This is a genomic window from Curtobacterium sp. AC273 (assembly GCF_979253735.1).
In genome coordinates this window covers 1-54,875 of record NZ_CEEDDU010000008.1, presented here as the reverse complement: position 1 = coordinate 54,875, position 54,875 = coordinate 1, and the positions used below count along the sequence as shown (strand labels likewise).

General features: G+C 70.0%; 47 protein-coding genes, 27 pseudogenes and 1 riboswitch. Of the genes and pseudogenes, 31 read left to right on the top strand and 43 right to left on the bottom strand.

The features are described from left to right. The first annotated feature begins 188 nt into the window (after positions 1–188). Genes ACZ8AI_RS13155 through ACZ8AI_RS13145 form a run of 3 tightly spaced genes read left to right on the top strand, consistent with a single transcriptional unit; the run spans position 189 to position 2,174 of the window. Positions 189–1,319, top strand: a complete 1,131-nt coding sequence (locus tag ACZ8AI_RS13155; RefSeq protein ID WP_464858612.1) for a TolB family protein — start codon at positions 189–191, stop codon at positions 1,317–1,319. Then, positions 1,307–1,789, top strand: coding sequence for an alpha/beta hydrolase family protein (locus ACZ8AI_RS13150; RefSeq protein WP_464858611.1), 483 nt, complete (start codon positions 1,307–1,309; stop codon positions 1,787–1,789). The genes ACZ8AI_RS13155 and ACZ8AI_RS13150 overlap by 13 nt, the downstream gene beginning before the upstream one ends. Beyond that, a complete protein-coding gene (locus tag ACZ8AI_RS13145; protein ID WP_464858610.1) occupies positions 1,758–2,174 on the top strand; it encodes an alpha/beta hydrolase family protein in 417 nt (138 codons plus the stop codon). The genes ACZ8AI_RS13150 and ACZ8AI_RS13145 overlap by 32 nt, the downstream gene beginning before the upstream one ends. 85 nt (positions 2,175–2,259) lie before the next feature. On the opposite strand, the pseudogene gcvP reads toward ACZ8AI_RS13145, so the two are convergent. From gcvP to gcvT, 3 genes and pseudogenes are all read right to left on the bottom strand, one after another. Continuing rightward, a pseudogene (gene gcvP, locus ACZ8AI_RS13140) lies at positions 2,260–5,105 on the bottom strand (aminomethyl-transferring glycine dehydrogenase). Positions 5,106–5,193: 88 nt separating this feature from the next. After that, positions 5,194–5,571 (bottom strand): glycine cleavage system protein GcvH, encoded by a 378-nt coding sequence (gcvH, locus tag ACZ8AI_RS13135; RefSeq protein WP_133518288.1) that lies wholly within the window; start codon positions 5,569–5,571, stop codon positions 5,194–5,196. Between the two features lie 4 nt (positions 5,572–5,575). Then, a pseudogene (gcvT, locus tag ACZ8AI_RS13130) lies at positions 5,576–6,672 on the bottom strand (glycine cleavage system aminomethyltransferase GcvT). Between the two features lie 156 nt (positions 6,673–6,828). After that, positions 6,829–6,929, bottom strand: a riboswitch (glycine riboswitch). 96 nt (positions 6,930–7,025) lie between these two features. On the opposite strand from gcvT, the gene ACZ8AI_RS13125 reads away from it, so the two are divergent. From ACZ8AI_RS13125 to ACZ8AI_RS13110, 4 genes and pseudogenes are all read left to right on the top strand, one after another. Continuing rightward, positions 7,026–7,235: a BlaI/MecI/CopY family transcriptional regulator gene (locus ACZ8AI_RS13125; protein WP_464858609.1), complete on the top strand. Its 210-nt coding sequence runs from the start codon at positions 7,026–7,028 to the stop codon at positions 7,233–7,235. Positions 7,236–7,289: 54 nt separating this feature from the next. Beyond that, positions 7,290–8,162: a M48 family metalloprotease gene (locus ACZ8AI_RS13120; RefSeq protein WP_464858608.1), complete on the top strand. Its 873-nt coding sequence runs from the start codon at positions 7,290–7,292 to the stop codon at positions 8,160–8,162. 39 nt (positions 8,163–8,201) lie between these two features. Next, positions 8,202–8,546: pseudogene (locus ACZ8AI_RS13115) on the top strand (FBP domain-containing protein); the annotation flags it as partial. Further along, positions 8,441–8,671 (top strand): FBP domain-containing protein, encoded by a 231-nt coding sequence (locus ACZ8AI_RS13110; protein WP_464858607.1) that lies wholly within the window; start codon positions 8,441–8,443, stop codon positions 8,669–8,671. The pseudogene ACZ8AI_RS13115 and the gene ACZ8AI_RS13110, both read left to right, overlap by 106 nt. On the opposite strand, the gene ACZ8AI_RS13105 is transcribed toward ACZ8AI_RS13110, so the two are convergent. Together ACZ8AI_RS13105 and ACZ8AI_RS13100 are read right to left on the bottom strand one after the other, a co-directional pair. Beyond that, a complete protein-coding gene (locus ACZ8AI_RS13105; RefSeq protein ID WP_464858823.1) occupies positions 8,589–8,828 on the bottom strand; it encodes a hypothetical protein in 240 nt (79 codons plus the stop codon). The two genes, ACZ8AI_RS13110 and ACZ8AI_RS13105, sit on opposite strands and share 83 nt — an antisense overlap. A 139-nt stretch (positions 8,829–8,967) precedes the next feature. Continuing rightward, the gene (locus ACZ8AI_RS13100) at positions 8,968–9,858 is read right to left on the bottom strand and encodes a LysR family transcriptional regulator (RefSeq protein WP_464858605.1); all 891 of its coding nucleotides are present in this window, start codon (positions 9,856–9,858) and stop codon (positions 8,968–8,970) included. A 132-nt stretch (positions 9,859–9,990) separates the two neighbouring features. Between ACZ8AI_RS13100 and ACZ8AI_RS13095 the strand changes: the two genes are divergently transcribed. From ACZ8AI_RS13095 to ACZ8AI_RS13085, 3 genes are read left to right on the top strand one after another with little or no spacing between them, the layout of a single operon-like run. Next, positions 9,991–10,425 carry a GNAT family N-acetyltransferase gene (locus ACZ8AI_RS13095; protein WP_464858603.1) on the top strand — a complete coding sequence of 145 codons (435 nt, stop codon included), beginning with the start codon at positions 9,991–9,993 and terminating at the stop codon, positions 10,423–10,425. A 58-nt stretch (positions 10,426–10,483) separates the two neighbouring features. Beyond that, positions 10,484–10,939, top strand: coding sequence for a GNAT family N-acetyltransferase (locus ACZ8AI_RS13090; protein ID WP_464858602.1), 456 nt, complete (start codon positions 10,484–10,486; stop codon positions 10,937–10,939). 17 nt (positions 10,940–10,956) lie between these two features. Continuing rightward, positions 10,957–11,157, top strand: coding sequence for a hypothetical protein (locus tag ACZ8AI_RS13085; protein WP_071292685.1), 201 nt, complete (start codon positions 10,957–10,959; stop codon positions 11,155–11,157). 67 nt (positions 11,158–11,224) lie between these two features. Here ACZ8AI_RS13085 and ACZ8AI_RS13080 read toward each other — a convergent pair. Beyond that, a pseudogene (locus ACZ8AI_RS13080) lies at positions 11,225–12,425 on the bottom strand (MalY/PatB family protein). 100 nt (positions 12,426–12,525) lie between these two features. On the opposite strand from ACZ8AI_RS13080, the gene ACZ8AI_RS13075 reads away from it, so the two are divergent. The 3 genes from ACZ8AI_RS13075 to ACZ8AI_RS13065 all read left to right on the top strand — a co-directional run bounded on the left by ACZ8AI_RS13075 (position 12,526) and on the right by ACZ8AI_RS13065 (position 14,554). After that, the gene (locus tag ACZ8AI_RS13075; protein WP_464858600.1) at positions 12,526–13,302 is read left to right on the top strand and encodes an isocitrate lyase/PEP mutase family protein; all 777 of its coding nucleotides are present in this window, start codon (positions 12,526–12,528) and stop codon (positions 13,300–13,302) included. Between the two features lie 151 nt (positions 13,303–13,453). Then, positions 13,454–13,999 carry an HD domain-containing protein gene (locus ACZ8AI_RS13070; RefSeq protein ID WP_464858599.1) on the top strand — a complete coding sequence of 182 codons (546 nt, stop codon included), beginning with the start codon at positions 13,454–13,456 and terminating at the stop codon, positions 13,997–13,999. Positions 14,000–14,266: 267 nt separating this feature from the next. Beyond that, positions 14,267–14,554 carry a hypothetical protein gene (locus ACZ8AI_RS13065; protein ID WP_071292682.1) on the top strand — a complete coding sequence of 96 codons (288 nt, stop codon included), beginning with the start codon at positions 14,267–14,269 and terminating at the stop codon, positions 14,552–14,554. Between the two features lie 71 nt (positions 14,555–14,625). Here the strand turns inward: ACZ8AI_RS13065 and ACZ8AI_RS13060 are convergent, their stop codons facing one another. Next, entirely contained in the window at positions 14,626–14,997 is a 372-nt protein-coding gene (locus ACZ8AI_RS13060; protein WP_464858597.1) for a hypothetical protein, read from the bottom strand. 50 nt (positions 14,998–15,047) lie between these two features. Here ACZ8AI_RS13060 and ACZ8AI_RS13055 point away from each other — a divergent pair, with 50 nt between their 5' ends. The 3 genes from ACZ8AI_RS13055 to ACZ8AI_RS13045 all read left to right on the top strand — a co-directional run bounded on the left by ACZ8AI_RS13055 (position 15,048) and on the right by ACZ8AI_RS13045 (position 15,951). Then, entirely contained in the window at positions 15,048–15,317 is a 270-nt protein-coding gene (locus tag ACZ8AI_RS13055; protein WP_464858596.1) for a helix-turn-helix domain-containing protein, read from the top strand. Further along, on the top strand, positions 15,265–15,528 hold the full coding sequence (locus ACZ8AI_RS13050; RefSeq protein WP_464858822.1) for a nucleotidyltransferase domain-containing protein: 264 nt from the start codon (positions 15,265–15,267) through the stop codon (positions 15,526–15,528). Before ACZ8AI_RS13055 ends, ACZ8AI_RS13050 begins: the two co-directional genes overlap by 53 nt. A gap of 156 nt (positions 15,529–15,684) precedes the next feature. After that, positions 15,685–15,951: a HepT-like ribonuclease domain-containing protein gene (locus tag ACZ8AI_RS13045; RefSeq protein WP_464858595.1), complete on the top strand. Its 267-nt coding sequence runs from the start codon at positions 15,685–15,687 to the stop codon at positions 15,949–15,951. Positions 15,952–15,960: 9 nt separating this feature from the next. Here ACZ8AI_RS13045 and ACZ8AI_RS13040 read toward each other — a convergent pair whose 3' ends face one another. Further along, on the bottom strand, positions 15,961–16,323 hold the full coding sequence (locus tag ACZ8AI_RS13040; RefSeq protein ID WP_464858594.1) for a phage tail protein: 363 nt from the start codon (positions 16,321–16,323) through the stop codon (positions 15,961–15,963). Positions 16,324–16,353: 30 nt separating this feature from the next. Between ACZ8AI_RS13040 and ACZ8AI_RS13035 the strand changes: the two genes are divergently transcribed. After that, a complete protein-coding gene (locus ACZ8AI_RS13035; protein ID WP_464858593.1) occupies positions 16,354–16,548 on the top strand; it encodes a nucleotidyltransferase domain-containing protein in 195 nt (64 codons plus the stop codon). 1,119 nt (positions 16,549–17,667) lie between these two features. Here the strand turns inward: ACZ8AI_RS13035 and ACZ8AI_RS13030 are convergent. The 7 genes and pseudogenes from ACZ8AI_RS13030 to ACZ8AI_RS13000 all read right to left on the bottom strand — a co-directional run bounded on the left by ACZ8AI_RS13030 (position 17,668) and on the right by ACZ8AI_RS13000 (position 22,712). Further along, positions 17,668–18,680 (bottom strand): annotated as a pseudogene (locus ACZ8AI_RS13030) (ORC-CDC6 family AAA ATPase). 227 nt (positions 18,681–18,907) lie between these two features. Further along, the gene (locus ACZ8AI_RS13025) at positions 18,908–19,252 is read right to left on the bottom strand and encodes an ORC-CDC6 family AAA ATPase (RefSeq protein WP_464858592.1); all 345 of its coding nucleotides are present in this window, start codon (positions 19,250–19,252) and stop codon (positions 18,908–18,910) included. A gap of 152 nt (positions 19,253–19,404) precedes the next feature. Further along, positions 19,405–20,478, bottom strand: a complete 1,074-nt coding sequence (locus ACZ8AI_RS13020; RefSeq protein WP_464858794.1) for a metallophosphoesterase family protein — start codon at positions 20,476–20,478, stop codon at positions 19,405–19,407. A gap of 61 nt (positions 20,479–20,539) precedes the next feature. Beyond that, a complete protein-coding gene (locus tag ACZ8AI_RS13015) occupies positions 20,540–21,109 on the bottom strand; it encodes a DNA adenine methylase (RefSeq protein ID WP_464858591.1) in 570 nt (189 codons plus the stop codon). Continuing rightward, positions 21,049–21,261, bottom strand: a pseudogene (locus ACZ8AI_RS13010) (DNA adenine methylase); the annotation flags it as partial. The gene ACZ8AI_RS13015 and the pseudogene ACZ8AI_RS13010, both read right to left, overlap by 61 nt. Before the next feature lie 108 nt (positions 21,262–21,369). Next, positions 21,370–22,444, bottom strand: a pseudogene (gene ychF / locus ACZ8AI_RS13005) (redox-regulated ATPase YchF). Between the two features lie 61 nt (positions 22,445–22,505). Then, complete coding sequence (locus ACZ8AI_RS13000; RefSeq protein WP_464858590.1) at positions 22,506–22,712, bottom strand: hypothetical protein; 207 nt, start codon at positions 22,710–22,712, stop codon at positions 22,506–22,508. A 159-nt stretch (positions 22,713–22,871) separates the two neighbouring features. Here ACZ8AI_RS13000 and ACZ8AI_RS12995 point away from each other — a divergent pair, with 159 nt between their 5' ends. Both ACZ8AI_RS12995 and ACZ8AI_RS12990 read left to right on the top strand, forming a co-directional pair. Next, the gene (locus ACZ8AI_RS12995; protein WP_464858589.1) at positions 22,872–23,294 is read left to right on the top strand and encodes a hypothetical protein; all 423 of its coding nucleotides are present in this window, start codon (positions 22,872–22,874) and stop codon (positions 23,292–23,294) included. A gap of 889 nt (positions 23,295–24,183) precedes the next feature. After that, positions 24,184–24,944, top strand: a pseudogene (locus ACZ8AI_RS12990) (GntR family transcriptional regulator). 18 nt (positions 24,945–24,962) lie between these two features. On the opposite strand, the gene ACZ8AI_RS12985 reads toward ACZ8AI_RS12990, so the two are convergent. From ACZ8AI_RS12985 to iolC, 16 genes and pseudogenes are all read right to left on the bottom strand, one after another. Then, positions 24,963–25,370, bottom strand: coding sequence for a tautomerase family protein (locus ACZ8AI_RS12985; RefSeq protein WP_464858793.1), 408 nt, complete (start codon positions 25,368–25,370; stop codon positions 24,963–24,965). Between the two features lie 246 nt (positions 25,371–25,616). Further along, positions 25,617–26,219: pseudogene (locus ACZ8AI_RS12980) on the bottom strand (Gfo/Idh/MocA family protein); the annotation flags it as partial. Beyond that, positions 26,171–26,701, bottom strand: coding sequence for a Gfo/Idh/MocA family protein (locus ACZ8AI_RS12975; RefSeq protein ID WP_464858588.1), 531 nt, complete (start codon positions 26,699–26,701; stop codon positions 26,171–26,173). The gene ACZ8AI_RS12975 and the pseudogene ACZ8AI_RS12980, both read right to left, overlap by 49 nt. 109 nt (positions 26,702–26,810) lie before the next feature. Further along, complete coding sequence (locus ACZ8AI_RS12970) at positions 26,811–27,812, bottom strand: transaldolase family protein (protein ID WP_464858586.1); 1,002 nt, start codon at positions 27,810–27,812, stop codon at positions 26,811–26,813. Further along, a pseudogene (locus tag ACZ8AI_RS12965) lies at positions 27,809–28,677 on the bottom strand (sugar phosphate isomerase/epimerase family protein). Before ACZ8AI_RS12965 ends, ACZ8AI_RS12970 begins: the two are co-directional and overlap by 4 nt. Further along, positions 28,677–29,740: pseudogene (locus tag ACZ8AI_RS12960) on the bottom strand (Gfo/Idh/MocA family protein). The pseudogenes ACZ8AI_RS12965 and ACZ8AI_RS12960 overlap by 1 nt, the downstream one beginning before the upstream one ends. A 45-nt stretch (positions 29,741–29,785) precedes the next feature. Further along, positions 29,786–30,740: pseudogene (locus ACZ8AI_RS12955) on the bottom strand (sugar phosphate isomerase/epimerase family protein). Positions 30,741–30,772: 32 nt separating this feature from the next. Continuing rightward, positions 30,773–32,681, bottom strand: a pseudogene (gene iolD / locus ACZ8AI_RS12950) (3D-(3,5/4)-trihydroxycyclohexane-1,2-dione acylhydrolase (decyclizing)). Continuing rightward, a pseudogene (iolB, locus tag ACZ8AI_RS12945) lies at positions 32,678–33,595 on the bottom strand (5-deoxy-glucuronate isomerase). Before iolB ends, iolD begins: the two co-directional pseudogenes overlap by 4 nt. A gap of 8 nt (positions 33,596–33,603) precedes the next feature. Further along, the gene (locus ACZ8AI_RS12940) at positions 33,604–33,747 is read right to left on the bottom strand and encodes a hypothetical protein (RefSeq protein ID WP_464858585.1); all 144 of its coding nucleotides are present in this window, start codon (positions 33,745–33,747) and stop codon (positions 33,604–33,606) included. 69 nt (positions 33,748–33,816) lie between these two features. Further along, positions 33,817–34,347, bottom strand: coding sequence for an aldehyde dehydrogenase family protein (locus ACZ8AI_RS12935; protein WP_464858583.1), 531 nt, complete (start codon positions 34,345–34,347; stop codon positions 33,817–33,819). After that, positions 34,271–34,507, bottom strand: a complete 237-nt coding sequence (locus ACZ8AI_RS12930) for a hypothetical protein (protein ID WP_464858582.1) — start codon at positions 34,505–34,507, stop codon at positions 34,271–34,273. Before ACZ8AI_RS12930 ends, ACZ8AI_RS12935 begins: the two co-directional genes overlap by 77 nt. Positions 34,508–34,637: 130 nt before the next feature. Beyond that, the gene (locus ACZ8AI_RS12925) at positions 34,638–34,760 is read right to left on the bottom strand and encodes an aldehyde dehydrogenase family protein (RefSeq protein ID WP_464858792.1); all 123 of its coding nucleotides are present in this window, start codon (positions 34,758–34,760) and stop codon (positions 34,638–34,640) included. Then, positions 34,760–35,212 (bottom strand): aldehyde dehydrogenase family protein, encoded by a 453-nt coding sequence (locus ACZ8AI_RS12920; RefSeq protein ID WP_464858791.1) that lies wholly within the window; start codon positions 35,210–35,212, stop codon positions 34,760–34,762. Before ACZ8AI_RS12920 ends, ACZ8AI_RS12925 begins: the two co-directional genes overlap by 1 nt. A 62-nt stretch (positions 35,213–35,274) precedes the next feature. Further along, positions 35,275–36,135 (bottom strand): annotated as a pseudogene (locus tag ACZ8AI_RS12915) (class I fructose-bisphosphate aldolase); the annotation flags it as partial. After that, positions 36,128–37,139 (bottom strand): annotated as a pseudogene (gene iolC / locus ACZ8AI_RS12910) (5-dehydro-2-deoxygluconokinase). The pseudogenes ACZ8AI_RS12915 and iolC, both read right to left, overlap by 8 nt. Positions 37,140–37,272: 133 nt before the next feature. Here iolC and ACZ8AI_RS12905 point away from each other — a divergent pair. The 3 genes and pseudogenes from ACZ8AI_RS12905 (at position 37,273) to rmuC (ending at position 38,544) form a co-directional block, all read left to right on the top strand. Further along, on the top strand, positions 37,273–37,848 hold the full coding sequence (locus tag ACZ8AI_RS12905) for a hypothetical protein (RefSeq protein ID WP_464858581.1): 576 nt from the start codon (positions 37,273–37,275) through the stop codon (positions 37,846–37,848). Continuing rightward, positions 37,740–38,144, top strand: a pseudogene (locus ACZ8AI_RS12900) (DNA recombination protein RmuC); the annotation flags it as partial. The gene ACZ8AI_RS12905 and the pseudogene ACZ8AI_RS12900, both read left to right, overlap by 109 nt. Before the next feature lie 58 nt (positions 38,145–38,202). Next, a complete protein-coding gene (gene rmuC, locus ACZ8AI_RS12895) occupies positions 38,203–38,544 on the top strand; it encodes a DNA recombination protein RmuC (protein ID WP_464858580.1) in 342 nt (113 codons plus the stop codon). A gap of 440 nt (positions 38,545–38,984) precedes the next feature. Here the strand turns inward: rmuC and glpX are convergent, their stop codons facing one another. Continuing rightward, positions 38,985–39,974 carry a class II fructose-bisphosphatase gene (gene glpX / locus ACZ8AI_RS12890; RefSeq protein WP_464858579.1) on the bottom strand — a complete coding sequence of 330 codons (990 nt, stop codon included), beginning with the start codon at positions 39,972–39,974 and terminating at the stop codon, positions 38,985–38,987. A 161-nt stretch (positions 39,975–40,135) separates the two neighbouring features. Here glpX and fbaA point away from each other — a divergent pair. Together fbaA and ACZ8AI_RS12880 are read left to right on the top strand one after the other, a co-directional pair. Further along, positions 40,136–41,164, top strand: a pseudogene (fbaA, locus tag ACZ8AI_RS12885) (class II fructose-bisphosphate aldolase). A gap of 213 nt (positions 41,165–41,377) precedes the next feature. Further along, positions 41,378–42,454 (top strand): annotated as a pseudogene (locus ACZ8AI_RS12880) (M18 family aminopeptidase); the annotation flags it as partial. Between the two features lie 120 nt (positions 42,455–42,574). On the opposite strand, the gene ACZ8AI_RS12875 reads toward ACZ8AI_RS12880, so the two are convergent. Next, complete coding sequence (locus ACZ8AI_RS12875) at positions 42,575–43,399, bottom strand: zinc-binding dehydrogenase (protein ID WP_464858578.1); 825 nt, start codon at positions 43,397–43,399, stop codon at positions 42,575–42,577. Positions 43,400–43,435: 36 nt separating this feature from the next. Next, positions 43,436–43,489 (bottom strand): annotated as a pseudogene (locus ACZ8AI_RS12870) (hypothetical protein); the annotation flags it as partial. A gap of 261 nt (positions 43,490–43,750) precedes the next feature. Here ACZ8AI_RS12870 and ACZ8AI_RS12865 point away from each other — a divergent pair. Continuing rightward, on the top strand, positions 43,751–44,341 hold the full coding sequence (locus tag ACZ8AI_RS12865) for a TetR family transcriptional regulator (RefSeq protein WP_464858576.1): 591 nt from the start codon (positions 43,751–43,753) through the stop codon (positions 44,339–44,341). A gap of 153 nt (positions 44,342–44,494) precedes the next feature. Here the strand turns inward: ACZ8AI_RS12865 and ACZ8AI_RS12860 are convergent. The 3 pseudogenes from ACZ8AI_RS12860 to ACZ8AI_RS12850 all read right to left on the bottom strand — a co-directional run. Next, positions 44,495–44,581, bottom strand: a pseudogene (locus ACZ8AI_RS12860) (hypothetical protein); the annotation flags it as partial. 61 nt (positions 44,582–44,642) lie between these two features. Further along, positions 44,643–45,089 (bottom strand): annotated as a pseudogene (locus tag ACZ8AI_RS12855) (hypothetical protein); the annotation flags it as partial. A gap of 31 nt (positions 45,090–45,120) precedes the next feature. Continuing rightward, positions 45,121–46,119: pseudogene (locus tag ACZ8AI_RS12850) on the bottom strand (4-hydroxy-3-methylbut-2-enyl diphosphate reductase); the annotation flags it as partial. A gap of 255 nt (positions 46,120–46,374) precedes the next feature. Between ACZ8AI_RS12850 and ACZ8AI_RS12845 the strand changes: the two are divergent. The 6 genes and pseudogenes from ACZ8AI_RS12845 to ACZ8AI_RS12820 all read left to right on the top strand — a co-directional run. Then, complete coding sequence (locus ACZ8AI_RS12845) at positions 46,375–46,578, top strand: exodeoxyribonuclease VII large subunit (RefSeq protein ID WP_464858574.1); 204 nt, start codon at positions 46,375–46,377, stop codon at positions 46,576–46,578. Beyond that, on the top strand, positions 46,511–47,680 hold the full coding sequence (gene xseA / locus ACZ8AI_RS12840; protein WP_464858573.1) for an exodeoxyribonuclease VII large subunit: 1,170 nt from the start codon (positions 46,511–46,513) through the stop codon (positions 47,678–47,680). The genes ACZ8AI_RS12845 and xseA overlap by 68 nt, the downstream gene beginning before the upstream one ends. Further along, a pseudogene (locus tag ACZ8AI_RS12835) lies at positions 47,626–47,881 on the top strand (exodeoxyribonuclease VII small subunit). Before xseA ends, ACZ8AI_RS12835 begins: the two are co-directional and overlap by 55 nt. Then, positions 47,878–48,699, top strand: a complete 822-nt coding sequence (locus tag ACZ8AI_RS12830; protein WP_464858572.1) for a DUF4245 domain-containing protein — start codon at positions 47,878–47,880, stop codon at positions 48,697–48,699. The pseudogene ACZ8AI_RS12835 and the gene ACZ8AI_RS12830 overlap by 4 nt, the downstream one beginning before the upstream one ends. Continuing rightward, positions 48,696–49,313: a carbonic anhydrase gene (locus tag ACZ8AI_RS12825; protein ID WP_464858571.1), complete on the top strand. Its 618-nt coding sequence runs from the start codon at positions 48,696–48,698 to the stop codon at positions 49,311–49,313. The genes ACZ8AI_RS12830 and ACZ8AI_RS12825 overlap by 4 nt, the downstream gene beginning before the upstream one ends. 56 nt (positions 49,314–49,369) lie before the next feature. Continuing rightward, a pseudogene (locus ACZ8AI_RS12820) lies at positions 49,370–50,708 on the top strand (class II fumarate hydratase); the annotation flags it as partial. On the opposite strand, the gene ACZ8AI_RS12815 reads toward ACZ8AI_RS12820, so the two are convergent. From ACZ8AI_RS12815 to uppS, 6 genes and pseudogenes are all read right to left on the bottom strand, one after another. Next, complete coding sequence (locus ACZ8AI_RS12815; RefSeq protein ID WP_464858570.1) at positions 50,692–51,303, bottom strand: PhoH family protein; 612 nt, start codon at positions 51,301–51,303, stop codon at positions 50,692–50,694. The pseudogene ACZ8AI_RS12820 and the gene ACZ8AI_RS12815 overlap by 17 nt on opposite strands. Beyond that, entirely contained in the window at positions 51,231–51,710 is a 480-nt protein-coding gene (locus ACZ8AI_RS12810) for a hypothetical protein (protein WP_464858821.1), read from the bottom strand. The genes ACZ8AI_RS12815 and ACZ8AI_RS12810 overlap by 73 nt, the downstream gene beginning before the upstream one ends. A gap of 39 nt (positions 51,711–51,749) precedes the next feature. Further along, a pseudogene (locus ACZ8AI_RS12805) lies at positions 51,750–52,836 on the bottom strand (PIN domain-containing protein); the annotation flags it as partial. A 29-nt stretch (positions 52,837–52,865) separates the two neighbouring features. Then, entirely contained in the window at positions 52,866–53,264 is a 399-nt protein-coding gene (locus tag ACZ8AI_RS12800) for a hypothetical protein (protein ID WP_464858820.1), read from the bottom strand. Next, on the bottom strand, positions 53,221–53,514 hold the full coding sequence (locus ACZ8AI_RS12795; protein ID WP_464858819.1) for a hypothetical protein: 294 nt from the start codon (positions 53,512–53,514) through the stop codon (positions 53,221–53,223). Before ACZ8AI_RS12795 ends, ACZ8AI_RS12800 begins: the two co-directional genes overlap by 44 nt. A gap of 248 nt (positions 53,515–53,762) precedes the next feature. Next, positions 53,763–54,434, bottom strand: a pseudogene (uppS, locus tag ACZ8AI_RS12790) (polyprenyl diphosphate synthase); the annotation flags it as partial. Positions 54,435–54,875: the final 441 nt, after the last annotated feature.

The following is a 54,875-nucleotide window of genomic DNA, read 5'->3' as shown; positions in this document are numbered from 1 at the left end:
TGCGGCGGATCGTTGCGTGAGACTGTGGATACTTGCGCCACGAAGGTGCCATGCGCAACGCGTGCGCTTGACCCCGCAACGGATTCTGAACAGTCTTGCGGCGGGCCCCCAAGCCGATGAACGCTCAGGGAAACGCCGCGAGGCGATCTGCACCGGCGTCGACCGGTGTCTGGCCGTAGCGTGAACACGTGCTCGCGAACGACATCCACCACCTTCACGTCCCTTCTTCCCCGACCGTCAGCGGCGATCCCCGGCGGGGCGGTGCAGCCTTCGTCGCGGTGTCCCGTCCCGACCTCGAGGCCGATGCCTACCGCAGCACCGTCGAGCGGGTGACCGCCGACGGTGCCGTGCGCTGGACGGCCGGCGACCGGGACTCTGCCCCGGTCCTCTCCCCCGACGGCCGCTCGCTCGCCTTCCTCCGCTCCGTCGACGACGAACACGGCGCCGCGCACCCGCAGCTCGCCGTCGCGCCCGTGGACGGCGGCGAGGCCCGGGTCGTCACCGCACTGCCGCTCGGCGCCGGCTCCCCCGTCTGGTCGCCCGACTCGACGCGCGTCGCGGTGACGGCACGCTTCCCCGAGCCCGGCCGCTCCGGCACCGCCGTCCCCGGTGGCGACCGTCGTCCCGCCCCGAACGCCGAGGCACCGCGGCTCATCACGCGGCTCGACTTCCACGTCGACGGCACCGGCTACCTGCTCGACAAGCCGCAGCAGCTCGTCGTCGTCGACGTCACGGACCGCGCGGCTGCACCGGTCGAGACCGCCCTGACGAGCGCACCGTGCTCCCTGGCCGCTCCGGCCTGGTACCCGGAGGGCGACGCCCTGCTCGTCGTCGCGCCGCGGGACCTCGGCGAGCGGGAGACCCACGACGACGACCTGTACCGGGTCGACGCCACGGACGGCACGATCTCCCTCGCCGTCCGGTCCGAGGGATCCGTCAGCTCGAGCACCATCGCGGCCGACGGCACGATCCACTACGTCGGCGCCTCCCACCTCGACGGCCGGCTGGTCGGCGAACCCGAGGGCCTCTGGTCGGTCACGGACGGCGCGGCCCCCGTCCGGCGCACCGCCCGCGAGACCGTCGACGTCGCCAGCGCCCCCGTGCTGCACGGCGACGACGTCCTGGTGTCCGTGCTCGACCGCGGCACCGTGACCGTCCGGCGCGTCCCCGCGGGCACGACCACCGCGCTGCAGCTCGACGAGCTCCCGACGGTCCTCGGCGGACACGTGGTCGTCTCCGGCTTCGACGTCGACGGCGACGTGCTGGTCGCCACCGCGGCCACGACGGACTCCCCGGCGAGGTGCACGTGGTCGACCTGACCTCCGGCACCGACGACGCTGCGATCCTCACCGACTACGCGGCCCCGCTCCGCGACCACGCGACCGCCCCCGGCGTCCGCCGCATCGAGGAACTCACCGGTACCTCTGCCGATGGCACCCCGGTCCACGGCTGGGTCGTCCTCCCCGAGGGCGACGGCCCGCACCCCGTCCTCCGGGTCGTGCACGGCGGCCCGTTCGGACAGGACACCTGGGCGTTCTTCGACGAGGCGCAGGTCTACGCGAGCGCCGGCTACGCCGTGGTGATCGGCAACCCCCGCGGCTCCGGCGGGTACGGCCTCGAGCACGGCCGTGCCGTCATCGGGGCGATGGGGACGGTCGACGTCGACGACGTGCTGGCCCTGCTCGACGCGGCCCTCGAACGCCCCGACCTCGACGCCTCCCGCGTCGGCATCATGGGCGGCTCGTACGGGGGCTTCAGTGACGAGCTGGGTCGCCGCACACCACGGTGACCGCTTCGTCGCGGCCTGGAGCGAGCGCGCCGTCAACGCGTGGGACTCCTTCGCGGGCAGCTCGGACATCGGCTGGTTCTTCGCGGACGCCTACGTGGGCGCCGACCCGGAGGAGCAGCGTCGCCGCAGCCCGCTGACGTACGCCGACCAGGTCACGATTCCGTTCATGGTGGCGCACTCGGAAGAGGACTGGCGCTGCCCGATCGAGCAGGGTCAGCGGCAGTTCGTCGCGCTCAAGCGCGCGGGCGTCGACGCGTCGTTCCTGGTGTTCCCGGGTGAGGGGCACGAGCTGTCCCGATCGGGTCGCCCCTGGCACCGCGTGCAGCGGTTCGAGCACGTGCTCGCGTGGTGGGCGAAGCACCTGCCCGTCACGCCGGTCGCCTGACCGGACTGACGACGGACGGGAGGCGCGGTGCCAGCTGGCACCGCGCCTCCCGTCTGCTCGTTCGTCGCGTCGAGGACGCGGGTCGCTACGCGAACGCCTCGACCGGCGGGCACGCGCAGACCAGGTTGCGGTCCCCGTACGCCTGGTCGATCCGCCGCACCGGCGGCCAGTACTTCCGCGCGCTGATGCCCGGCAGCGGGTACACGGCCTGCTCCCGCGTGTAGGCGTGCGTCCACTCGCCCGAGATCACCGACGACGCCGTGTGCGGGGCGTGCACGAGCGGGTTGTCGTCCGCCGGCCACTCCCCCGCTCGACGGCCGAGGCCTCGGCGCGGATGGCGAGCATCGCGTCGACGAACCGGTCGAGCTCGGCGAGGTCCTCGCTCTCGGTCGGCTCGACCATCAGGGTGCCGGCGACCGGGAAGGACATCGTCGGGGCGTGAAGCCGTAGTCGACCAGGCGCTTGGCGACGTCGTCCACCGTGATCCCCGTGCTGTCGCGGAGGGGACGGAGGTCGAGGATGCACTCGTGCGCGACCAGGCCGGACTCGCCCGTGTAGAGCACCGGGAACGCGTCGCGCAGGCGGGCCGCGATGTAGTTCGCGCCGAGCACGGCGGCCTCCGTCGCGCGGGTGAGGCCCTCGAGTCCCATCATCCGGACGTAGGTCCAGGTGATCGGCAGGATGCTCGGGCTGCCGTACGGCGCGGCGCTGACCGGGCCACCGGCGTGTGCGTCGCGCTCGGCACCGGGCTCCGTGACGGACCCGGGTCGGCGGTCGGCGTCCTGCGCGAACGGGTGTCCGGGCAGGAACGGCGCGAGGTGCGACTTCGCCGCGACCGGGCCGACACCGGGGCCGCCACCGCCGTGCGGGATGCAGAACGTCTTGTGCAGGTTGAGGTGCGAGACGTCCCCGCCAAAGTCGCCGAAGCGGGCGTGCCCGAGCAGCGCGTTGAGGTTCGCGCCGTCGACGTAGACCTGTCCGCCGGCGTCGTGCACGGCGTCGCAGATCTCGCGGATGTCGTGCTCGTACACGCCGTGCGTCGACGGGTAGGTGATCATCAGCGCGGCGAGCTGGTCGCCGTGCTGCGTCGTCTTCGCCCGGAGGTCGTCGAGGTCGACGTTGCCGTTCTCGTCGCACGCCACGACCACGACCTTCATGCCGGCGAGGACCGCCGACGCCGCGTTCGTGCCGTGCGCGCTCGACGGGATGAGGCAGACCGTGCGGGCGTCGTCACCGTTCGCCAGGTGGTACCCGCGGATGGCGAGGAGCCCGGCCAGTTCGCCCTGGCTGCCGGCGTTCGGCTGCAGCGAGACGGTGTCGTACCCGGTGACCTCGGCCAGCCAGGTCTCGAGGTCGCCGATCATGTCGAGGTAGCCGACGACGTCCTCGCGCGGCGCGAAGGGTGCACGTTCGCGAACTTCGGCCAGGTGACCGCCGCCATCTCGGTGGCCGCGTTGAGCTTCATCGTGCAGCTGCCGAGCGGGATCATGCCGCGGTCGAGCGCGTAGTCCTTGTCGGCGAGGTGTTTGAGGTACCGCATCATGCGGGTCTCGCTGCGGTGCGCGCTGAACACGGGGTGCGTCAGGTAGTCGCTCTCGCGCTGCAGGAGCGGACGGGAGGCCCGTGGCCGCGTCGCGCACGGCGGTCTCGGTCGCGGGGACGGTCACGTCCACGGCGCCGAACACGCCCGCCAGGGCGGCGACGTCGTCCGGTGTGGTCGTCTCGTCGACGGACAGCTGGAACGTGTCCTCGTCGACCTGGCGAAGCAGGTAGTCGGCGTCCTGCGCGGCGGCGACGATCGCCCCCGCGCGGCCGGCTGCCCGCAGGGTCAGCGTGTCGAAGTAGGCGTCGTGGACGAGCTCGAGTCCGGCGTCCACCGCAGCCGCGGCGAGCGCACCGGTCGTGCGTGCGACGCGTCCGGCGATGAAGCGCAGGCCCTCGGGCCCGTGGTAGACCGCGTACATCGAGGCCATGACGGCGAGCAGCACCTGCGCGGTGCAGATGTTGCTCGTCGCCTTCTCGCGACGGATGTGCTGCTCGCGGGTCTGCAGGCTGAGGCGGTAGGCCATCTGCCCGTCGGCGTCGAAGGACACCCCGACGAGCCGGCCGGGCAGCTGGCGCTCGAGTCCGGCGCGGACGGCGAGGTACCCCGCGTGCGGGCCGCCGAAGCCGAGCGGGACGCCGAAGCGCTGGCTCGTCCCACGGCGACGTCGGCACCGAGGTCACCCGGGCTGGCGAGGAGCGTCATCGCGAGCAGGTCGGCGGCGACGACCGCGATGCCGCCGCCGGCGTGGACCCGCTCGATGGTGCCGGTCGGGTCGACGATGCGACCGGAGGCCCCGGGGTACTGCAGGACCACGCCGAAGGCGCCGTCGAGCTGCTCGTCGGTCGGTCCGTCCACCGCGTCGAACTCGCGGAGCGCGATGCCGACCGCGTCGGCACGGTGGTCGAGCAGCGCGCGGGTCTGCGGCAGGAGGTCGGCGTCGACGAGGAACGCGTCGCCCTTGACCTTCGAGGCGCGGCGGGCGAGGAGCATGCCCTCGACCACGGCCGTGCCCTCGTCGAGCATCGACGCGCCGGCGGTCGCCATGCCGGTCAGGTCGGTCACCATCGTCTGGAAGTTGATGAGCGCTTCGAGACGGCCCTGCGAGGATCTCCGGCTGGTACGGCGTGTAGGCCGTGTACCAGCTCGGGTTCTCGAGCACGTTCCGCTGGATCACGGCCGGGGTGTGGGTGCCGTGGTAGCCGAGGCCGATCATGGCGCGACGGACGCGTGTTGCGGCCGGCCTTGGCACGGAGTTCGGCGAGCGCCTCGATCTCGCCGACGGCAGCGGGGATCGACGACCGGGTCGCCGGAGCGGCGTGGATCGACTCCGGGATGGCCGCGCGGACCAGGGCGTCGAGCGTGGGCTGCCCGACGGCGTCGAGCATCGTCTGCTGGTCGGCCGGGGTCGTGCCGATGTGGCGGTCGGCGAAGGTGGTCTGCAGGTTCTCGTGCCCTGGGGCGTGGTCGACCCGGTCATGCGATGGACGCCCGGTACGCGTCGTGGTCCATCAGGTCCTCGGGGAAGGAGGTGCCGTCGACCTTGATCTTCACGAGCCAGCCGGTGCCGAACGGGTCCTGGTTGACGGTGTCGGGCGCGTCGACGACGGCGTCGTTGATCGCGACGACCTCGCCCTCGATCGGGGCGAACAGCTCGCCGACGCTCTTGGTCGACTCGATCTCGCCGATCTGCTCGCCGGCGGTCGTGGCGGTCCCCACCGCGGGGAGCTCGACGTAGACGACGTCCCCGAGCTGCTCGGCGGCGTGGTCCGTGATGCCGACGGTGACGGTGTCGCCCTCGACGAGCAGCCACTCGTGGTCGGCGGTGTACTGGAGTGCGGTCTGGTCGGTCACGGGATCAGCCTTTCGGAGTGCGGCGGTAGAAGGGGAACGCGGTGACGGTGCTGGGGATGGCCGTGCCGCGGACGTCGATGTGGAGGAGTTGCCCCTCGGTGGCGAGCGACGGGTCGACGAAGGCCATGGCGACGGGGTGGCCGAGCGTCGGCGAGAGGGCGCCGGAGGTGACGGAGCCGACGACGACGCCGTCGTGCACGACGTCGTACCCGGCACGCGGGGCACGACGGCCCTCGGTCACCAGGCCGATCAGCACGCGGGCGTCCTCTGCCGGGGTGACTCCCTCTGCGCCGACGAACGAGCCGTCCTTCGCGACGACACGGCCGAGTCCGGCCTGGGCCGGACGGACGTCGGTGCCGAGCTCGTGCCCGTACAGGGGCATCCCGGCCTCGAGCCGCAGGGTGTCGCGCGCTGCGAGTCCGGCCGGCACCACGCCGCGGTCCGCCCCGGCCTCGAGGATCGCGTCCCAGATCTCGGTGGCGACCGCCGGGTCGCTGTAGACCTCGAAGCCGTCCTCGCCGGTGTAGCCGGTACGTGCCACCAGGACGTCGGCGCCGTCGAACAGCGCGTGCAGCACCCGGTAGTAGCCGAGCTCGTCGAGCAGGGTCTCGGGCTGCAACCGGTCCGCGACGACGAGGGCGTCGAGCGTGCCGGCGGCGGCGGGGCCCTGCACGGCGACGAGCGCCGTGGTGTCGGAGTCGTCCGAGACCTCGACGTCGAACCCGGCGGCGCGAGCGGTCAGGGCGTCGACCGCGACCTGTCGGTTCGACGCGTTCGCGACGACGAGGAAGACGTCCCCCTCGGTGCGGTAGACGACGAGGTCGTCCAGGATGCCGCCGTCCTCGGCGAGCAGCGAGAGTACTTCGCACGGCCGACCGGCATGGCGCCGAACGAGCCGGCGAGCGCGTGGTCGAGGAACGGTACGGCGCCCGGGCCGGTGACGCCGATCTCGGCCATGTGCGAGAGGTCGAACACCCCGGCGGCTTGGCGGACCGCATGGTGTTCGGCCAGGTCGGACGAGTACCGCACCGGCATGCGGTAGCCGGCGAAGTCGGTGAACGTGGCACCGGCGGCTTCGTGCGCGGCTTCGAGGGGGGACAGAACGCATGGCGGAGTTCTCCTGGCATCGACGAGGACCGACGACCGTCGTCGGGCGGAACTCCCCCTCTGTCATGTGCCTGAGAGTTTCACCGCGGCCCGTGAGGTCCGGCGGCTTTCACATGGGCAGAGACGCACTGCGTCTGCTTTTCAAGTGGCCTGCCCGTGGCGGTGTTGGACCTGAGAGATTGACGGGGAGGTTGCTCCTTCGGTGCCGTGCGTGTGCCGGGGCACTGCACGACGTCTCCCGCGACGGATGGTCGGCCGGTGTTCAGTTGTCCGCGCACGAGCATACCCAGCCCGCGTTACGGGCATGTGTGCGTGTGCCACGGTTCGACGTCTCGTAGAATGCCCGGGTGGCAGGACAGCGATCGCGCCCCCGTGGCCAGCTCGAGCAGGCGGTGCTCGACGCGCTCTGGTCCGCCGCCGAGACCTCGGACGCGGGGCTCACGGCCCGCCAGGTGCTCGACGCCTTCCCCGAGCCCCGCCCCGCGCTGACGACCGTGCTCACCGTGCTCGACCGCCTCGGCCGCAGAGGGCCAGGTGGACCGCCAGGAGCACGATGACGCCCCGCTGACGTTCCGGGCGTCGAACAGCCGCGGGAACAGACGGCGTCCCTCATGTCGAACGCGCTCGCCGCGGCGATCTCGACCGCGAGGCCGCCCTGCTGCAGTTCACCGGGTCCCTCGCCTCCGACGACCTCGACGTGCTCCGCCGCGCGCTCGACGCCCGGTCGCGCTCCTGACGGACCGGTCGCCGTGGTCGTCACCGGAGTCGTCCTCATCGCGCTCGCCCTCGCGGTCGTGGTCCTCGCGCCCCGGTTCCTGACCCGCTCCGCCTGGACCATCGACCGACCGCGCACGACCTCGTGTCCTGGTCGGTCGCCGTCCTGCTCGGTGTTGTCGGGTTCGTCGCCGGCATCACGCTCGTCGTCCTGGCGAACCGGCCGATCGCCGATCCGTTCGGGCTCGGGGACTCCCCCACGCACGGGCTCAACATCGGGGTCGCCCTGCTCGCCGTCCTCGCCTTCGTCATCGCCGTCCGGGTCCGTCCGGGCCCGAGCACAACCGTGCGCGAGGCGATGCGCTCCGGCGCGGCACCCTACGCGAGATCGACGGCACCACCCTGGTGGCCGTCGTCGAGGCCGAGCACGCACTGGCGTGCGCCGTCCGGTCGGTCCGGCGGGGTGCTCGCCAGCACCGGGCTCGCGGACCGTCTGCGGACCGACGAACTGGAGGCTGGTCGCCCACGAACGGCGCTACCTGACCCAGCGACACGCGGTCGCGGTCGGCATCGCCGAGTCGATCGAGCGTGCGGTCCCGTGGGTCCCCGGTGCGCGCGCCATGGCGCGCTCGACGCGCGTGCTCGTGGAGTTCGCGGCCGACGACGCGGCGGCCCGCCGGGTGGGGCGGGACGCCCTGCGTCGAGCGGTGCTCGTGGCGGACGAGACCAGCGCGCTCGGGGCGATCCGCGCCTCCCGTCTGTCGTCCTGAGTAGCCCGTGTCGGAGGCGAGGCATAGGGTGAACGGACCGTGAAGCCACTGACCGAATCAGACATCCGTTCGTCGTTCGTCAACGCCACCCCGGACGAGCTCGCCCAGCTGCCGATCCCCGGCCTGCACGAGACGCTGTGGGACGAACGCGAGTTCCTCGGCTGGCGTGACCCGCAGGCCGCCCGCCGCGGCTACATCGTGTCGTGGATCGACGAGCGCCCGGTCGGCATCGTCGTGCGCTCCGCCGGCGGATCGCTGCGTCCCGGCATCGCGGCGATGTGCTCGTTCTGCCACTCCCGCAGCCCGCCACGCGGGTGCGGTTGTTCTCGGCGTCCCGCGCTGGCGAGTCCGGGCGGAACGGCAACACGATCGGCACCTACATCTGCGAGGACCTCGGCTGCCCGATGCTCATCCGCACGGCGCCGCCTACCTCAACCCGCCCGCCACCATCGCCATGCGCGGCGAGGCGCTGCTGGGACGCATCCACAACTTCACCGCGGACATCATGAAGACGGCGTGAGCCGGTTCGGCAGTGCCCGCTGGGCCGTGGTCGAGGAGCTCGGGGACGGACGGTGGCGGCTGACCCTGCGCGACGAGGCCGATGACGAACTCGGCGCCTTCGGCCTCGGGGTCGAGGGGCCGTGGGACCCCGACGTCGAACCGCACGTGGGGTTCGTGCTCGCACAGCTCGGTCTGACCCTGCGCGGATCGCGACCCCTGGCGCGAGGACGAGCTCGGGGACCAGCGCGCGCCGGTGCTGCCACTCAGCTGAGCAGCGCGCGCGTGAGCCGCGCGCGCGACCGCGTCACTCGGTCGCGGCGACGAAGTTCCCCAGGATCTCGCGGTCGTCTCCGGCTCGGGACGCCCAGGCCAGCTCGCTCCGGTGTGCGTCGCCGTCGAGCGGGAGGAGCACCACGGTGTCGGGCGCCGCGAGCGTGGCGCTCTCGGGCGCGACCGTGACGCCGAGGCCGGCACCGACCAGGTGCAGGACGGTCGCCCACGTGGTGGCCTCCCTGCACGACCACGGGCCGACGACCGCCGGACACCACGGGCGCGAGGTTCCGCTCCGTCGCGACGGCACCGGCCTCGGGCGGGAAGAACACGAACGGGTCGTCGAGCAGCTCCGCACCGCGGATCGACGCCCGGCCGGCGAGCCGGTGGCCGCGCGGGACGGCCGCGACGAACCGTTCGGTCCGGAACGGCAGGGAGCCGGACGGCCGGGTCCGGATCGGGGTCGCGCACGACCGCCAGGTCGAGTTCGCCGCGGACGATGCGGGCGAGCAGCTGCGACGAGTACCCCCTCGGTGAGTTCGACCCGGACGAGCGGGTAGCGCTCCCGGAAGGCCTGCACGCGCTCGATCGGACCGAGTGGCAGCGCTGACACCACGAAGCCGACGTCGAGCCGACCGACCTCGCCCCGACCGACCCGGACGGTCTCGTCGAGGTCGCGCCGCGCCTGGGCGAGCAGCGAGCGTGCTCGACCCTGCAGCACCCGACCGGCCGGCGTGAGTGCGACGCTCCGGGAGGTCCGGACGAACAGGTCGACGCCGAGTGCCCGCTCGGTGCGGCGGATCTGCTGCGAGAGCGCCGGCTGCGCGATGCGGAGGAGTTCCGCGGCTCGACCGAAGTGCAGTTCGTCGGCGACGGCGAGGAACGCCCGCAGCTGTCGGAGGTCGACCTCGGGTGCACGATCCATGCACGCAGCGTATCGATCTGCGCGAACGAGTATTGGACGGAGTACGAACGGCGCTCGAAGATGGGATCATGCCCGACGCCACCGCCTCTGACTCGCTCACCATCGAGGACATCGCCTCCGCCGCCGACGCCGATGCCTTCCGGGCCCTCAACGAGGACTGGATCAGCCGCTTCTTCACCCTCGAGGACGCCGACCGCGCGCTCCTCGGCGACCCGGTCGGCCAGATCGTCGAACCCGGCGGCGCCTGCCTTCGTCGCCCGCCTCGGCGACGACGGCCCGGTCATCGGGTGCATCGGGATCGCCCTCGTCGCCCCCGGCGTGTTCGAGCTCGTGAAGATGGCCGTCTCGCCCGACCACCAGGGCCACGGCACCGGCCGGATGCTCATCGCCGCCGCACTCGACCGGGCCCGCGCGCTCGGCGCCCACCGGGTCGTGCTCGAGAGCAACGCGCGACTCGCCAGCGCCGTGCACCTGTACGAGGCGTTCGGCTTCCGGCACCTCGGCCACGACGAGGTCGCACCGAGCCCCTACGTCCGCGCCGACGTGCACATGGCGCTGGATCTCTGAGCACCCGTCTCGCCGGACACTGACCATCCGGCGCCGCCGTCCGATAGCGTCCGACGAGATGCGGATCCACGAGCGCGCCGAGACCGACCTCGACCCCCTGGTCGAGGTCCTCCGGCGCGCGTACGGCGTCGGCTACCCGACCGACTGGCCCGAGGCCCCGCGCGACTGGATCTCCCCCGACGGACTCCTCACCGCCTGGGTCGCGACCGACGACGACCGGGTGGTCGGACACGTCGGCGTCGCGGTGCCCGCGCCCGGGCGCATGCCCGAGGTGACACGGCTGTTCGTCGACCCGGCACACCGGGGCAAGGGCATCGCCGACGCCCTGCTCGACGCCGCTGAACGGGGCGCCCCCGGCACCCACGTCCGCCTCGACGTGACCGAGGAGTCGCCGGCGGCCTGGCGGCTCTACGAGCGTCGCGGCTGGTGCCTCACCGGCCGCGGACCCGCCGACTGGTGCACCCCGTCGGGCGAGGTCCCCACGCTGCGGTACTACGCCAAGCGGGTCGGCTGAGCCGGTACGCTCGCGACATGGCGACACACGAGGTGCAGGCCGTCCGCGAGAGCGGCGCGTGGCAGGTGTTCATCGACGGCTTCCTGGTGACCGAGGTCACGCGGTGGCCGTCCGTCGGGTTCGTCGCCCGCGAGTGGATCGCCCTCACCGAGGAGATCTCCGTGCGGGACGTCGACCTGTCCATCCGTGTCGTCGGACGTAACCAGTACATCGCCTGACACTCCGCCGTCTCAGCGCGCCGCAGCTGACCAGGTGCTGCGACGAGTCCCGACTTCGCCCGTCACCTCACGCGACGTGCCAGACCAACCCCTCCTGCGCGCTCGACGGGTAGGCGGCCGCGATCCGCAGGACCGCCTCGCGCAGGGTCTCGGGCGAGCACGCCAGGTTGAGCCGCGCGAACCCGCGCCCCTGCGACCCGAACCCGAGCCCGGAGTTGAGGGCGACGTAGGCGTGCTCCCGGAGCGGCACGGCGGGGTCGTCGCCGAGCCCGATGCCCCGGAAGTCCAACCACGCGAGGTACCCGGCCCGCGGGCGGGAGTAGACGACGCCGGGCAGGTGCTCGGCCAGGAGCTTGGCGAGCAGCCGCTCGTTCGCGACGATCCGGGCGACCACGTCGTCCAGCCAGTGCGTCGCCACGGTGAAGGCCGCGAGGTTCGCGTGCAGCCCGAGGATGCTCGTGCGGCAGGCGACCTCCTCCCACAGGGTGTCGAGCAGCGTCGCGGTGCGGGGGTCACCGGCGACGATGATCGAGCACTTCACGCCGGCGAGGTTCCAGCCGCTTGCTCGCGCTCGTCACGCAGACGCTCCGGGCGCCGGCCGACTCGGCCACCGCCGCGAAGGGCGTGAACGTCACGCCGGGGTGGGTCAGCGGTGCGTGGATCTCGTCGCTGATGACGAGGACGTCGTACTGCGCCGCCAGCTCGGCGATCGCGACCAGGTCGGCCCGGTCGTGGACGAGCCCGACGGGGTTGTGCGGGTTGCAGAGCAGGAACACCCCGACACCGTCGGCGAACGCCCGCTCGAGGCCCTCGAGGTCCAGCCGGTACTGCCCCCACTGCTCACGCAGCGGGACTTCCTCGACCTGACATCGGGCCTCTTCGACGAGCTCGAAGAACGGCGGGTACACCGGCGGCGTGATCGCGACCCGGCCACCGTCGGGCAGTGCGAGCCGCAGCGACTCCACGATCCCGACGCTGACGTCGGTCGCCAGGTGGATCCGCGCGGGGTCGATCTCCCACCCCCAGCGGTCGAGCGCGAACTGCGCGAACGCGGGCGCGAGCGGCCCCGGACCGTCGAGGTACCCGAGGTCCGACTGCTGCACCCGCTCGATGAGCGCCTGCCGGATCTCCGGCGCCACGTCGTGGTCCATCTCGGCGACGAACAGGGGCAGCACGTCGGGCGCGTACCGCGTCCACTTGATGCTCGTCCGGACCCCGCGGAGCGTGCCGACCGGGTCCTGCTCGTCGCTCGCCATGCGTCCCAGCATGCCCCGGACGGGAGGCGCGGCGCGAGTCCGGACGTCATCCCGCGTCGTCCACGGGTCCCGCTGCGGCCGGGGGCCGCCCCGTCGGCCTACTGTCGGCTGCATGAGCACGAGCACCGCCGACAAGGCCGTCACCCTCAAGCAACTGCACGAAGCCCCCGAGATCCTGCGGGTCGTGAACGTCTGGGACGCGATCAGCGCGAAGGTCGTCAGCGACCTGCCGGAGACGAAGGCGATCGCGACCGCCGGGCACTCGATCGCCGCCTCGTACGGCTACGAGGACGGCGGGATGCCCCTCGACCTGGCCCTCTCCGGCGCGGCCACCGTCGCCGCCGCCACCGACCTGCCCGTCACCGCCGACCTGGACGACGGCTACGCGGACCCGGCGGAGACCATCCGGCGTGCGATCGCAGCCGGGATCGTCGGCGCGAACGTCGAGGACCGCCTCCGTCCCTTCGACGAGGCCGTCGCCCGCGTCGCAGCGATCACCTCGGCCGCACGGGCCGAGGGCGTCGACTTCCAGCTGAACGCCCGCACCGACGCGATCGCCCGCGGCGGCGACCGTCCGATCGACGAGAGCATCGCCGACGCGATCGCCCGCGGCAAGGCCTTCCTCGACAACGGCGCAGCCCTCGTCTTCGTGCCGGGCGCGATCGAGCGTTCCGTGGTCGAGCGGCTCGTCGAGGGCCTCGGCCACGGCAAGCTCTCCGTGATCGGGCTGCCGGGGGCGCTCCCCGCCGCCGAGTACGAGACCCTCGGCGTCGCCCGGATCTCCTACGGGCCGCTGACGCAGCGCGTCGCGCTGCGCGCGCTCCGCGACCTGGCGACCGACCTGTACGGCGGCGGCGTCGTGCCGGAGGACACCCCGACCCTGAACTGAACCCGTGCGGGCCTGGAGGCGCGGTGCCAGCTGGCACCGCGCCTCCAGGCCGTCGTCCGGTCAGGTGACCGCTACTGTCGTGCCATGAGCCTGGACGTCGACGCGCTGCTGGCCCCGCCCCTCCCCCGTCGCGGCGCGTGCGCTCGACGTCGTGCGCGGCTGGTCGTCGCCGGCGCTCGTCAACCACTGCCTGCGCTCGTGGGCCTGGGCCTCGCTGCTCGCGCCGACGATCGACCTCGATCCCGACCGCGAGCTCCTCTTCGTCGCGACGATGCTGCACGACCTCGGCGTGACACCGTCGTTCGACGCCCACGCCGTCCCGTTCGAGGTCGCCGGCGGTGCCGTCGGCTCCGTGTTCGCGCTCGGTGCTGGTTGGGACGTTCGACGTGCCCGTCGCGTCGGCGAGATCGTCGAGCGACACATGTGGACGTCCGTCGATCCCGCGCTCGACGCCGAGGGCCACCTGCTCGAGGTGGCGACCTCGCTCGACGTCTCCGGCGCGGGCTTCGACCGGTGGGACCACTCCGCCCTGCGAGCCGTCAGCGCCGCGGTCCCCCGGCTCGACTTCTCGGCGACCTTCGACGGGCTGGTCCACGGGCAGGCCGGGCGGAAGCCGGCCTCCGCGGCTGCCCGACTCGACGGATCAGGGAACGTCGCGGTCGGCGGGACCCGTTGGGACGCGTTCCTCGCCGTCTGAGCCGACCCTGGACTTCTCGGAGTGATCCGTGTAGTGTCTCTTGTTGGTGCATTGCAGCGAACCCATCTGACTCGCGCACACCACCCCGTCTCGAAGCCGACTCACCCGAGTCGCATTCCCGCGAGACCCCCCGCTCGATCCGAACGGACGAGCTGCACGTTGAAACGCGACGTGCGCGCCCCGCACTCGATGCGTCGCGCCGGACTCAGCCGTCCGCCGACACCGAGTCGCCCTGGGCGCCGAACGACCAGGAAGTACCGCAACACCATGACCAGCAACGAACGAATCACCATCACCGGCACCGCACTCGCGGCGCCGACCGTCTCCCCCGACCGCATCGCCGAGTTCGGTGTGCGCGACGAGCGCTCGCAGCGCGAGTACCTCGTCCGCATCCCGGCCGACGACCTCGGTCTCTTCATCACCCGTGGTGCCCGCGTGGACATCGACGGCGAGGCCGGCTGGACCGTGCCGGGCCGCTCGTGGCGCGGTGAGGCGAGCCGCACGCTCGTCCAGGCGCAGCGCGTCCGTGCCGGCGAACTGGCCCTCGCGGCCTGAGCCACACGCACCAGCACCGGAAGCCGCCGAGCAGTGCTCGGCGGCTTCCGTCGTTTCGTGCTCGCGTGGCGTCAGCGGGTGGTGTCGTCGTCTCCGCCGTCGCCGTCGCTGTCGTCCGGGCCGTCAGCGCCACGGAACCGCTGGCCCCCGTCGGCATCGACCGGCATCGCGTCCCCCACGCGCACCGCGGCGTCCCGCAGGTGCCGGATGAACGCCCGATCCTCGGGTTCGAGCTCGTCGTCCGGAGCAGCGCTGAGCGTCAGTTCACTCGCCGGCCCGAGCAACACGGTCGTCCGGGTGACCGATCCGTCGTCGGCGACCGCCGGGATCGCCACCGTGTCCGTCCTGCTGTTCGCGCCGAGGATCGCCGCGTAGTCCAGGACCGCGTCGGCGATCGCGTCGCCCGTCAAGATCATGCTGCCGTCGTAGTTGATGTACTTCACGATGCCTCCCGCGCCTGACGGTAGGTGCGGCGGGTGCTCGAGCCCTCAACATGTGCGTGCAACGGCCAGAACCACCCGCTATAGTCCTGCGCTATAGGAGGCCCATGATGCGAACTGAACGAGCTGCCGAGCTCATCCGCGCTGCACGTGAAGACATCGGGCTCTCCCAGACGGGACTCGCAGCCGCGGCTGGGATGCAGCAGCCGACGATCTCCGCCTACGCAGAGCGGGCGGAAGCAACCACGGCCCGAATCACTCGCCCGCATCATGGCCGCCGCGCAGACTCGCCCAAGCATCCCGCTCGCTGTCTACGCAGATGACATCCTCGACGAAGCAGCTCGCTTCCACCTCGAGAACATCCGCGTGTTCGGCTCCGCGATCCTCGGCAGGGACACCGAGCACAGCGACATCGACCTGCTCGTCGCGCTGACGCCGGAGGGCTTCGCTCTTCGATCTCGGCGGCTTCGCACACGCAGTGGAGACCATCACGGGCTTCGAGGTCGACATCCTCACCGACGACCTCGAAGGTGACCAGCACTTCGCACACGTACTCGACCAAGCCGTTCCTCTGTGAGTGACGGAGGGCGGTTCTCTCCCGTTCCTCGTAGGAGCGCGGACGATTCAGACGCCGTCGATCGGTGGCCGTCGCTCGAGGCGAGCTTCCTGGACCTCCTCGCCGAGTGCTCGATGATCGTCGAACACGGTCGCGACGAGTTCGAAGCGGCGCGGAGTCTCACCTACCGGGCGGCCGAAGCCGTGGTCATCCACTTCGATGACTTACTCGGGCGGCTGCCCGGATCCCGCGTGCGCAAGCTCCCCGCAGGGCTGTCGCTCGCGGCAGTCCGGAAGACGAGGAACATCCTCTCCCACGATTACCGGAAGGCCCGCAAGGAAATCGTGTGGGAAGTCATCGAGAACCGGATCCCCGCGATCATCCTCGCTGTCGTCGACTGAGCCGTTAGCTCAGTACTCGCCCCTGACGACGAAGTACGAGCCGCGGATCGTGCCGGCGAGCTTCGACTTCTGCCGCGCGAACTTGAAGGCGTCGAGTTCATCGGGCACGTCCATGCCGTCGGACAGCTTGAAGCCGACCGCTCGCTTCCCGCCGGGGTCGAGCGTGTAGAGCACGTTCACCGCGAGACCCGACTCGTAGAAGACGTAGGTCCACCGCACGCCGTCGACGAGCACCTCGGTGGCCTCGAGCGGCGGCGAGGCGACGACGATGTCCCGCTCGTCATCGAGCACCCGGGCCACGTAGTCGACCAGGTCCGGGACGTCAGCTGCGGGGGCGTCGCGAAGTCGAGCGCGAACTGCGCGCGCTTCCACCTCGAGGACGTCCGCGTCTTCGGCTCCACTGTGCGTGGTCAGGACACCGGGCACAGTGACATCGACCTGCTGGTCCACCTGACGCCCGCGGCATCGCTGTTCGATCTCGGTGGGTTCGCGCAGGAGGTCGAGCGCATCACCGGTTTCGAGGTCGACGTCCTCACCGACGACCTTGATGACGACAAGCACTTCGCCCTCGTCCTCGACGAGGCCGTGCCGGTCTAGACCCCACGCGACCAACGCCTGGTCCTACGTTGCAGGACCGCCTACGGCCTGAATACGACCGAACAAGCGACGACTTCACCGGATTCGCTGACGGAAGAATGAGGGCGGGAGCCTGACGCAGCACCAACCCTCCAGACCGCGGGCCTGGAGGCATCACGAGGGACTAGCTACAAGAAGCGACGCGAGAGTGAACAACTTCGGTCCCGATGGAGCGAGAACCATTCGGTGATCCAGGGATGTCGAAAAGATCAACGACTCTAGGGCGAGGTACAAATTCGCTAGGGAATGCAGATCGTAATGCAGCAACATCGTCCGTGGAGATTGCGCCAAAAAGGTCCCGATGTAGTTCATCAACGCCATATTTGAAACGTAGGTCGTCGCTCACTGCCGCAAACCCCCATACTCGTGAAGGCTCTAACAACTCGATCAAGCCGCCTGCGCGATGCGGCTCCAAGCCGAGTCCGAGAACAAGCCCAATTGGTACTGCTGCTGTCCTGACGGAACCCGCGTAGAAGCTCGATACGGGGCCGGCGCTGAGCTGGGGGACGACGGTAGCGGCATCCGCGCTTGCATCATATTGCGCCGGAGCATAGACGAAGTGAACTTCGCCGACGCTTTCCGAACTCCACAGCAACTCGACCATGAGCGCCATCGTCTTTCTGGACATACTGCTGATATCCACCAAGATCTTCGCTTCCGCTTTCGTGCCGCAGATGTCGATAAACCGCGACGCGAGCGCGTCCTCCGTGATGTACTCCCACCCGCGCTCTGAAAAAGGCTGCCCTATCCGCGGATGCGGCAGCGCCGTCCGCAGCCGGATAGACGAGAGCCATACTGTGCGTACCCGAAATACCCAGCCTCGCGATATAACTCGAACGACGGCTCGTACCCACAGACGGCCACGACAACATCGTAATTGTGGGTCCTATCGAAATCGAAATCAACGATTTTCATAGGTTCTCCAAATCAAAAGTTCCAGGAAGTGTTGCGGGAGCTGCAGAATTGGAGCGATTCACAAGCATAGAAGCGAGGGAAATATCCTTGCCGAGGCGAAGCGGAAATTCTTTCCCATCTCTGATAGCAAGCAAGTAGGCCAATCGGAATCTCTGGCCTTCAAAATCAGACAAAACAGACGGGCTCTTTCTGTCCCGAATATGCACAAAGGCGCCGGCGTACATTCCCAAGACGATGGCATCCGTAACGTCTCGCCGGCGTTCGCCTGTCTACAGTGAATCCATTCGGTGGGTCCGGATTGAATTTCGACGTGTTTCGGCGATTGAGATGTTGCGCCACAATATCGACCAGGTCGATCACCGCGATACTTGATGAACCTGATTGCCGACTAGGCAACACTCGCAAGAGAGATTCGAAACGGTTGGCGAGGCTCGAAATCGAGTCGAATTGAAAGCCTGCACTAACTCGACCAGTAGATGCGTCATAGTATTGGAGCATCTGCGAGAATGCCGTCTTGATCCATCGCGGGTTCCCTTCCAGCATCGTGGTGACCGCATCAGGACCGGTAAACGGCTCCAACGATTTCTTTCGGCTACGCCTTACCGGTCGACCCTCACGAAAGTTGAGCAGCGAATCCCGAAATTGTAGGAGCGGCACAACTTTCCTAATACTTGCAGACCGCTCATTATACGAGAGGCTCTCTGATTGGCAGGATCGATTTTTCGATCCTCCAACCAGCGCGCGAAGTCCGCATCGAGTCGATGCGCCTCCTGCACGATCGATGCTGGACCGACAGAGCGACGTCTGGTCCGTGGATCGCGCAACTCTTGCCGGACGTCCAATGCGTGTCGCAGTGGAACATACGGCAAGTGCCGCACCCCCAGCATCTCAGCCCAAAGACCCGAAGTTATCTTGGAGATCTCGCGACGAGACTGACCGGAGAGATAAATAGGCTGAAAATCGTGCCCGGGCACCGGCGCACTGGACTCACCACCGTAATAGTGCATAAATCGATCGAACGGGCTCATCGAGACCTTTAGGATTAAAGTCTCCGCGCCACCGCGAACGAATGCTGTAACTATCCTGTGGATCGAGCTCGGCGCCAATTCCATCTCGTCGAGAAGCAAAGCCCAACGACGCCGAGGTTCCCTACAGCCCATTAAACGATCGAATACCAAATGTAAGAAGCGCAAGACTGTCCGCGGATGAGAGCCGATGATGGTCTATACCTTCTCCTTCATCAGTTAAGCGCGTCAGGAAGAGGTCCAACGCTTCTAATAGGCCGTAGAAGCCGGGCCGAACCCCTTCTAAGCCCCATGCCTCCGCACAGTCCTTCGAAATATCTGACTCTGACCGATTCGCGAGTTCCACGGGCAAGTGGACATCACCGCGCTTCGAGGTGCGATCACCTCATCTGCTCCACAAACGCGTAGAGCATCTGGGCAGTGAACGCAGCCCTCGCTGTTGACTCGTTAAGTTGACTGGCCCATAATTCGTCGGCAGGGAGAAAGATCGAGGAGTAGTCAATCTTGGCCCTCAGGATGCTGGCGTCCCGCCCACGCCAGGCTGAAAGGCCTTCGCCTGTGAGCATGCGGAGAAGAGTGGTTTTACCGCTACCACGGGGACCGATAACATATGCGTGGTCTCCACCGGCCAATTGCAGGAATGCATCTGGCATCACAAACGACTCGGCGACCTGCTCTGCAGACATTCGTTTAGCGTTGAAGGTGTCGAGCGCAAATTCAACCATCAGCTGACTCCAACTCGTGAGATTTGAACCACCTTGTGCTGCCGGTCTCGCGTGAAGATAATTCCGCGATTACCGAGCTCATTCTCGAGCAGATCCCAGTCTAGAGGAGAATATAGGGTAGTGCCGGAACTTGGCGACTAAGTTTTCGAACGTCATGAATTCCCTCCGCTGTCGCGTAAAGCGTCATCTGCCCTGACCCCAAGGGTTCGAAAGTGGTCAGTTGCTCCAAATCCTGCCGAAGTGGGTAGCCCTGATCCGGCCCGTTCCGAAAATCTCCAACCGTTCCCAAAACCCCATGTGAAACTCTCAATTGTTCCCGACAGCCCCGGCATCGGGCCATCGAGTGCCAAGTTGACAATATGGAATTGATTTCTAGCGACCGTGCTCACCGGGTGCCACATTGTGGCCCCCACGCTCCCACCGCACAGAACAATCGGACCATTTGTCGTGAGGCTTGTGGCCGAAACGAGTTGCGGCACGTGTTTGTGACCGTGAACGATAAACCAACGCCCGGTATTGGCGGAGTTCGAAAGCAACTCGATCAGTTCGCTCCCGCGGCGCATCGGACCGTATTCATCTTGCAGCCAAACGTGATTCTGATGCTCGAAAGGATGATGGTGAACTACAGCAAGATTCAGCTTCTCTTCGAGCCCGGCCAAGGCTGCGGTAATTTCGTCCTGCATCGACGAGGGGAAGCTGCCGCGGTCAATTGCACTTGCGTAGTTCTTCCAAGCCTTGCTCCGCTTGTTCACGGCTCCGGGGTGGGGCGGGAAGTCACGAGTGGAATCGATAAGCAAGATACGATGATCCTGACCCTCCTTCAGTGCCCAGCCGTGCTCCCAAAAGAACGCGTCTAGCGAAGGATCAGATGAGGGGAAGGTTGGTAGCAAAGCTTTCAGTGGCTGGCGTGGGCCTGCAACCGAGGAATGTGTAATCACATCATGATTCCCAGGAACTCCAATCAGCTCTGCGCCTAGCTTCTGCGCAAGAACGTTCGCTTTGCGCCAGCCATAAGCAAGCCCGGCCGCGTTCGCCTTATTAGCTAAATCACCAGCGGCAAGGAAGTAGTCTGCTTTCAACTGCTCGGTCTCGATGAACGACGCTAGATCCGCCAACGGCTGCTGGCCGGGCCGCGCGGACGGTGGTTCCGCGATCACGTGGGTCGTCTTGCGGTCCGTCGTGTCGGCGTGTATATCCGCGGCAACCACGAATCGAAGTGATTTCATCACGCAGCTTCTCGCGCAGAGAGCGACTCGCTCAACACCAAGAGCTCGGAGCTTCCGCCCCTCAGTTTAGGCTTCCGGACATACTCGAATAGCGACTTAATTCAACCATCCGACAGGAACCATAAAGGTCTCGAACACTTTCATCATCAACATTCGAAAGCATGATATGGACCCCATTGTCGCTTAGCTCTTTGAATCTTTTAGCAAGACGCTTCTGATCTTCCCACAAAAATGCCTTCGCGTTGTAGTCGACAAAGGCTTCTGACGGCTTTAGCTTAACGTACGGTGGGTCGAGATACACCAAGTCACCTGGAAGGCAACGGTCTAGCGCGGAGTCAAAGTCCTCGTTTAGAATGTTTGCGGATCCGAGCAAACTAGCGGCATTTTCAAGGTGCTCATCAAATAGAATCCGTGTTGATTTGGGTCGACCATATGGTACATTGAATTGACCGTTGCGGTTCTCCCGATAAAGCCCATTAAAGCAAAGCTTGTTGAGGTAGATGAATTGCGCCGCAGCGTCGACGTCGGATTCGAATATCGTCGAGCGCACATTGTAAAATGTTCTCTTGATCAGTTTGCCATCTCTGCGCGGATTGCCACCTGAGTGGGAGAGTGTTGCACTGCTTGCCAACAACGGATAAGTGGCGCTAGAGCGTCGCTGAGGTGCGCCTCGCCCACGGGGCTCAAGCCGAAGAACACAGCCCCTGATCCAAGAAATGGCTCGTGATACGAGCCGTACGCACGGGGCACCAAATCGAGGAGTCGTGGAACAATCCACCGCTTCGATCCGGCCCAGCGTAGGAACGGTGCGCGAAGGCCCTGCGCACCCCGCTGGAGGTTCTCAACATCACACGGTCACCCTAGTGCCGTGTGGAGCATGGTCGAGTCCCGCTAGTTGTTGAAGCGGAACTCCACCACGTCGCCGTCCTGCATGACGTAGTCCTTGCCCTCGATGCGGGCCTTGCCGTGCGCACGGGCCTCGGCGATGGACCCGGCCTCCATCAGGTCGTGGAACGAGATGACCTCGGCCTTGATGAAGCCCTTCTCGAAGTCGGTGTGGATGACCCCGGCAGCCTGGGGCGCCTTCCAGCCCTTGCCGATCGTCCACGCCCGCGATTCCTTCGGTCCGGCGGTGAGGTACGTCTCCAGGCCGAGGGTGTCGAAGCCGATGCGGGCGAGCTGGTCGAGGCCGGACTCGGTCTGACCGGTGGACTCGAGGAGCTCCGCGGCGTCCTCCGGGTCGAGGTCGATGAGCTCCGACTCGACCTGGGCGTCGAGGAAGACGGCCTGGGCGGGGGCGACGAGCGCGGCCAGCTCGGCCTTGCGGGCCTCGTCGGTCAGGATCGCCTCGTCGACGTTGAAGACGAAGATGAAGGGCTTGGCGGACAGCAGCCCGAGCTCGGCGATCGGCGACAGGTCGATCGAGGTCGCGGATGAGCAGCGTGCCCTTCTCGAGCTCCGCCTTCGCCTCGTTCGCGGTCTCGAGCACGATCGGCTCGGCCTGCTTGAGCTTCACGGTCTTCTCGTAGCGGGGCAGCGCCTTCTCGATGGTCTCGAGGTCGGCGAGGATCAGCTCGGTGTTGATGACCTCGAGGTCGTCCTTCGGGGAGACCTTGTTCGCGACGTGCACGACGTCGTCGTCGGTGAAGCCGCGGACGACCTGCGCGATGGCGTCGGCTTCGCGGATGTTCGCGAGGAACTTGTTGCCGAGGCCCTCACCCTCGCTGGCGCCCTTGACGATGCCGGCGATGTCGACGAACGACACCGGCGCTGGCACGGTCTTCTCCGAGTGGAAGAGCTCGGCGAGCTGGTCCAGCCGTGGGTCGGGCAGGTTCACCACGCCGACGTTCGGCTCGATCGTCGCGAACGGGTAGTTCGCGGCGAGGACCTGGTTCTTGGTCAGGGCGTTGAACAGGGTCGACTTGCCGACGTTCGGGAGACCGACGATTCCGATGGTGAGTGCCACGGGAGAACAGCCTACCGGCGGCCGCCCTGCGGGGCCGACCCGTGCCTCCAGGCCGGCACCGTCAGAACTGGTCCGCCCAGCTCGCCATGGCCGACGCCACGACGCTGGCGACCGCTGCGGACCCGCCGGTGGTGACCGCGACGGCGACGGCGGCACCGATGGTGACCAAGCCGACGCCGAGGCCGACCGCTCGTCGCGCCGTGTGCGGCGCTGCGTCGACGACCTCGGACCGGGTCAGCAGCTCGTCGAGGTCCCGTGGTTCACCCATGACCGCAGCGTACGACCGCGGACGGCGCGGGGGAACTGCCGCGTCCGGGGCACACGCGGGCCCGGGACGTGGGAGCGTGGTCGCGATGACAGGGATGGAGGTCCTCGATGTGGTTCGAACGTGACCGGCGCGGTGTGCACTCGATGGGCATGGACGCGCGTGGCCAGCGGCGGTACTTCACCGCGGAGACGATCGCGGCGGTCGAGGACCTGCCGACCGGCCGAGCTCGAGGCCCTGCACGACGCACTCGCCGAACTCGAGGCCGACGTCCTCGTCGACTACGACCCGGAGGACGAGGCGATCGACCACGGCGTCGAGGACGACTTCCGGATGGTCCTGCCACCGGCCGAGGTGGCGTTCCCGACGATCACCGCGGACACGGCCGAGGCCTTCGTGGCGGCCGTCACCGCGCACGTCGAGGGACTGCCGAAGCGCTGGCGACTCGATGCCTCCGCGCTCGCGTTCGAGCTGGTCGGCACGACGCTCGCGCCGTACCGGGCGGAGCAGCGGGCCCGGCGGAGCGCGACCTGGCGCCTGACCGCCCGTCGTCAGCGGGGGCCTCGCCGGGTCCGCCGTCACTGAGGAGCGGGCGCGGTCCTCCGTCACTGAGGAGCGGGCGCGGTCCTCCGTCGCTGAGGAGCGGGCGCAACGCCGACCCGGGTTCCGGCGATGTCGGCGCTGCGTGCGACGATCGGGAACGATGCCGTTGAACTTCACCGCGATCGACTTCGAGACCGCCAACAGCTCGCCCGCCAGCGCCTGCTCGGTCGGACTCGTCAAGGTCCGCTCCGGCAAGGTCGTCGAACGGGCGTCGTGGTTCATCCGGCCACCGCTCGGGCACGACGCCTTCCTCGAGTGGAACACCCGGATCCACGGCATCGTCGCCTCGGACGTCCTGCACGCGAAGTCGTGGGGAGGCAGCAGTACCCGGACATCGTCGACTTCGCCGAGGGGGACGTCCTCGTCGCACACAACGCCCGCTTCGACATGGGCGTCATCGCGGGCGGGCTACTCGGCCACCGGCATCGCCCTCGCCGAGCACCACTCGATGTGCTCGCTGCAGGTCGCGCGGAAGACCTACACGCTCGACTCGGTACCGGCTGCCGATGGCGGCGCGGGCTGCGGGTACGAGGGCTTCCAGCACCACGACGCAGCGGCCGACGCCGAGGCGTGTGCCGCGATCGTCGTGCACGCCGCGGGACACCACGGGACGGACACGGTCGAGGCGCTGGGCGCGGCCACCCGCGTCACGATCGCTCCGGTGCGGGTCCGGGCCGAGAAGCCCCGCTCGGCGGCGCACGCCACGGCTGTCGAACCGCCCGATGATCTTCGCCGACTAGGACGGTCCGGCCGGGGCGACACCCATCGCACGCGCCCTATTGCCGCGGACCCCGGTGGTATTGTCACGACATTCCCTCGGCACCGTTGCCGAACGCACGGCGCCGCACGCCGCACTCCCCGAAGGACCGCGATGACCAACGATGGCCAGCTGCCGTCCGACCTGTTCATGGACCTGGACCGGTCGGGTCCGGATGCCCTAGTACTTCCAGGTCGCCTCGCGCATCGAGGAGTCGATCCGTTCCGGCGCGATGCCACCGGGGGCGCGGCTCGAGAACGAGATCGCACTCGGTGAGCGGCTCGGGCTGTCCCGCCCGACGATCCGCCGGGCGATCCAGGACCTCGTCGACAAGGGGCTTCTGGTGCGCCGCCGGGGCATCGGGACCCAGGTCGTGCACGGCCCGGTCACCCGCAAGGTCGAACTGACCAGCCTGTACGACGACCTCGCCCAGGGCTCGCAGGGGCCGGCGACGACGCTGCTCGAACGCAACGACGTGCCGGCGTCGGACGTCGTCGCCGAGGCGCTCGGCGTCGAGCCCGGCACCACGGTCGCGCACATCCGTCGGGTGCGCTTCGCCGAGGACGTGCCGATGGCCATCCTCGAGAACTACCTGCCCCCGGAGTTCCTCGAGATCACCGACGAGGACCTGCAGGCCCACGGCCTCTACCAACTCCTCCGCAGCCGCGGCGTCACCATGCGCGTCGCGAAGCAGCGGATCGGCGCCCGTGCCGTGACCGACGAGGAAGCGAACCTGCTCGAGATCGAGGACGGCGACCCCGTGCTGACGATGAGCCGGACCGCGTACGACGCCTCGGGGCGTGCGGTCGAGTACGGCGTGCACTGCTACCGCCCGGACCGCTACTCGTTCGAGGGTCACGCTCGTCGACAAGTAGGCCGGACGACCACAACGGTCAGGCTGGCGACGGCACCCCGAGCTCGCCCGTCACGTACTGGGCCCGCCCGAACCCGAAGGACCAGTCCTGCGGCCCGTTCTCGACGTAGCCGATGAAGACGTCCTCGGACGCGACACCGACGACCGCCAGCGCGTCGTGGATCGCCGCGTAGAGCGCCGTCTTCGCCTCGTCGGTGCGGCCGCGCTGCGTGAAGACCTGGATCACGATGACGCCCTCGGTCCGCTCGAACCCGAGGCCGGCATCCTCGGCGATGATCTGCTGCGCGGGGTGCTCGGTGATGACCTGGAACCGGTCTCGCAGGGGGATGCCGTACACGTCGACGATGGCGGTGTGGATCGCGTCGGCGATGGCGCGGACGGCTTCCGGGGTGCGCCCGGTGGCGAGGTCGATACGGACGAGCGGCATGGTGCCTCCCTGCAGTTCGGAACTTTGTCCTGACAAACTAACATGAATGCGACGATGTCCACCAGACGGACGGGAGGCGCGGTGCCAGCTGGCGCCGCGCCTCCCGTTTCGACCCGGGCGACCGTCTACAGCCACAGGGGTCGCCGCCGCGTAGGTGAGCGGTCCGTCGACGCGCGCGACGTCGTGCCACGCCCCGTCGGCGAGCGAGGCCTCCGCCGCTTCCACGATCGACGCGGCCGCCAGCCCGTCCGCGACCGACGGCGCCAGCTGCTCACCACGACGGACACTGGCGACGAACTGCGCCGCTTCGATCGTCTTGAGGTCGTCGTAGCCCATGGCCGTGCCGGCACCCGGCTGGAACCGGGCGAACTCGCCGTCCCCCGGCGCGACGTAGTGGGTCGCGTACCCGTCCACTTCCTGCCCGTCGAGGTACACCTCGAGCTCGTTGAGACGCTGGAAGTCCCACCGCACGGACCCCTTCGTGCCGTAGACCTCGAAGGTGTACTCGGCGTGCGGGCCGCGCATGACCCGGCTGGAGTCCATCGTGCCGACGGCGCCGTCCTCGAAGCGGAACAGCAGCGCGGCGTAGTCCTCGTTCTCGACCGGTCCGAGCTCGCCCGTGGCGGCTGCGCTCCGGTCGACGATCCCCGCGCCCGGGCGCGGTCGCTCGGTGATGACGGTCTCGGCGAGCGCGCTCACGCTGGCGATGCGTCCGACCACGTACTGCGCCAGGTCGAGGCCGTGCGACAGCAGGTCTCCGAGGACCCCGGAGCCCGCACGCTCACGCTCGAAGCGCCAGGTCAGGGGGTGCTGCGGGGTCGGACGAGTAGTCGGCGAGGAGCGATCCACGGACGTTCGTGATCCGTCCGAGCCGGCCGCCCCGGACAGAGCTCGCGTGCCCGTTCGATGGCGGGTGCGTGCCGGTAGTTGAACCCGACGCTCGTGATGACTCCCGCGCGCTGCACCGCTTCGTGGATCTCCCGCGAGTCGCTGGCGTACCGACCCATCGGCTTCTCGATCCAGAACGGCTTGCCCGCTGCGGCCGCGGCGACGGCCATCTCGCGGTGCAGGAAGTTCGGCGAGCAGATCGAGACGACGTCGACGGACGGATCGGCGAGGACCTCGTGGTAGTCCGCGACCGCGCGCTCGTAGCCGAGGCGTGTGACCGCCTGCTCGCGCGCCGCCTCGATCGGGTCGGCGGCGACGACCAGCCGGGGCTGCACTCCGAGCTCGGGGAAGTGGTCGGGCAGGGCTCGGTAGGCCCGCGAGTGCAGTCGCCCCATCCAGCCGACCGAGATCAGCCCGACGCCGATGGTGTCCAGGCCGGTCATGCGGCCGGGACGAGGATGTCGCGCACGAGGGCGTCGAGCTTGGCGTCCGCGTCGAGGAACTGCCGGAGCGTCGTGACCGTTGCCCCGAAGCGATCGAACTCGTCGATGGTCATGCCGTCGATGTCGTAGCCGCGGGCGAACTCCGGTGTCGCGGCACGGAGCGCGTCGAGGACGTGCGCGGGCACCTCGTCGTCGATGGCGTCCGCTCGGAACGGGACCGCGTTGTCGTTGATGTCCTTCGACCACTGGAACGGCGGCGAGACGACGAGGTCCCCGCCCTGGAACTCCGACCACTCGCAGTGCGTTCCGGAAGGCGGCGACGAGCACGCGTGAGGCGGAACCCGCGCTCCTGGAAGACCCGGTAGGCGTTCTTCACCGCGGCGACGCCGGCCCACTCGAGGTACCCCGGGTCGATCATGACGTGGTCGCGCTTGACGACGGTCTTCAGCCAGTCGTCGAAGCGGCCCGCCATCAGGGTGACGACGTGCCCGAACTCCTGCTCGGGCAGTCCGTCGGCGGCGCGACGGTCGAGGGCCCGCTCGATGGCCTCGCCCACGGCGACGACCTGCGGCACCGTGAACGACACGGTCGCGTTGATCGAGACCCCGCGGTACGCGGCCTCCTCGATGGCGGCGATGCCGACCTTGGTGGCGGGGATCTTCACGATGATGTTCGGAGCCAGCCTCGAGAACCGCACCGCCTGCTCGACGAGGGCGTCGCGGTCACGGTGGAGGCGCGGGTCGGTCTGCATCGACAGCCGCCCGTTCCGCCCGCCGGATGCCTCGAACGCGGGCAGGAGCTGCGCCGCCGCGGCGATCGACAGTTCCTCGACGGCCTTCCACCCGATCCAGGACTCCCCCGCGGTCGGGTGCTCCTCGGCGATCTGCCGGATCCGGGGCTCCCAGGTCTCCGGGTCCTGCTGGATGCACGTGTACGCGATCACCGGGTTGCAGGTCGCGCCGACGGCGCCGTACTCGTGGATTGCCGTGGACAGTTCGCGCGGGTCCGCCGAGTCGTTCCAGAGCGCGGTCACGGTCTGCGACGCGGCCTGCAGCGTGACCGGACGGGTGTCGGTGTCCGTGGACGCCGGTGTGGCGAGGGTGTCGGTCATCGGTGGAGTCCCTTCTTGATCGTGTCGAGCTGGAAGCGGGAGACCTCGTCGGCGTTCTCGTCCTCGGCGAAGACGCTCGACACGGCGACGGTGTCCTCGCGCGCCGTGAAGCCGACGCGGTCGAGCGCGGCCCAGAACGAGTCGAAGTCGACGTCCGCCTGGCCGACCGGCAGGTGCTGGTGCACGCGGACCGGGTTGCCGGGCGGGTTCGTGATGTAGCGGAGGCCGTGCGACCGGCGGTGGTCGTACGCGTCGGCGACGTGGATCAGCTGCAGCGAATCACCGGCGGCGTCGATGATCTCGTCCGTGTTGCCGCCGTAGTGGAAGGTGTGGCAGGCGACGTAGACGAAGCCGACGTGCTTCGAGTTGAGGCCGGATCACGCGGAGCGCCTCGAGCCCGTCCTCGACGAAGTCGTCGGGGTGCGGGTCGATGAGCACGCGGATCCCGGCGTCCTCGATGATCGGCAGGAGTTCCTCCATCGACCGGTAGAAGGCGTCCTCGGACGCTTCCGGCTGCTCCGGACGGCCGGAGAACTCGGTGTTGATCGATGTCGACACCGAGGCGCTTCGTGATCTCGATGACCCGCTTCCACTTCTGCACCGCGGCCTCGCGGGCGTCGCGGTCAGGGCCCGACCAGCGCAGCACCGGCAGCACGCTCGCGACCTGCACACCGGCGGCGGAGCACGCGGCGGCGAACGCGTCCACGAGGTCGTCGTCGGCCTTGGGGTGGCGGTAGAACGGGATGAAGTCCTGGTGCGGCGTGAGCTGCAGGTACTCGTACCCGAGGTCGGCGACCTTCTGCGGGAACTCGAGCAGGGACAGGTCGTGGTGGTACGGCGTGGGGTCGAGGGCGATCTTGGGCATCAGGCCCCCGCGGCCGTCGCGAGCGTGGTCGACCCGGTGTCGTAGAACGCCGGCTTGTCCGTGGCGTAGGTGACCTGTTCGAGCGCACCGGACTGCTGCGCGCGGACCGCGACCTCGGCGACGACGGACGCCGTGTAGCCGTCCCAGGCGCTCGGCCCGTCGATCCCGCCCTGCTTCGCGGCGTCGACCCAGCGCTGGACCTCCTCGTCGTAGGCGGCGCCGAAGCGCTCGACGAACGACGGCGTGACGCCCTGCCCGGAGACCCCCTGCGACACGAGGTTGAGCGACGTCTCGCGACCGATGTACGCGACGCCCGACTCGAAGACGGCGTCGGTCGTGACCTGGTACCCGAACTGGGCGTTCACGTTGATCTCGACGATCGCCATCGTGCCGGACTCGGTGGTGAACAGCACGAACTGGGGCTCCGGCAGGTCGGCCGGTGCCAGGGAGGTTCTTCCGCGGCTTCTTCACCTCGACGCTCGTGATCGCCTCGCCCGTGATGAACGGGATGATGTCGATCTCGTGGATCACCGAGTCGTGGATGAGCATCGACTCGCTGAAGTTCGGCGGGGTCGTCCGGGTTCCGGTGCGCGTGGTGCAGCGCGAGCAGGGCGCCGTTCGCCCCCGACTCGCGCAGGGCGCGGAGCTCCGTGGTAGCCCTTGTCGAACCGGCGCATGAACCCGACCTGGATCTTCGGACGGTCGGACGTCGCCTGCTCGAGCTCGACGATGCGCAGGGAGTCCTCGGCGGAGGTCGTCAGCGGCTTCTCGCAGAGGACTGCGAGTCCGCGCTCGATGGCCGGCACGAGGACCGGTTCGTGCAGGAACCCGGGCGTCGCGACGATCACGGCGTCGATCGGGGTGCGCTCGAGGGCGTCCTCGAACGACGCTGCGGTGATCGCGCCGGGGCCTTCTCGGCGGCGGCCGTGGCGCGCGCGGTGTCGGGGTCGACGATCGCGACGACGTCCGCCCCGGCGATGGTCGAGGTGATGCGACGGATGTGGTCGCTGCCCATGGCGCCCGCGCCGACGACGGCGACGCGGAGGTTGTCAGTGGTGCTCATGGTGTTCTCCTGTGGTGGGTGACGCTGCGTGGACGCGCAGCTGCGTCAGGACGCGCGGGCGGCGGACGTGGAACCGAAGATGTGCTGGAACGTTCGCTCGGCGATCGGACCGGGAGCGTCGACGGAGCAGCCGTACATGTCCTGCTCGACGATGCCGAAGACGTCCGGGTTGATCGCGGCGACGGCCTCGATGATCGGGGCGAGCGCCGGCGTGCCGTGCGGCGGCTCGGTCATGATGCCCTGCGAGACGGCGGTGGCGAACGGCACGTCGTTCTTCAGGACGTCGAACAGCAGGTCGGTGTCGACCTGCTTGAGGTGCAGGTAGCCGATCCGCTCCGGGTGCTCCGCGATGAGCTTGAGGTTGTCGCCGCCGTAGTACGCGAAGTGTCCGGTGTCGAGGCAGAGGTTCGTGTACTCGGGGTTCGTGACCTCGAGGAAGCGCACGGTCTCCTTGTAGGTGCCGACGTGGCTGTCGGCGTGCGTCGTGGAACTGCTGGTGGACGCCGTACTCCTCGAGCAGCGCCTTGCCGAGCTGGTCGTGGCCCGTGCCGAGACGCTCCCACTGGTCGTCCGTCAGCGTGCGGGACTCGAGGACCTCTTCGGTGGCGTCCGAGCGCCACAGGTCGGGGATCGTGACGAGGTGCTCGGCGCCGAGCTCCGCCGCCAGGCCCGCGACCGCGACGGCCTGGTCCCACGCGCGCTGGAACTGGTCGTCCCCCTTGTGGAACCCGGTGAACACGGTGCCGGCGGAGAGCTTGAGCCCGCGGGACTCGAGCTCGTCCGACAGCTGCGCGGGGTCGGTCGGCAGGTACCCGTACGGGCCGAGCTCGATCCACTCGTACCCGGCGGCGGACGCCTCGTCGAGGAAGCGCTGCCACGGCACCTGCTTCGGGTCGTCGGGGAACCAGACGCCCCACGAGTCGGGCGCGGTGCCGATGCGGATCGAGGCCGGTGCCGCGTCGGTGGACGGGCTGCCGATGGGGGTGGCGGTGTCGGTCACGACGTCGCTGTCGCTTTCTGTCTCAGAGGGTTTCAACCGAGCAGCGGACGCTGCGCGGCGACCTGCTGCTCGTACTCGGCGCGGGCGGCCTGCGTGCTCTCGAGCGTGGAGGTCTGCGCGATCGGCACGTCCCACCAGCCGTCGCCCTCGGGGGCGTAGACGAGCGGGTCCGAGTTGATGTGCACGAGGGTGGTGTGGTCGTTCGCCTTCGCCTGGCGCACCGCGGCCTTGAGGTCCTCGATGCTGTCCGGTCCGGGCTGCACCTCGATCACGTCGACGCCGTACGAACGGGCGTTCGCCGCCAGGTCGACGGGCAGCGGGTCGCCGTTGTCGAACGACTGCGTCTCGTCGAGGTAGCGGTACCGGGTGCCGTAGCGCTCGGAGCCGACGGTCTCGGACAGGTGCCCGATCGACGCGTACCCGTGGTTCTGGATGAGCACGACGATGATCTTGATGCCCTCGGCCACCGCGGTCACGAGCTCGGTGTGGAGCATCAGGTAGGAGCCGTCGCCGACCATGACGATGGCGTCGCGGTCCGGGGCGCCCCGGCGCACGCCGATGCCGCCGGCGATCTCGTAGCCCATGCACGAGAAGGCGTACTCGACGTGGTAGCCGAGCTCGTCGCGCACCCGCCAGAGCTTGTGCAGGTCACCGGGCAGTGAGCCAGCCGCCTGGATGACGACGTCGCGCGGGTCGGAGACCGACTGCACGGCGCCGATGATCTCCGGCTGGCCCGGCAGCGCGTTGCCGGTCGGCGCGAACGCGCCGTCGACCGCCGCGTCCCACGCCGACTTCAGCGAGGCGATCTCGTCAGCGTAGGAGGGGCCCACGACGTACGCCGTGTCGGCGGCGAGCGACGCCGTCAACGCGACAAGCGCCTCCCGGGCGTCCGCGACGAGCGGAAGCTGCGTGCCGTGTTTGTAGGCGTCGAACGGCGCGACGTTGACGTTCACGAACGTGACGTCGGGATTCTGGAAGGCGGTGCGCGACGCCGTCGTGAAGTCGCTGTACCGGGTGCCGATGCCGATCACGACGTCGGCCTGGGCGGCGATGGCGTTCGCGGCCGCGGTGCCGGTCGCGCCGATGCCGCCGAGGGACTGCGGGTGGTCCCAGACGAGCGAGCCACCACCGGCCTGCGAGGTGCCGACCGGGATCCCGGTGGCCTCGACGAAGGCGCGGAGCCTCGTCGGCGGCGTCCGAGTACAGGACTCCGCCGCCGGCGACGATCACCGGACGCTCGGCGGCGCGGATGGCGGCCACGGCGCGCTCGAGCGGGCCGCGCTCGGGCAGCGGACGACGGATGTGCCACTCGCGGGGTTGCAGGAACGCGACGGGCACCTCGAGCTCCTCGGCCTGCACGTCCTCCGGCAGGGCGATCATGACGGCTCCCGTCTCGGCCGGGTCCGTCAGCACGCGCATCGCGGCGAGCGCGATGGAGAACAGCTGCTCCGGCCGCTCGACCCGGTCGAAGAAGCGAGACAGCGGACGGAACGCGTCGGTCACCTGCACGGAGGTGTCGTGCGGCATCTCGATCTGCTGCAGCACCGGGTCGGTCGTGCGCGTCGCGAACGTGTCCGACGGCAGCAGCAGCGCGGGCAGCCGGTTCGTCGTCGCGAGGGCGGCACCGGTGAGCATGTTCGCGGCTCCCGGCCCGACCGACGCCGTCGCCGCGTAGGTCGCCCGGCGGCGGTGCATGCGCGCGTAGCCGACGGCCTCGTGCACCATCGCCTGCTCGTTGCGGGCCTGGTGGTACGGCAGCAGGCCCGGCTGCTCGACGTGGAGCTGCTTGATGGCCTGACCGAGACCGGCGACGTTGCCGTGCCCGAAGATGCCGAAGATCCCCGGGATCGTGCGCTCGCGGACGTCGCCGTCGACGGTCCACTGGTTCGCCAGGAACTCGACGAGTGCCTGGCCGACGGTCATCCGGCGCGTCTCGCTCATCGGGAGGACTCCTTCTCGTAGGGCAGTCGTGGGTCGATCGGTTCCGATGCCCACGCCTGGCGGACCCAGCCGTGCGCCGGGTCGTCGGTGATGTTCCAGACGCGCTCCGGGTCGGGCCCGGCCATCACGTTGAGGTAGTACATGTCGTAGCCGGGTGCGGCACGGCGGGCCCGTGCCAGCCGTACGGCACCAGGGCGACGTCGCCGGTGCGGACCTGGCGGAACTCGTCGATCGCGCGGTCGTCCGAGGCGTACGTGCGGTGCAGCGCGAACGGGTCGGCCGTCTCCGGTGCGATCTGCTCGAGACCGCCGGAGACCGCTGCCTCGTAGTAGTAGATCTCCTCGAGGTTCGACTCCGCACCGGGCACGTTCGTGTCGTGCTTGTGGGGCGGGTACGACGACCAGTTGCCGGCCGGCGTGATCACCTCGCACACGATGAACTTGACGGCGTCGAGCGCCGCCGGGGTGCCGAAGTTGTGCACCTGGCGGCTCGACTGACCGGCGCCGCGCAGCTCCACCGGCACGTCTTGCCGGCTCACGTACGTGGTCGGCTTGACGGTGTCCGTGGGGGCCTCCGCGACCGCGAACGGGCCGGTGCCGGTGATCGTCGCCGCAGTGCCCGAGCCGAGGTACAGGACGTCGGTCGGTCCGTCGAAGACGCTCGCGCCCCTCCAGGTCCTGCTCGCCGTCACCGGCGGCGCCCTGGTACGCGACGTGGAACGACCCGGCCAGCGGCACGACGATGCGCTCCACGGCGTCGGCCGGGAGGCGAAGCTCGCCCCCGTCGGTCAGGCTGCCGGTCCGGAGACCGGGGTGCGCCCACCCCTCGATGCGTCCGTCCACCACGTCGGTCCAGCCCGCCTCGGGGCGGGAGCCGGCGGGGACGAACCACTGGTCGTGCTGTTCGTTCGCCATGCTGCGGCTCAGCCGTTCGACGGGAAGCCGAGGTTGATGCCGCCGTGCGACGGGTCCAGCCAGCGGCTCGTGATGGCCTTCTGGCGGGTGAAGAAGCTCACGCCGTCCGCGCCGTACGCCTTGTGGTCGCCGAACAGCAGAGTTCTTCCCACCAGCCGAACGAGTAGTACGCGACCAGTGCAGGGATTGGCACGTTGATGCCGATCATGCCGACCTGCACGTCACGCTGGAACCGACCCGGGCGGCGCCGCCGTCGTTGGTGAAGATCGCGGTAGCCGTTGCCCCCGTAGGCACGCGAGTTGATCAGCTCGAGGCCCTCCTCGTAGGTGGCGACCTCGGACGACGCTGAGCACCGGACCGAAGATCTCCTCGGTGTAGACGCGGCTCGTGGTGGGGACCTGGTCGATGAGCGTCGGGCCCCAGCCAGAAGCCGTTCTCGTCGCCGTCGGGTCGGACGGTACGCGGCCGTCCACCACGACCACTGCGCGGTCCTGCTCGGCGACCTCGATGTACGAGGCGACCTTGTCGCGGTGCTGCTTCGTGACGAGCGGACCCATGTCGCACCCACGACGACCGTCGCCGATGCGCAGGGTCGCCGCGCGCTCGGCGATCTTCTGGATGAGCTCGTCGGCGACCGGCTCGACCGCCACGACGACCGAGATCGCCAGGTAGCGCTCACCGGCGGACCCGAAGCCCGCGTTGATCGCGTTGTCGGCCACCAGGTCGAGGTCGGCGTCGGGCAGCACGAGCATGTGGTTCTTCGCGCCGCCGAGGGCCTGCACGCGCTTGCCGTGCTTCGGGGCCGGTCTCGTAGACGTACTGCGCGATGGGGGTGGAGCCGACGAACGAGATCGACTCGACGTCGGGGCTCGTGAGCAGCCCGTCGACGGCGGCCTTGTCGCCGTTCAGCACGGTGAAGACGCCGTCGAGGCAGCCAGGCCTCCTTGAACTTCTCGGCGAGCCAGATGGCGGCCGACGGGTCCTTCTCGCTCGGCTTCCAGCACGACGGTGTTGCCCGCGGCGATCGCGATGGGTGCAGGAATTAGAGCGGCACCATCGCCGGGAAGTTGAACGGGCTGATGATGCTCACGACGCCGAGCGGCTGCCGGATCGAGTAGACGTCGATGCCGGTCGAGATGCCCTGGTCGGAGAAGTCGCCCTTCATCAGGCTCGGGATGTTCGTGGCCTTTGAGCTCGACGACCTCTTGCCCGCGGGCGATCTCGCCCAGCGCGTCGTCGATGACCTTGCCGTGCTCGGACGTTGATGATCTCGGCGAGCTCGGCCTTGTCGCGGTTCAGGACCTCGCGGAAGGCGAAGAGGATCTGCTGGCGCTTCGCGAGCGACAGGTTGCTCCACGCCGGGAACGCGGCCTTGGCACTCGCGATCGCCGCCTGGATCTCGGACTCGTCGGCGAGGGCGACCTGCTTCGTCGCCGCGCCCAGCGCCGGGTCGGCCGCACGGGCGCCGTCGGCCCGACGTCGAGCCGACGCGAGCGCCGTCGATCCAGTGCCCGACGGTGGTGGTCGATGTCGGTGAGCGTCATGCGTTGCTTCCTTCCGGGATGGACGAGTCCATGGTGGTGGCGCCCGCGAGCCGAGCGGCTGGGTCGTGGGCATCTGTGGGAGAACCCGCCCCGGGCCTCACAAGCTGTGGACGGTGGCCCCGGCGGCCACGTCCCGGCGGCGGCGACGTCGCCGTCCGACGGGTAAGAAGCAGAGGTGCGACCGACGACCGAGGCCACGGACGCCGAGGGCAACGCGAGTGCGTCGGCCCACTTCGCGTACGTCTCCATCGGCCGCGACGCGGGGTCGCCGCCGAGCAGCAGGGTCGGCAGCGTCGTCGCCGCCATCACCCGCTCCATGTCGTCGACGACGGGGATCTTCAACCAGCTGTAGGCGCTGGACTCCCCCAGGCCGGCGGCGATCGCCATCGAGGTGATGACGGCGTCGGCACTGAGGTCGTTGACCACCCGGCCGTCACGCCACTCGGACATGAAGGGCTCGAGCATGATCGGCAGTTCGAGCGCCGCGGCCTCGCTGACCGCCCGCGCGGTGGCCTCGAGCGTCGGTGCGGTGCCGGCGTCGGCCAGTGCGACCCGGACCAGCAGCTTCGTGAAGTCGAGTCCCGACTCCTTGATGGCCGAGGCCGAGTAGGCGGTGTAGCGGTCGTCCATCTCGAACGTCGCGCCGCGCAGCCCACCGCGGTTCATCGAGCCGACTACGACCTTGTCGTCGAGGGCCCCGAGGAGCGCGAGGTCCTCGAGGATGTCCGGCGTCCCGAGGACCCCGTCGACACCGGGCCGACCGAGCGCCGTGACGAGTCGTTCGAGCAGGTCGTAGCGGTCGGCCATCGCGGACTCGTCGTCCCGCACGGCCAGGGCGCCACGCGCCGGGTGGTCGGCGGCGACGATGAAGAGCTTGCCGTCGTCGGCGAGCAGCTCGCGCTTGCGGCGGGCGTCGAGCGTCCGCTTCACGAGGCCGGGCTGGCTGGCGCGGATGTCCTGGAGGCGCTGGAAGTCCGCGGTGCTGATCTCAGGCATGGACCGTCTCCTCGGTGTGGTTGGTGCCGTCGGCGGGGTTGGCGGCGATGAAGGCGTCGATCTCGTCGCTCGTCGGCATCGCGGTCGAGCACTCGAACCGCGTGGCGACGATGGCGCCGGCGGCGTTCGCGAAGGCGAGGATCCGCTCGAGGTCCCAGCCCTGCAGCAGGCCGTGGGTGAGCGCCCCCCCGAACCCGTCGCCCGAGCCGAGCCCGTTGACGACGTCGATGTGGTGCGGCCGGAACTCGACGAACGCGTCGCGGGTCTTCGCGAGCACGCCCTTCGGCCCCTGCTTGACGACGGCGATCTCGACGCCGCGCTCGAGCAGGGCGTCGGCGGCGCGGACCGGGTCGGTCTCCCCCACCGCCACCTCGCACTCCTCGCGGTTTCCGACGGCGACTGTGGCGTGCTCGAGGGCGACGGCGACCTCGCGCGTCGCGGCTTCGGACTCGACCAGAACATCGAGCGGTAGTCCAGGTCGAGCACGGTGTGCTGCTTCGTGGAGTTCTGCGCGGCGCTGCGCGCTTCGTACGCGACGTGGGGGGCCTGCCGGCTCGGCTCTTCACTGAGGCCGGTCACCGTGGTCCAGAAGACCCGCGCGCGCTCGATCTCGTGCAGCGGCAACGACTTCGCCGTGATCATCAGGTCCGGTGCCTTCGGCGCCCGGCAGGGGTACAGCGGGAAGTCGTCCGGCGGGAAGATCTCGCAGAACGCGACGGGGGTGTTGAGGCCGTCGACCGTGCTGACGAACTCGTTCGCGACACCGAACTCGGGGAGCGTCCGGGCGATGAAGCGTCCGAACGGGTCGTTGCCCGTGCGGGTGATGACGGCGGCGTCCGCGCCGTGGCGGGCTGCGGCGATCGCGATCAGTTCGCGGCGCTGCCGCCGACGGACTTCGAGAAGGTCGACACGTCCTCGAGCGGACCCGTCTGCTGGGGGTAGATGTCGACGCTCACGCGACCCATGGTGATCACGTCGTAGGCGTGGGGAGCTCGGTTCGTCATGCGACGTGGTGGACCTTCCGTGCGGCTTCATCGGCGGACGAGCACGACTGTACACCTTGTTTGCCCTAATGTCATGACATGGCAACGGCGGGCCTGGAGGCGCGGTGTCGGTGGGTCCTGCCAGGGTCACGACGTGCAGATCCTCGCCCTGGTCATCGGTCTCGTGATCGGCATCGCCGTCGGTGCGGTCGTCGCCTGGTCGCTCGCGCGGTCGCGTGCCGGCATCGATGCGGCATCCGCTCGCGCCACCGCCGAAGCGCTGCGCGGCCAGCTCGACGCAGCCCGCCGCGACGCCGAGGAACGGCTCGACGCGCAGGACGCGCAGTACCGCCGGCAGGTGGACTCCCTCGAACGTCGGTCCGCCGAACTCGAGCACCTCGTGCAGCGCATGCACGGCGCCGACGCCGCGCGGTCGCAGAACGAGTCGAAGGTGCTCGGCCCTCAGCCCGGTGGCGCAGACCCTCGACACGATGCGCGCCAAGATCGCCGAGCTCGAGCAGTCCCGCAGCGAGCAGTACGGCGCGTTGTCGGCGCAGTTGCGGTCGGCCGCCGAGTCCGAAGAACGCCCTGCGTGCCACGGCGGACACCCTCGCCAGTGCCCTGTCGTCGAACAGCACGCGGGGCGTCTGGGGCGAGACACAGCTCCGCAACGTGGTCGAGGCCGCCGGCCTGCTCGAACGGGTCGACTTCGACGTGCAGTCCTCCGTGACCACCTCGGTCGGCGTCGCGCGTCCGGACATGGTCGTCCACCTGCCCGGCGGCAAGACCATCGCGGTCGACGCGAAGGTGCCGTTCACCGCCTACCTGCAGGCCGCCGAGATCCCCGCCACCGCCACCGGTGCTGAGGGCGCACGGCGCGACCAGCTGATGGCGCAGCACGTCAAGGCACTCCGTGCGCACGTCGACGCCCTGGCCGCGCGCGAGTACTGGACCGGGTACGACGCCTCCCCCGAGCTGACGGTGGCGTTCATCCCATCGGAGTCCCTCGTGTCGAGTGCTCTCGCCGCCGACCCGGGGCTGCTCGACCACGCGTTCCGGAAGCGGATCGCACTGGCCTCCCCCCGTGACGCTCTGGTCCGTGCTCAAGACCGTGGCGTTCTCGTGGCAGCAGGACGTCGTCTCCCAAGAGGCGCACGAGCTGTTCCGGGTCTCCCGCGAGCTCTACGGTCGGCTGTCGACGATGGCCGGGCACGTCGACAAGCTCGGTCGGTCGATCCGCGGGTCCGTCGTCGACTACAACCGCTTCGTGGGGTCGCTCGAGCGGCAGGTGCTGCCGAGTGCCCGACGGCTGTCACTGCTCGACGAGTCGAAGGTCATCGCCGACCCGGGCTCGATCGAGGACGAGCCGCGGCTGCTCACCGCGCCGGAGCTCGTCGGCGCCTCCGACGCGCACGACGCCGACTGACGCGGCGCCGGCGCCCGCGGCGCGAGCCGCTCGGGTCGCCGCGGACGCGGCCGCCGCACCACGCGCCGCCGCGCGCCGCGCGCGGCCGACCCGCCGCTTCGAACCACGGATCCGACGTCGAACCAGCCTTGCAGGCCGGTTCGACGTCGGATTCGTGGTTCGGTGGGCCCGCCGTCCCCAGGCCGCGTCCCGCGGCGCGAGGCGCCGCCCGACAGTCCGAACCGCGGCCCCGGGCGCGACTTGCACCCACACCACGAACAACGCGCCCCGTGGTGACGGGGCGCGTTGTTCGTGCAGGGGTGCGACTTGCGTCGGACGCCGACGACGCGTCGGACGCCGACGAGCGTCGGACGCCGACGAGCGTCGGACGCCGACGAGCGTCGGACGCCGACGAGCGCCGGCGCTGGCCGGGCCGCGCCCGGCCCGCGCGCGTCAGCGGATCAGAACCACTTCTCGGCGCGGTGGTCCGCCTGGATGCGGCGGATCGTGTTCGAGCGCGACCGGAGCACGAGCGAGTCCGTGTGGATGACACCACGCGAACGACGGACACCGCCCACCAGGACACCGTCGGTGACACCCGTCGCGACGAAGAACGTGTTGTCGCCCGTGACCAGGTCGTCCTGGTCGAGCACCTTGTCCAGGTCGTGCCCGGCCGCCACCGCGCGCGAGCGCTCCTCGTCGTCCTTCGGCTGGAGCTTGCCGAGGATCACGCCGCCGAGCGCCTTGATCGCGCAGGCGGTGATGATGCCCTCCGGCGTGCCGCCGACACCGACGCACATGTCGATCGTCGACCCGGGCAGTGCGGCCGCGATGCCACCGGCGACGTCCCCGTCGAGCAGCAGACGCGTGCCGGCACCCGTGGCACGGATCGCGCGGATGAGTTCGTCGTGGCGGGGACGGTCGAGCACGGCGACGACCATGTCCTCGAGGTCCTTGCCCTTCGCCTTCGCCAGCGCCCGGATGTTGTCGCCGATCGGCTTCTCGAGGTCGAGGACCCCGCGGCCCTCGGGCCCGGCGGCGATCTTGTCCATGTAGAACACGGCGGAGGGGTCGTACATCGAGCCGCGGTCCGAGACGGCCATGACGGAGATGGCGTTCTGGCGTCCGGCGGCGGTGAGCGAGGTGCCGTCGATCGGGTCGACCGCGATGTCGCACGCGGGGCCGTGGCCGTTGCCGACGTGTTCGCCGTTGTAGAGCATCGGGGCGTTGTCCTTCTCGCCCTCACCGATGACGACCACGCCGTCGAAGTTCACCGTGCCGAGGAACTTCCGCATCGCGTCGACGGCGGCACCGTCCGCGAGGTTCTTCTCACCCCGGCCGACCCACGGCTGCGCCCGGATCGCGGCGGCCTCGGTCGCACGCACCAGCTCGAGCGCGAGGTTGCGGTCGGGTTGCAGGAACAAGGAGCCGGTCTCAGTCGTCGGAGTCACACCCTGAGCCTACCGACAGCTGGCCGAGCGGCCGTCCGGACCGGACGGCCGTGAACGCATGTGCACTGCCCCGCGGGAACGGGCGCGCGTAACCCGCACCGCGCCTCCAGTGGTTCTGACTACGATCGGCGGGGACATCACCGAAGTCGAAGGAGATCCACGTGCCCATCGCAACGCCGGAACAGTACGCCGAGATGATCGAACGAGCGAAGGCCGGCAAGTTCGCGTACCCCGCCGTGAACGTGTCCTCGTCCCAGACCATCAACGCGGTCCTGCCAGGGCTTGCAGGAGGCCGGCTCGGACGGCATCCTCCAGGTGACCACGGGTGGTGCCGACTACTTCGCCGGCCACACCGTGAAGAACCGTGCCGCCGGCGCCCTGGCGATGGCGAAGTTCGCGCACGAGGTCGCCAAGAACTACGACATCACCGTCGCCCTGCACACCGACCACTGCCCGAAGGACGCCCTCGACGGCTTCGTCCTGCCGCTCATCGCCGCGAGCGAGGAAGAGGTCCGTGCGGGGCGCAACCCGATCTTCCAGTCGCACATGTGGGACGGCTCGGCCGTGCCGCTCGACGAGAACATCGAGATCGCGACGACCATGCTCGCGAAGACGCGGAACATCAACGCGATCCTCGAGGTCGAGATCGGCGTCGTCGGCGGCGAAGAGGACGGCGTCGAGCACGAGGGCAAGAACGACGCGCTCTACACGACCCCGAACGACGTCGAGAAGGTCGTGGACGCACTCGGCCTGGGCGACAAGGGCCGCTGGATCGCCGCGCTGACCTTCGGCAACGTGCACGGCGTCTACAAGCCGGGCAACGTGAAGCTCCGCCCCGAACTCCTCGGCGAGATCCAGGCAGCGGTCGCCGCCAAGCACGGCACCGGCGAGAACCCGCTCGACCTCGTCTTCCACGGCGGTTCCGGCCCGACCGACGACGAGATCCACGAGGCCGTGCGCAACGGCGTCATCAAGATGAACATCGACACGGACACGCAGTACGCGTTCACCCGGTCGATCGCCGACTCGATGTTCCGGAACACGAGGGCGTGCTGAAGATAGACGGCGAGGTCGGCAACAAGAAGCAGTACGACCCGCGCGACTGGGGCAAGGTCGCCGAGACCGCCATGGCGGCTCGCGTCGGCGAGGCCGCGAAGGTGCTCGGCTCGGCCGGTCACACCCAGGGCTGAGACCCACTCCACAGCCTGGAGGCACGGGGCGCGTCCGCCGGACGCCCTGTTCTGCGTCCGGTCGCCTCCCCTGCATGCCACGATGGGCGGGGGTGACCGTCGACGCCATCGCCTCCGAGTTCGCCCAGTTCGTCACCGAGTCGCCGACCGCGTTCCCACGCGGCCGCGGCCGCCCGCGACCGGCTCGTCGCAGCCGGGTTCACCGAACTCCCCGAGCTCGACGCCTGGCCCGTCGAGGCCGGCGCCTACGTCGTCGTCCGCGACGGCGCGGTGATCGCCTGGCGGCTGCCGGACGGCGCGACGCCGACGACGCCGTTCCGCATCCTCGGCGCGCACACCGACTCCCCGGGCTTCCGCATCAAGCCGAACCCGGGCGTCCGGACGGGCGGGTGGGAGCAGCTGAACGTCGAGGTCTACGGCGGTGCGCTCCTGTCGACCTGGTTCGACCGCGACCTGCGGATCGCCGGCCGCGTGGTCGACGCCGACGGCAGCGTGCGCCTGGTGTCGACCGACGCCGTGGCCCGGATCCCGAACCTGGCGATCCACCTGGACCGCGGGGTGAACGACGGCAAGGAGATCGACCGCCAGCGGCACACCCTGCCGATCGTCGGCGTGGACGGCGACGCGGGCGGCACCTCGGTCGTGGAGTGGTTGCGCGCTCGCCTCGGAGACGACGCCGTCTCGTGGGACCTCTTCCTCGCCGACACCCAGGCCCCAGCGCGGCTCGGAATCGACCGCGAGTTCCTGGCATCGGGCCGGATGGACAACCTGACGAGCGTGCACGCCGGACTCCGCGGGATCGTCGACGCCCCGGCCGACGGCGACCACATCCCGGTGTTCGCGGCGTTCGACCACGAGGAGATCGGCTCGTCGACCCCGTCCGGTGCCGGCGGCCCCTTCCTGGAGGACGTGCTCGGTCGCGTGCAAGAGGGCCTCGGCGCCACCCGGTCCGAGGCCGCACGGGCCTTCCGCGCCTCGTGGCTGCTGTCGAGCGACGCCGGGCACCTGGTGCACCCGAACCAGCCGGAGAAGCACGACCCGACGAACCGTCCGCGCCCCGGTGCCGGCCCGCTGCTGAAGATCAGCGCGAACCAGCGGTACATGACCGAGGCGAAGGGCGAGGCCGTCTGGGCCGCCGCGTGCGAGACCGCCGGCGTGCCGTGGCAGCCGTTCGTCAACGTGAACACGATCTACGGCGGCTCGACCATCGGCCCGATCGCGGCCACTCCGGCTCGGGATCCCGACGATCGACATCGGCGTCGGGCTGCTGTCCATGCACTCGGTCCGTGAGCTCGTGCAACACCGTCGAGGACCTCGCGGCGCTGCACGGTGCCGTGGCAGCGTTCCTGGCGTCCTAGAGCGTCACGACGACCTTCTGCGCGGAGACCCCGGCACGCTGGCGGTCGAGCGCTACGCCCTGCACGGCGCCCAGCTCCGACCCGACCACGAGGGGTTCGGGCAGCGCTCGGAGAGCTGCCGTCGGCGAGCCCGGCCGGCAGCACCTCGGCCCAGAGGCGGCGGCCGACCTCGTCGTCGCGCAGCAGGCTGCTCCCCCAGACGAACGCAGCCCGGATGCCGTGACGCCGGGCCCGTCGTCATCAGGCCTGCCATGGTGAGCCCGATGCGGCCGAAGACCGGGAGCATCGCCGGGAACAGCCGACGACGTCCGGCGAGCCCGTCGAGGGACACCGGCGTGCTGGCCAGGGCGAGCACGGTGCCACCGGTCCGTCGGAGCACCTCGATGCACACGGTCCGGCGGAGGCTCGTCCCGAGCGCGACGGCACCGACGACCCGGCGCCCGGCGATGCCCGCGACGAGTTCGTCCACGGCCCGGTCGCCGTGGTGGTCCACGACGACGTCCGCGCCGAGCGAGCGGACGAGGTCGGCGTTCCGGGGTGACGCGGTGCTGACGACGTCGTAGCCGGCGGCCCGCGCCAGCTGCACGGCGTTCATGCCGACGCTCGTCGACCCGCCCCAGACGACCACCACGCCGCGACCACCCGGTTGGACCTGCTCGTCCGCCCCGGGCATCGTCCAGGCCGAGGTGTGCGAGGGCTGGAAGAGCGCGCACGCTGCGGTGCTGGCGCCCAGCGGCAGAGCACGGCGGCCTCGGTGTCGCTGATCCCCTCGGGCGTCGGTGCGGTCCAGGCGTTCGAGCAACGCGGTGTGCTGTGGAACGCCCCCTCGCGCATCGGGGTCCCGCCCGCGGTCGGTGCCGGCGGCCAAGCCGAACACGCGGTCGCCGACGCCGAAGCGAGTGACGTCCGAGCCGATCGCGACGACCTCGCCGGCGACGTCGGACCCGAGGACCGCCGGGTAGCGCAGCTACCGGTACGTGACGGACCCGGTGCCCTGCACGACCCAGTCGACCGGGTTCACGGCGAGCCGCCCGGACGCGGACCACGACCTCGTCGGCCCGGGGCGCGGGCGTGGGCACGGGCTCGACGACGAGCGCTGAACGAGCGGATCGGAGGACGGCGGCGGAGTGCTGCGCGACACGGGTGTGCCCTTCTGCGGGAGTGATGACACTTGGTGCCCTCACCGTACCGCGTGACGACACCGGGTGTCATCACCTATGCTGACGGCATGGCGAGATGGGCGCCCGACACCCGGGAACGACTGCGCGCGGCGGCGCTCGAGCTCTTCGACGAGCAGGGCTTCACCGCGACGACGGTGCCCGACATCGTCGCCCGCGCCGGCCTGACGAACCGCCGGGCCGTTCTTCCGGCACTTCAGCGACAAGCGCGAGGTGTTCTTCGGCGACGACGAGATCCCGGCGATCGCCCGCCGTCTGCTCGCGACCGCGCCCGCGCACGTACCACCGCTCGCGCTCGTGTCCGAGGGCCTCCGGACCCTGGCCGCCGAACGCTTCGAGCCGCAGCGCGACCGTATGCGCTCGGCCCGTCGAGGTCGTCGACGCGGAACCGGCGCTCCGCGAACGGGACCTCCAGGAAGCAGGCCGACCTGCGCGACGCCGTCGAACAGGGGTTCGTCGAGCGCGGTGAGGACCAGCTGACCGCCCGGGTGCTCGCCGGCGTCACGGTCGAGTGGTTCCAGACCGCGCTCGAGGCCTGGCTCGCCGACGACGCGGGCGCACCGCTGACCGACCACCTCGACGCCGTGCTCGCACGGACGCGGCAGGTGCTGGGCCCAGCCCCCGGCCATCCGCTCAGGTAGGCGGCGAACTGCCCGAGGTCCTGGAAGACCACGACGAGCACCGGGACCATGCCGAGCACGATCGCCACGACCCCGCCGACGAGCGGCACCAGGGAACGTCCAGCGCCGCGACCGGAGCCGGCGCACCGACCACCAGGCGACGAGCGCGAACACCACGACGAGCACCACCGCGCGCACGAGCACCGCCGACGAGAGCGCCGCGGGGTTCGACAGGTCGGTGTACTGCTGCTCGACGACCATCCGGATGGTCGAGGCCGTCGTCCCCACGGACAGCGACTCGATGACCGTCCCAGAGGCCGACGGCGAGGAAGCCCACGGTCAGCACGAAGTCGATCGGAGAACGACCGAACCGGGCCGCGAGCGGAGCAGGTCGACCGTCCGGAACGAGGTACCGGCCGCGCCGTCGTCGCAGCCGGTCGGGGTGCCCCGTCCGCTGTCGGCCGTCCCGGTGAGGCGTTCCACGCTGGGGTGCACCCCCGGGGCCGCCGCGGCGGTCACGGACGGCGTCCTGCGCGGCCTGCTGCCGGAGCGCCCGCGAACGCTCCTCCTGTTCCTCTCCTCCTACGAGGCGCTCCTGCTCGACGAGCACCGGGTTGACCCAGCCCTCGGGCGCGTACTCGCCGTACTGGGGGTGCGGGGCGGCCGTGGACGCCCCGGTGCCGGAGCGTCGGCCGACGTGGCGGGGAGTGCGCCGCGACCCAGGCCGTCCGCCCCGTCCGGGACGCTGACCCGGATCGCGGGCCGGCACCACCCCGCGGACTCAGCCGTCCGGTCGTCCGTCGTTCATCGGTTCCGCCCGCCCAGCCCGCGTCCGGGTTGCCGGCCGCGTCGGTGCGGAGTTCATCGGGGAGCGAGAACATCAGGTCCTCGTGGGCGGTGACGACCTCTTCCACCGTGCCGTAGCCGGCGTCGGCGAGCTGCTTCCGAGGACCTCGGCGACGAGGTCCTCCCGGCAGGAGGCGCCGCTCGTGACACCGACGGTGCGGACGCCGTCGAGCCACTCCTGCTGATTCTCCGACGCGTAGTCCACGCGGTGGGCACGGGCGCCGTGCTCCAGCGCGACCTCGACGAGGCGGACGCTGTTCGAGGAGTTCGCCGAGCCGACCACGATCACCAGGTCGGCGGCCGGGGCGACCTTCTTGATCGCGACCTGACGGTTCTGGGTGGCGTAGCAGATGCTGTCCGACGGCGGGTTCTCGATCGCGGGGAACTTTCTCGCGGAGCAGACGGACGGTCTCCATCGTCTCGTCGACGCTCAGCGTCTGCGACAGCCAGACGAGGTTGTCCGGGTCGGGGACCTCGAGCGCGGCGACGTCCGCCGGCCCGTTGACCAGGATCGTCCGGCCTGGCGCGTGCCCCATCGTGCCCTCGACCCCTTCGTGGCCAGCGTGGCCGATGAGGATGATCGTGCGCTCGGCCTGGCGAACCGCGTGGCCTGGCGGTGGACCTTCGTGACGAGCGGCAGGTCGCGTCGATGGCGTGCAGGTCGCGGTCCGCCGCGCCGGCGACCACGGCCGGCAGGACGCCGTGCGCGCTGAAGACGACGTGGAGCCGCGCGGACCCCGGCGACGTCGTCGACGAACACCGCGCCCCGCTGCTCGAGCGTCGACACCACGTGGACGTTGTGCACGATCTGCTTGCGGACGTACGCACCTGCTCGCCGTACTGCTCGAGCGCGCCTTCTCGACGGCGACGACGGCACGGTCCACGCCGGCGCAGTACCCGCGCGGGGCCGCGAGCAGGACCCGCTTGGTGCCGGCGACCGGTTCGTCGCGCAGTCGTCCGCGCGCCGCGGAGACCCGCGGCGGGCGAGCGGGACCGTGTGGCCGCTGGTGATCGTCACGCCCCCGATGATAGGTGAGCGGATCGCAATGCAGGCTGGGCGGGGGCGCGGGCGCGGCAAGCTGGCCGGGCGCGCGGGGTGGTCGGGTCACGGCGGGCGCGCTGCCGTGTGCCGCGGGCGCGCCGTGTCGTCGGGATGCGGCAGCATGGGCGCATGGCGATCGAACAGGGACCCCGACGGCTGACAACCCGTGGCCCGTCGCACTGCTCGGGGCGAAGATTCGCGACTGGATCGACCGCTCGGCACTGCCTGGGTCGAGGGCGAGATCACGCAGTGGAACGTCGCCGGCGGCAACGTGTACGGCAAGCTCAAGGACATCGAGGCCTATGCGACCGTGTCGTTCTCGATCTGGTCGAGCGTCCGTTCCCGCGCCGGCGGACATCAAGCAGCGTGACCGGGTCGTCGCCGCCGTCAAGCCGAACTACTGGGTCAAGGGCGGCTCGCTGACGATGCAGGTCGTCGAGATGAAGCACGTCGGCCTCGGGACCTGCTCGAACGGCTCGAACGGCTGCGGCGGACCCTCGGCGAAGAGCTGTTCGACCCCGCGGAAGAAGCGTCTGCCCTTCCTGCCGCACCGCATCGGCCTGATCACCGGCAAGGACTCCGACGCCGAGAAGGACGTCAAGCTGAACGCCCAGCTGCGGTGGCCGCAGGTCGAGTTCCGCACCATCCACACCGCGGTGCAGGGCGAGTGCACAGTCGGCGAGGTCGCCGCCGCCATCCTCGAGCTCGACGCCGACCCGGACGTCGACGTCATCATCGTCGCGCGCGGCGGCGGCGACTTCCAGAACCTGCTCGGCTTCAGCGACGAGGGACTCGTCCGTGCCGCCGCGTCGACGCCGATCGTCTCGGCGATCGGGCACGAGGCCGACCGGCCGATCCTCGACGAGGTGGCCGACCTCCGCGCCTCCACCCGACCGACGCGGCGAAGCGGGTCGTCCCCGACGTGGCCGAGGAACTCGCGAACGTCCGGGCGGCGCGTGCCCGGATCGGCCAGTTCGTCGTACACGCTGTCGGTCGAGGCCGACCGGATCGCCGCACTGCGGTCCCGTCCGGCGCTCGCCTCGACCGCGTGGCTCGTCGACACCCGTGCCGAAGAGGTCGCGCGCGACCTCTCCCGCGCCCGCGAGTTCCTCGACCGGCGGCTCGAGCGCTCCCACGCCGACGTCGGCACCTCACTCGCGCGGCTGCGGTCGCTGTCACCGCGGGACACCCTGCGACGCGGGTACGCGATCGTGCAGACCTCGGACGGGTGGGCTGCGGCGCCGAGGACCTGGCCGCTGCGACGCCGGTGCACGTCACGCTCGGCACCGGGACGGCCACGGGCACGCCTTCGAGCCGGACGGGCCGGGGCCGGACGGGGTCTGACCCGGGTCTCGGTCCCCGACCCGGTTCTGCACAGGCTCCGCGCGGGCCCGCGGGTCGGTGGGCGCTCGGCAGGATCGAGGGGTGTCATCCCAGCAGGAACCCGGAGCAGCCCGACGTCCGGTCGCTGAGTTACGAAGCAGCGCGCGACGAACTCGTGCGCGTCGTCGCCGAGCTCGAGCAGGGCTCCGCGACCCTCGAACGCTCCCTGCTCGCCCTGGGAGCGCGGCGAGTCCCTGGCCGCACGGTGCGAAGAGTGGCTGATCGGCGCACGGGCCCGACTCGACGCCGCGCGTGCCGCCTCCGAGTCCGAGGACGGCGCAGCCCGATGACCGACCCCCTCGACGGCCGCCCGATCGTCGCCGAGCCCGGACGCCCCGAGACCGCCGAGGAGACCTGGGCCCGGAAGGACGCCGCGCGCACCGCCCGGCGACAGCACCAGACGGCGTTCAACCTCGTCATCGCGCTCATCGCGTCGCTCGGCATCGTGCTGTTCCTCGCCGCGGTCGTCGTCCGCCCCGACACCACCGTCGTCGACCGCGCGGTGGACTACCGCCAGGTCGCGTCGCAGGCGAAGGTGCCCGGCGTGACCCTCGCCGCCCCCGTGCTGCCCGACGGCTACTCGTCGAACCGCGCCGACTTCAAGGACAAGACGAGCGACGGCGTGAGCGTCTGGACCGTCGGCCTCATCACCCCCGACAAGCAGTACATCGGCCAAGTGCAGGGCATCAAGGCGAACGGCGACGCGGTGTCCAACCAGCTCGACCAGCACGCCGCCACCGGTACCCGCACGATCGCGGGGACGAAGTGGACCGTGTACGACTGCCGGGCCGAGGGCGACGACGCCGGCAACCAGGCGTACTCCCTGGTGTCCACGTTCGGCACGAGCACCGTCGTCCTGGCCGGCACCGCGAACGGCTCGTCGTTCTCCACCGTCGCGACGGCGGTCAGCAGTTCGCGAGCTGATGAGCACCCGCTGCAGCCCCATCCCGATCACCCGAGCAGATCAGCCCCGAGGAGCACCATGCCCGACCGCGCCGCCTCCACCCTGTCCGACGCCCTCCGCCTCCTCGTCGACGGCACGCACGCTTCGCTCGGACAAGCGCCGCACCGGCCGCATCGACCCCGACCGCCGGCTGAACCGAGTTGACCGGGTTCCAGGCGCCGTTCGCCAATGTCCTCGGCTGCTCCGACTCCCGCGTGCCGTTCGAGCACGTCTTCGACGCCGGCATCGGCGACCTCTTCGCCATCCGCAACGCCGGGCAGATCGTCGACGACGTCGTGCTCGGCTCGATCGAGTTCGCCGTCGTCGCGCTGGCACCCTGCTTCGTCGTGGTGTTCGTCATCATTCGCCAGTGCGGCGCGGTCGCGGCGGCACGCTCCGGCGAGCGCCGCTTCCCGGCCCGCATCTGCGGCGCTCCCCTCGCGGTCGACGCCATCGCGCCGAGTGTCGAACGCGTGCGTGCCACCGACGCCGAGGTCCCGCAGGAAGCCGTCGGTGCCGCCCACCTCGAGGCGACGCTGCGCCAGGTGATCGAGCGCTCCGGCGCGGTCTCCGACGCGATCGCCGAGGGTAGATTGGCCGTCGTCGGCAAGACCTACGACCTCACCACGGGCGAGGTCGCCATCGACACCGTCGGGCCAGGCCTGACCGACCGCCACGACGAACGTCCCGGACACCGGCGGCCACCCCCGCCACCGGGATTCCCCAGCCGGCGCGACCGCGGCCGGCGAGCACCCCCAGGAAGGACCACGACGACGTGACCGACACCACCACGAGCACCGCGACCGACGGCGACTACCGCATCGAGCACGACACGATGGGCGAGGTCCGGGTGCCGAAGACGGCGCTGTACCGCGCGCAGACGCAGCGGGCGGTCGAGAACTTCCCCGATCTCGGGCAAGGGCTCGAGTCGGCGCAGATCGTGGCCCTCGCCCGGATCAAGCGTGCCGCGGCGATCGTCAACGGGCAGCTCGGCATCGTCGACCCTGCCCTGGCAGACGCCGTCGCGAAGGCCGCTGACGTCATCATCGCCGTGAGCACCACGACTACCAGTTCCCCGTCGACGTCTACCAGACCGGCAGCGGCACGTCGTCGAACATGAACATGAACGAGGTCCTGGCGACCCTGGCGACCGAGATCGCCGGCACGCCGGTCCACCCGAACGACCACGTGAACGCCTCGCAGTCGTCGAACGACGTCTTCCCCGACCTCGGCATCGCCGTGACCGAGGCCCTCATCCGCTCGCTCGTGCCGCTCGAGCACCTGGTCGAGACGCTCGAGGCGAAGGCGACGCTGTGGGCCGACGCCGAAGTCGGGTCGCACGCACCTCATGGACGCCACGCCGGTGACGCTCGGGCAGGAGTTCGGCGGGTACGCGCCAGGTGCGTCTCGGCATCGAGCGCGTGAACGCGACGCTCCCCGCGGCCGAGGTCCTGCTGGGCGGCACTCGCGGTCGGCACCGGGATCAACACGCCGAAGGGCTTCCCGCAGCGGGTGATCGCCCAGCTCGCCGAGGAGACCGGCCTGCCGATCACCGAGGCGCTCGACCACTTCGAGGCGCAGGGTGCGCGATGCCCTGGTCGAGGCGTCCGGCGCGCTCAAGGTCATCGCGGTCAGCTTGACGAAGATCAACAACGACCTCCGATGGATGGGCTCCGGCCCGAACACCGGCCTCGGCGAACTGCACATCCCCGACCTGGTGCAGCCGGGCTCGTCGATCATGCCCGGCAAGGTCAACCCGGTCATCCCCGAGGCGACGCTGATGGTCGCGGCGCGGGTGATCGGCAACGACGCCACGATCACGTGGGCCGGCGCCTCCGGAGCCTTCGAGCTCAACGTCGCGATCCCGGTGATGGGCACGGCACTGCTCGAGTCGATCCGGCTGCTGGCGAACAGCTCGCGCGTGCTGGCCGACAAGACTGGCCGACGGGCTCGAGGCGAACCTCGACCGTGCACGATCGTTCGCCGAGTCGTCGCCGTCGATCGTGACGCTCAACCGGGTCATCGGCTACGAGGCCGCCGCGAAGGTCGCGAAGTTCGCCGTCGCCGAGGGCGTCACGGTGCGCGAGGCAGTGATCGCGCTCGGCCACGTCGGCGGCGAGGTCACCGAGGAGCAGCTCGACAGCTCCCTCGACGTCCTCAGCATGACGCACCCGAACCGCACGTGCCGGGCGCCGAGAACAGACACTGCAAGAACGAGGGCGGTTTCTCGCAGCGGTACAACGCTGCGAGAAACCGCCCTGCTTGCGCTTTGCGAGAAGCGCGGCGCCAGCCCTGCCCTACACGAGGTCGGGCGAGTCCAGCATCTCCGTCACGAGCGCCGCGATCGCCGACCGCTCCCCACCGGGTCAGCGTCACGTGCGCGAACAGCGGGTGTCCCTTGAGCCGCTCGATGACCGAGGCGACCCCGTCGTGCCGACCGACCCGGAGGCTGTCGCGCTGCGCGACGTCGTGCGTGAGCACCACCCGGGAGTTCTGCCCGATGCGGATGACCGTCAGGAGCACGTTCCGTTCGAGCGACTGGGCCTCGTCCACGATCACGAACGCGTCGTGCAGCGAGCGGCCCCGGATGTGCGTGAGCGGGAGCACCTCGAGCATGCCGCGCTCGACGACCTCGTCGAGGACGTTGTCCGACACCAGCGCACCGAGGGTGTCGTAGACGGCCTGCGCCCAGGGGTTCATCTTCTCGGACGTCCCCCGGGCAGGTAGCCCACCCTGCCCGCCGACGGCGTACAGCGGCCGGAAGACCATGATCTTCTCGTGCTGCCGTCGTTCGAGCACGGCCTCGAGTCCGCACAGAGCGCAAGCGCCGACTTGCCCGTGCCGGCGCTGCCACCGAGGGACACGATGCCGATCTCCGGGTCGAGCAGCGCGTCGATCGCGAGCTGCTGTTCGGCGGAGCGGCCGCGCAGGCCGAAGACCTCGCGGTCGCCACGGACGAGCGCCACCGAGCCGCCGGGGATCACACGGCCGAGGGCCGAGCCCCGCTCCGAGTGGATCACGATGCCGGTGTTGACCGGCACGCCCTCGAGCGAGGCGGAGCGGATCTCCTCCTTCTCGTACAGGTCCGACATCTGCTCGCCGGACACCCGCAGGTCCGTCACGCCGGTGTAGCCGCTGTCGACGGCGAGTTCGGCGCGGTACTCCTCCGCCGCCATGCCGATCGACGACGCCTTGACCCGCAGCGGCAGGTCCTTCGAGACCAGGCCGACGACGTCGAGTCCGTCGTTCTTGAGGTTCGAGGCGACCGCCAGGATCCGCGAGTCGTTGTCCCCGAGCTGCAGCCCGGACGGCAGGACCGACTGGTTGGAGTGGTTCAGTTCGACTCGGAACGACTCGCCCTCGCCGATCGCGATCGGGAAGTCGAGCCGTTCGTGTTCGATCCGCAGTTCGTCGAGCAGCCGAGTGGGCCTGCCGGCGAAGTACCCGATCTCCGGGTCGTTGCGCTTGACTCAGTTCACTGACGACCACGACGGGCAGGACGACTGCGTGCTCCGCGAAGCGGAACAGTGCCTGCGGATCGCTGAGGAGCAGTTCGAGGTCGAGCACGTACGTGCGCTGGGCGACCGAGGTGGACGAGTCCGCGGTGGGATGCTGCTGGGTTCCGCGAGAGACGTTCTGAGAGGTCACGACCACTCCATCCCTTCCCCGGGCCGCGCTCGGCCCGGTCCATGTCCTCGAACGCGGCCGTGGAGCGGGTCCCGGCGACTGCCAGCCGCTCGATCGGGCGCGTTGCCCGATGCGGCCAAGCTTTACGTCCGACCCACGACACGGCGCCAGCGACACGCTGTTCCGCGCGTTACGGTCACGTGAACAACGCGACCGCTCGCGGGCCGGGAGGCACGGTGCCGGACCGCCCCGCGCTTCCCGTCCGTCCCGGCGCAGCCCCGGGAGACTCGGCGACGCCGCTCCGCGACTCGCGTTGGGCGACGGCGCGGCAGCGGCTGCGCGCAGCGCGCTACTGCATCGTCGCGTACGACAGGCAGGCGTCGCGGAACATGTCGAGGTCTCGTCCGTCGTCGAGGCGAAGACCGACACCCGTGCGACCCCGAGCCGCGTCGTGGCGGTGACACCGTGGTTGTGGAACGCCGCGGACAGCGCGGTGAGGCGGCCCTGCGGCGGTCGGCGCACCACGATGCCGGCACGCTCACGCGGGTCACGGCTGGAGTCCACCGAAAGGCCGAACTCGTCGGCGATGTCGAACACGCGCTCGACGCGGTCGGTCACGCGCTCCTGCACGGCCGCGACGCCCACGGCGGTCAGCCGGTCGAGCGAGACCGCCATCCGGGCCTGCGCCACCGGGTCGATGCGCGTCATCTGGAACCCGGCGGCGCCAGGGCGGACGGCGGGGACCCGGTCGGCCAGCCGGTGGTGCCGTGCGGGCCGGACAGCGCCGGGCGCAGCCGGTTCAGTGCGCGGTCGCTGAAGGCGGTGAAGCCGGTGCCCCAGCCGGCGTGCAGCCACTTCTGGCCGCCGGTGGCGACGACGTCGGCGATCTCGTAGGGCGCGTCCACGACGCCGAAGCCCTGGATCGCGTCGACGATGAGCAGGCGGTCGCCGATGACCTCACGGATGCCGGCGAGGTCGGCGAGGTAGCCGGTCTGCCAGTCGACGAGGGACTCGCGACGGTGACCTCGTCGGTCAGACGCGACTCGATGAGCGACGGCGTCATCCAGCCGGCACCGGACTCGATGACGACGGGCTGCCTGCAACCCGCCGGTGGCCGAAGGCGGCGCTGGCGAGGGCGAGCGGCAGCGACGGGTACTCGTCGGCGGACACGAGCACGCCTCGGTCAGGCCGAAGGCGGTGTGCAGGAGCCCCGGCGTGGTGGCGGTCTGCGAGATTGACCTGTTCCTCGCGGCGACCGACGAGTCGGGCGGCGACGGTGCGCACCCGGGCGTCCTGCTCGTCGAGGGTCTCCATCGCGCCGAAGCGCATGTGCTCCTGGATCGTCCCGAGCACGCGTGCTCCTCGAGGACCGCCCGGTCTGCACCGGGGCTGAACGCGGCGTGGTCGAGGTAGCCGGGCTCCTCGGCGAAGCCGGCGGCGTGCTCGGCGATGTTCAGCAGGTGCAACCTTCCGTGGGACGAAAACCCTGTGAGTCTACACGGGATGGTTGATCGCGGGCGAACCCAGGGCCGTTCTGCGCAGCGAGCAGCGTCAGCCGTCGGAACGGCGGAACGGCGTGGCCGGGCGTCAGCCGCCCGAGCGCGCCGCGACCGCAGCCCGGTGTCGCGGACCGCGCGAAGGAAGTCGACCTCGCGCAGGTCGGGGTAGAACGCCTCGACGAAGTAGAACTCGCTGTGCGCGCTGCTCTGCCACAGCATGAAGTCGGACAGCCGCTGCTCGCCCGAGGTCCGGATCACCAGGTCGGGTCGGGCTGGCTCTGCGTGTAGAGGTGGTCGCCGATGAGAAGCTCCCGCGTAGGACCTCGGCGAGGGTGTCGAGCGTGCCCCCGCCCTCGCCGTGCGCCCGCACGATGCTCCGCATGGCGTCGGCGATCTCCCGCCGGCCGCCGTAGCCGACCGCCAGGTTGACGTGCAGCCCGGTGTGGTCCGTGGTGCGCCGTTCGGCCTGCTCGAGCGCGGCGACGAACGCCGGCGGCAGCCCCTCGTTCGCGCCGACGTGCTGGACGCGCCAGTCGCGGTGGTCGGCGAGCGTGCCCGCGAGGTCGGCGATGATGCCGACGAGTTGCTCGAGCTCCTCGCCGCCGCGCCCCGTGAGGTTGTCGGAGGAGAGCAGGTAGGGCGTCACGACCTCGATCCCGAGGTCGTCGCACCAGGTCAGGAACTCCGGGATCTTCGCTGCGCCGGCGCGGTGGCCGTGCGCGGCGGACTCAGCCCGAGCTGCTTGGCCCACCGCCGGTTGCCGTCCACGATCATGGCGACGTGCTTCGGCTTGGCCGCGTCGTCGATCTGCCGCCGGATGCGACTCTGGTAGGCGCGGTAGAGGATGCCTCGTCCTGCCCACCTCGACGCTGCCGCTCACGGGACGAACATAGTGCACCGCCCCCTGGGGAGCGAGCTGGTCACCCGGATGTTCGGCTGTTGCTCGGCTGACACCCATACGGTCGGAGCATGCACGCCGAGCACGACACCGGGACGCGCTCCCCCACGTCCCCTTCACCGACGAGGCCCAGACACCCGCGGCCGACCTCACCGAGACCCGGCCGGCATGGCGCGGCTGGATCCACCTCGGCGCGTTCCCGTTCGCCATCGCGATGGGCATCGTGCTCATCAGCCTCGCCGGCTCCCCCGCCGCGAAGGTCGGCAGCGCGGTGTTCATGGCGACCTCGCTCGCGATGTTCGGCGTCTCGGCGACGT

Bases quoted from the DNA above. Each gene is read 5' to 3' on its own strand.
- ACZ8AI_RS13025 (WP_464858592.1), bottom strand. From the start codon at position 19,252: ATGGTTGAATTTGCGCTCGACACCTTCAACGCTAAACGAATGTCTGCA.
- ACZ8AI_RS13065 (WP_071292682.1), top strand. From the start codon at position 14,267: ATGACCAGCAACGAACGAATCACCATCACCGGCACCGCACTCGCGGCG.
- ACZ8AI_RS13075 (WP_464858600.1), top strand. From the start codon at position 12,526: ATGAGCACGAGCACCGCCGACAAGGCCGTCACCCTCAAGCAACTGCAC.
- ACZ8AI_RS13020 (WP_464858794.1), bottom strand. From the start codon at position 20,478: ATGAAATCACTTCGATTCGTGGTTGCCGCGGATATACACGCCGACACG.
- ACZ8AI_RS13085 (WP_071292685.1), top strand. From the start codon at position 10,957: ATGGCGACACACGAGGTGCAGGCCGTCCGCGAGAGCGGCGCGTGGCAG.
- ACZ8AI_RS12925 (WP_464858792.1), bottom strand. From the start codon at position 34,760: ATGAAGGGCGACTTCTCCGACCAGGGCATCTCGACCGGCATCGACGTC.
- ACZ8AI_RS13050 (WP_464858822.1), top strand. From the start codon at position 15,265: ATGGCCGCCGCGCAGACTCGCCCAAGCATCCCGCTCGCTGTCTACGCA.
- xseA (WP_464858573.1), top strand. From the start codon at position 46,511: ATGCGACCGTGTCGTTCTCGATCTGGTCGAGCGTCCGTTCCCGCGCCG.
- ACZ8AI_RS12935 (WP_464858583.1), bottom strand. From the start codon at position 34,347: ATGCTCGTGCTGCCCGACGCCGACCTCGACCTGGTGGCCGACAACGCG.
- ACZ8AI_RS13095 (WP_464858603.1), top strand. From the start codon at position 9,991: ATGCCTTCCGGGCCCTCAACGAGGACTGGATCAGCCGCTTCTTCACCC.
- ACZ8AI_RS13120 (WP_464858608.1), top strand. From the start codon at position 7,290: ATGTCGAACGCGCTCGCCGCGGCGATCTCGACCGCGAGGCCGCCCTGC.
- ACZ8AI_RS13000 (WP_464858590.1), bottom strand. From the start codon at position 22,712: ATGGGTGAACCACGGGACCTCGACGAGCTGCTGACCCGGTCCGAGGTC.
- ACZ8AI_RS13090 (WP_464858602.1), top strand. From the start codon at position 10,484: ATGCGGATCCACGAGCGCGCCGAGACCGACCTCGACCCCCTGGTCGAG.
- ACZ8AI_RS12865 (WP_464858576.1), top strand. From the start codon at position 43,751: ATGGCGAGATGGGCGCCCGACACCCGGGAACGACTGCGCGCGGCGGCG.
- ACZ8AI_RS12970 (WP_464858586.1), bottom strand. From the start codon at position 27,812: ATGACCGACACCCTCGCCACACCGGCGTCCACGGACACCGACACCCGT.
- ACZ8AI_RS12920 (WP_464858791.1), bottom strand. From the start codon at position 35,212: ATGCCCACGACCCAGCCGCTCGGCTCGCGGGCGCCACCACCATGGACT.
- ACZ8AI_RS12975 (WP_464858588.1), bottom strand. From the start codon at position 26,701: ATGACCGGCCTGGACACCATCGGCGTCGGGCTGATCTCGGTCGGCTGG.
- ACZ8AI_RS13100 (WP_464858605.1), bottom strand. From the start codon at position 9,858: ATGGATCGTGCACCCGAGGTCGACCTCCGACAGCTGCGGGCGTTCCTC.
- ACZ8AI_RS12815 (WP_464858570.1), bottom strand. From the start codon at position 51,303: ATGGTCTTCCGGCCGCTGTACGCCGTCGGCGGGCAGGGTGGGCTACCT.
- ACZ8AI_RS13055 (WP_464858596.1), top strand. From the start codon at position 15,048: ATGTGCGTGCAACGGCCAGAACCACCCGCTATAGTCCTGCGCTATAGG.
- ACZ8AI_RS13045 (WP_464858595.1), top strand. From the start codon at position 15,685: ATGATCGTCGAACACGGTCGCGACGAGTTCGAAGCGGCGCGGAGTCTC.
- ACZ8AI_RS12830 (WP_464858572.1), top strand. From the start codon at position 47,878: ATGACCGACCCCCTCGACGGCCGCCCGATCGTCGCCGAGCCCGGACGC.
- ACZ8AI_RS12810 (WP_464858821.1), bottom strand. From the start codon at position 51,710: ATGGCGGCGGAGGAGTACCGCGCCGAACTCGCCGTCGACAGCGGCTAC.
- ACZ8AI_RS12985 (WP_464858793.1), bottom strand. From the start codon at position 25,370: ATGCCGCTCGTCCGTATCGACCTCGCCACCGGGCGCACCCCGGAAGCC.